This window comes from Aeromonas sp. 600527, assembly GCF_049175415.1.
Taxonomy (GTDB): domain Bacteria; phylum Pseudomonadota; class Gammaproteobacteria; order Enterobacterales; family Aeromonadaceae; genus Aeromonas; species Aeromonas veronii_A.
This window is the reverse complement of sequence record NZ_JAAKVA010000005.1, coordinates 173,015-230,685: the sequence shown is the minus strand read 5'-3', so window position 1 is coordinate 230,685 and position 57,671 is coordinate 173,015. Positions and strand designations below refer to the sequence as shown.

The following is a 57,671-nucleotide window of genomic DNA, read 5'->3' as shown; positions in this document are numbered from 1 at the left end:
TGCGCGCGCTCTGGCCGAGCCCCGCCGCCCTGCTGCGGGAGATGGGCAGCTGGCTCGACAATAGCGAGCTGGAGATCCACCCCGCGCTGGGGGATGAGACCCTTGCCGCCCGCCATCAGGCGGCCATGAGCCGCATCGCGGCAGTGAAAAACGAATGGCTGGCGCAGACGGACGAGATCCGCCGCCAGACCGACGGCCAGATCAGCCGCTACACCGGCAAGAACTACGAAGGGTGGCTTGCCAAGATAGCCGACTGGGCACAGGACGAAAGCAGTGGCTACGCCATCCCGAAGGAGCTGGAGCGCTTCGGCCAGACGGTGCTGGATGAGAACCTCAAGAAGGGGGGCGCAGTGCCGACCCTGCCGCTGTTCAGCCAGATCGACCAGCTGCTGGCGAGCCGCCCCGGTATTCGGGATCTCATCCTGCAACGGGCGGCCAAAGTAGTGCGCAGCCGGATGCAGGCGAGCAAGCGCCAAGCCCATCAGCTCTCGTTCGATGACCTGCTCAAAGATCTCGACGGGGCGCTCGGCTCCAGCCTTGGCGAGCGGCTGTGCGAGCGCATTCGCGCCACCTACCGGGTGGCGATGATCGATGAATTTCAGGATACCGATCCCCAGCAGTACCGCATCTTCCATCGGCTTTACGGTGGCCACACCGACACGGCGCTATTGATGATCGGTGACCCCAAGCAGGCCATCTACGGCTTTCGCGGCGCCGACATCTTTACCTACATTCAGGCGCGGCGAAATGTGAGCGCCCACTACACCCTCGGGCGCAACTGGCGCTCCAGCAGTGTGCTGGTGGGGGCGGTCAACGGCCTGTTCGAGCGGGCCAAGGATCCCTTTATCTACGAAGCGGATATCCCCTTCCTGCCGGTGGAGGCGCAGGGCAAGAGCAAGGCGCTGCTGCTCGATGGTGCCACCGCCCCCGTGCTCCACTGCTGGCAGCTGACCGGTCAGCCCACCTTCAACCGGGGGGATTACCAGAGCAAGATGGCCCGCGCCACCGCCGCCGAGATCCACCGCCTGCTGACCCTGGCTCGCGAGGGCAAGGCATTGATCGGTGACAAGGCGGTGAAGGCCGGGGATATCGCCGTGCTGGTGCGCACCGGCGCCGAGGGCAAGCTGGTGCAGCAGGAATTGGCGCGGCTCGCCATCGCCTCCGTCTATCTGTCGAACCGCGAGAGCGTGCTGGAGCAGACGGAGGCGCGGGAGATCCTGCTGATTTTGCACGCCTGCCAGAACCCGAGCGAAGAGCGCAGCCTGCGGGCGGCGCTCGCCACCGGGCTGTTTGATCTCGACGCCAAGGCGCTCGATGGGCTGGCCAGCGACGAGCGAGCGTGGGAGAGCGCGGTGCAGGAGTTTATGGAGTACCGCAAGATCTGGCACCGCCGCGGCGTGCTGGCGATGCTGCGGGCCCTGCTGCACCGGCGCAATCTCGCCTCCTCCCTGCTGGCGAGCCCCTATGGCGAGCGGCGGCTGACCAACTTCCTCCATCTTGGCGAGCTGCTGCAACAGGTGAGCAGCGAGCTGGACGGGGAGTACGCCCTGCTGCGCTGGCTGGGGGAGGCGGTGAGCCGCCCCAACGGCCAGGATGCGGAGCAGGTACTGCGCCTCGAATCCGAGCGCAAGCTGGTGCAGATCGTCACCATCCACAAATCCAAGGGGCTGGAGTACCCGCTGGTATTCCTGCCCTTTATCTGCAGCCACAGAACCGCCGAGACCCCGCTCTATCACGAGGCGGACGAGGCGGGCAATCGCACCATTCTCGATCTGACCGGCGCAGACTCGTCGCTCGCCGAAGCGGACAGGGAGCGCCTTGCCGAAGATCTGCGGCTGCTCTATGTGGCGCTGACCCGGGGTGTCTACGCCACCTGGCTGGGGTTGGCGCCGGTGCGGGCGGGGGCGGGCAAGTCGGAGAAGACCGACCTGCACCACACTGCCATCGGCTACCTGCTGCAAAAGGGCGAAGAGGGGGATGCGCAGACGCTGGCGACCGCGCTGACCGAGCTGGCACAGGCGCTGCCCGGGGTGGCCGTCGGTGAGCCCTCGCTCACCCGTCCGGCCCCGCTGCCGCCAGAGGAGGAGCAGTTGGGCGAGCCTCAGGTGCGCCACTTTAGCGGCTCCCTTGAGCGGGACTGGTGGATCAGCTCCTACTCCGGGCTGGCGGCGCAGGGCCACGGTCACAGCAAGGGTGTCTTGGCCAACCCCGGCTTCGATGACGAGGTGGTAACCGAGGCGGCCGCGCTGGCTGCCGAGCAACCGGAGGAGGCACCCCAGCCCTCCATCTTCACCTTCCCGAAAGGGGCGCGCCCCGGCACCCTGCTGCACAGCCTGTTCGAGACCATCGACTTTCAGAGCGCTGCGGGCGAGCCGCTGGCAGAGCATATCGCCGCCCTACTGGCGCAGGATGGCTTCGACGAGAGCTGGGCCCCCGTGTTGCAACAGCAGGTGGAGGCGGTGCTGGATACCCCGCTGGAAACAGGCTTTGGCGAGCCGGTGCGGCTGCGGGATCTGGCCCCCGAGCGCAAACAAGTGGAGCTGGAGTTCTTCCTGCCCATGGGGCGGGTGACGGCACCGGCGCTGACCGCCCTCTGCCAGCAGCACGACCCGCTGTCGCGGGGCAACAAGCCGCTCAGCTTTGCCACCGTGCAGGGGATGCTCAAGGGCTTTATCGATCTGGTGTTCGAGTGGCAGGGGCGCTGGTATCTGCTCGACTACAAATCGAACCACCTCGGCATGAGCCCCGCCGATTACAGCCGTCCGGCGCTGGAGCGGGCGATGGCCGAGCATCGCTACGACCTGCAATACCAGCTCTACTCGCTGGCGCTGCACCGGCTGCTCACCCTGCGCCTGCCGGGCTACGACTTCGAGCAGCACTTTGGCGGCGTTTTCTATCTTTTCCTGCGCGGCATGCCGCAGGGGGGCATTTTCCATACCCGCCCGAGTCGTGAACTGGTGCTGGGGCTGGATGAGTTGTTTAGAAATGGTGATCGCTCAGGCGGTGTTTCATCAACAGAATTAAACGAGGTAGAGGCATGAGCGGCACCATGATCAGCACCGCAGCCAGCGCAATGATGGTTGAACGGTTGAAAACACTGGCGCTGGCTGGCCGCATCCGCCAGCTGGATCTGCAATTCGCCCGGCTGGTGGCAGACCTGGGCGGCAGCCCCGAGCTGGTGCTGGGGGCGGCGCTCACTTGCTTCGAGCTGGGGCGCGGCCATGTCTGCCTGCCGCTGGAGATGCTCATCGCTGGATCACTGCGCCCGTTCGGGCTGGATCCCCAGCAGAGCCGGGATCTGCTGGGGGATCTGGCGGATCCTGCCCGCTGGCCCGCCCTGTTTGCGGCTAGTCCCTTGGTTGGAGCCGAGCAGGATGAGGGGCTCGCCCCGCGCTGGCCGCTGCGGCTGTGGCACGGGCGGCTCTACCTCACCCGTTACCACGATCATGAGCAGGGGGTGGCCCGCCATCTGCGCGCTTTGAGTGAACGTGCCGAATGGCCGGAGATTGCTCCCGCCCTGTCGCGGCTGTTTGCCCGCGACTATGGGTTGGTGTTTGCGGCGCTGCTCAAGGCCCGCCTCGTCCCCGACTTCTCGGCCCGCCACTTTATCGAGAAGTATCTGGATCTGGTGTTCCCCAATGAAGTGGATTGGCCCGCCATCGAAGGGTTGCTGGCCAGCGCCCAGGCGGCGAGCGATTTGAGCAAGCTGGATGTGCTGGTGCCCGAGGCGCTCTGCTGCAATGGCCAGAAGCTGGCGGCGGCCACCGCGGCGGCGCGCCCCTTTGCGGTGATCTCCGGCGGCCCCGGCACCGGCAAGACCACCACGGTCGCCAAACTGCTCGCCATTCTGGTGGAGACCGGCCTGCAAGCGGGCAAGGCCCCGGCGATCCGGCTGGTGGCCCCCACCGGCAAGGCGGCGGCGCGCCTCACCGAGAGTATCGGCTCTGCCCTGCAGGCCCTCGATCTGCCCCCCGAGTGGGTCGAGGCGATCCCTACCGAGGCGGGCACTCTGCACCGGCTGCTCGGGGTCATTCCGGGGCGCAGCCAGTTCCGCCACCACGCGGGCAACCCGCTGCACCTCGACCTGCTGGTGGTGGATGAGGCCTCCATGGTCGACCTACCGATGATGGCGCGCCTGCTCGATGCGCTGCCGAGCCACGCCCGCCTGATCCTGCTCGGTGACAAGGATCAGCTCGCCTCGGTGGAGGCGGGGGCCGTGCTCGGCGATATCTGCAGCTTTATCGAGCAGGGCATCAGCCCGGCGCAGGCGGACTGGCTCTCTCGCCAGACCGGCTACCGCTTGCAGGGTACGCCCGCGGGGGCGCCGGTGCGCGACAGCCTCTGTTTGCTGGCCAAAAGCTGGCGCTTTGATCAGCATTCGGGAATCGGCCAGCTGGCGCGCGCCTGCAACAGCGGCGATGCCACGGCTGTGGAGGCGGTCTGGGGTATGGGCTTTGCCGATATCAGCCTGCACCCCTGGGCGGGGGAGGCCTACGACGCCCTGATTGCCCAGGGGGTGGCCGGTTACGGCAGCTATCTGAAGGCGGCCCGCGCGGGGGAAGCGCCCGCCGCCGTGTTCAAGGCATTCAACAGCTTCCAGATCCTCTGCGCCCTGCGTGACGGCCCGTTCGGGGTGCTGGGGCTAAACGAGCGGCTCGAACTGGCCCTGTCACGGGCTGGCCTGATTGCCCGCGATGGCGACTGGTATGCCGGTCGCCCGGTGATGGTAGTGCGCAACGACCACGGGGTCGGCCTCTACAACGGCGATATGGGGCTCTGCCTGCCCGATGAGAGCGGGCGACTCAAGGTCTGGTTCGAGCAGCCGGACGGCACCCTGCGGGCGCTTTTGCCAAGCCGGCTGCCGCCCCACGAGACCGTCTACGCCATGACCATCCACAAATCCCAGGGTTCGGAGTTTGCCCATACCGTGCTGGTGCTGCCCGACAGCCCCAGCCCGCTGCTGACCCGCGAGCTGGTCTATACCGGTATCACCCGCGCCAAGGCCCGCCTCGATCTCTATGGCGATCGCGCCCTGCTGGCACAGGCGGTACGGAAAAAGACCGAGCGTTATTCCGGATTGGCGGAGAGGTTGGGGGAGTGATTGATGGCGGCGGTGAGAGGTTTTACTACCCGATAATGCCTTGCTAATGATTGCTCGCTTTTCATTAAAGGGTATATACACACGCCAGTCAGCCATAGGAATGACGGATATCTGTGGCGACTGCGTCAGTGAATCTGGATTGGATGAGGGCATGATGGAACTGGTGCGATTGATGAATGCCACTAGGTGGGAAGAAATCCGGCTCGGTATGTATGCGCTGGGAGTTATCTCTCCCAGGTGGCGTGTGCGGGACCTGCACAGCCGGTATCTATCTGATTGGGATGGGGAATGGTTCTATCACTTTAAAGTGGGTGGCTACGAGCATATCGAGTGGCTGGAAATAGAAACCACGTCGCCTGAGCAGACCTCAGCCGTGCAGGACGTGTTGCTACAGGTGCGGGTGCCCGGAGAGCGGATCGGGAATGTATTTCGGGTCTACGGCTATGCTCCGCTCGGTAAACCGATGGACTACGTGGGGTAAACCAGAAATTGGACGGCGGTAAACGAAATTTACCGCTGTCTGTTGTGCATAGATGTTCAAAAATATTTTATTGCAGAATGTAATAGGAGGTTAAAGTGATTAAAAGTGTATGGGGATTGTATTGGCGGACATATTTATTATTTCTCTTTGCCTCGTTACCCTTATCGTTTGCAACGATGTATTTTTTTGTTTCCGAGTCATGGATAGTATTGAAGCCTTCAGTTTTCTATATAGTTGTAGGTGCTTTGTTATTAGTGCCATTTAATCGTCGCAAAGGTCTATTATTTTCTCTCTGGGGTAATCGTTTAGGCTTGGCTGATATAATATGGTGTTCTTATCGAAAGGTCATGGGGACATCTTATATTCTATACGCAGCGATATTATATGTTGTCAGTGAAACATTGCCACTAACCTACTGGGTATATACAAAAGTATATGGAAGCCTATTTGTGAATTTTGTTTTGTCTATTCTGGTAGGTGTGATTGTTATACAGAAAAACAGAATGAAAATTTGAGGCGTCAATGATATGAAATTTACAAGTATGAAGTTTGTTTTAATGGTTTTGACGCTATATATTAGCGTTAATCTCTTTGCTAATGCAGCAGAGTCTGGTGATGATATAGCAAAAGATATGTGTGCAAAACTGCCTCTGGTTATCAAAAAAGGTGATGAATCATACAAGGCAGGGCAATATGCCAAAGCAAGAGATTATTTTACGGAGCAAGTCTCGTTAAGTGAGGGGTGTGGATATGTTTATGGTAAGCCAGATCAAGCGGCGACTATTACGGCATATAACAACGTTGCACTTTCTTATATAAAACAAGGGGAGAAGCTTAAGGCTCTGGCATGGTTGTCATTAGCCCCGAATGATAAGAAATCCAAATTCAACTACGGTCTGCTTAAAAATATGCCAGCCTCTGTTGGGCCTGATATGGTAGGAACTTATTGGGAGTATGCTGGTTTCGGAAGTTGGAATGTTGCCTCTGTAGAAAAGCAAGGTAATGACTACTTGATATCTTTGAATCTGCTCTATTTTGGGTTAATGGGGATGACTTATGGTCCTAACATGGGGGAAATATCTCAGGTTGTGACTATGAAGGATAATGAGGGGGTGATAAAGCTAACCGGTGAAGAAGGTAATTGTGAAATTTCGATAAAATTTATAGAAAAAGATCATGGTGTTCTGAGGGTTGATACAAACCAGAGTAAAAATGAGTGTGGGTTTGGTCACAATGTATACGCGCATGGTGATTTTATTAGAGTGTCTGGTAAACCTACACCATTTGATATCGGTTACTAATGTTGAGTAATAGGGAAGTAGACACCCCAACCTCCCCTATTGCCAACACCATATCCCCGATGCTGTTTATTCCCTCTCCCTCTGGGAGAGGGCAGGGTGAGGGCGGATAGGGTGCAAAGAACGAAGTGAATTGCACCGCTGCTATTTATCTGCCAAAAGGTGTAATGCGCTGCGCTTATTACACCCTGCATCCAACCCACACATGACAGGATGTCATTGCTTGAGACTTGAATTTAACACCATCGATCTGGATCGGGATTACGAGCTCTGTGTGCTGGCGCGCAGGGATGCCTATTTTTGCAGCTTTCATACCCATGATGGTTTTGCCGACTTTATCGACGGCTATCGGGAGCGGATCCGCGAAAGGCTGGGGCAAGCGCAATGGCACTACATTCATGTCTGGGCGGGTGAACAACGGGTGGGTCAGCTGGAGTTTCGCAGCTTTTCCGATGAACCCGAGACCGGTTATGTGCAGCTGATTTATCTGTTCCCGGAATATCGTGGCACCGGTTTGGCTGCCGTGTTGCAGGCCTATATCCGCCAGCAGTTGCTGGGGGCTGGCCACAAATGGGCGATCCTCTCCGTGAGCCGTACCAATGTGCGGGCCTTGAATCATTACCGGCGCGTTGGCTGGGTATTTCTGCGCTCCAATCCAAAACATCAGGAGACGGATTTTTATCGGCTGACTCTGGCCGAGTGACCTCTGTGGTTGCTCCGGCGTACTCCCTCATTTTTCCCATCCCCCAACTGGCTGAATCGCGAGTTAAATCCGGTAAACAGGGCGCACTTGAGCCACACTTACTGACACCCTGATTTAGCCCATGTCGTTAGCGATCGATAACCGGTAAAGCAGTGGTAGAGTAGGGATCTGGCTGACATCGTTGTTGCAGTATGCCAAGTCGGTGTTTGAGACTGGAATTAGCACGGCCCCGAACTGGCGCGGGGCAGAAGAATAAGGATGGCCACTATGCTGCAGGACAGTGACACGATCAGGATCTCGGATGTCAGCGAAGCCGTGGTGCATGGCATTCTGGAGGTGATCAGCGATGGCATCTGGGATTGGCACGCCAATACCGGTTTAGTCTATCGCAACCCAGGCTGGTACCGGATGCTGGGCTACGAGCCCCATAGCCTCGGCAATACTGTCTTCACCTGGGAGGGGGTGATCCACCCCGATGATCTGGCCGGTGTGATGGAGAAGTTCGATGCCTGCCTGGGTGGCAAGGCGTCTGAATATTGTGCCGAGTATCGTTGCCGCTGCCGGGATGGCAGTTACCTCTGGATTGAGGATTGTGGTCGCATCATAGAGCGCAACGCTGATGGTTCTGTGGCGCGGATGATCGGTGCTCATCGCAATATCCACGCCAGCAAATTACTGCTGGAGCAGCTGGAGCTGCGCAATCAGTCGCTGGAGCAGTTGGTGGCGGAGCGCACCGCCGAGTTGGTACGACTCAACGAGGCGCTGCAACAGAGAGTCGAGGAGAATCGCCAGTTGGCGGAGACTGATGCCCTGACCGGTGCCGCCAGTCGCTACCGGCTGGAGCGGGCGTTACAGCTGGAGTGCGAGCGGGCGCGCCGCTTTCACTTGCCTTTTACCGTGATTGCCATGGATGTGGACAACTTCAAGCAGATCAATGACAGCTATGGTCACAATATCGGGGATCAGACCCTGATTAACATAGTGTCGCTGGTGCGCGACCATATCCGCGAGATCGATCTGCTGGCTCGTTGGGGCGGTGACGAGTTTATGGTGTTGTTGCCCAATACCGGCCGTGACGATGCGCTGGTGGTGGCGAACAAGTTTCAGGCATTGATGGTGACGCACCCCATCTGTCCCCGCGGTGTCACCACCATGAGCTTCGGAGTGGCGGAGTATCATCAGGGCGAGCAGAAGGAGAGTCTGATGGTACGCGCCGATCGGGCGCTCTATCAGGCAAAGCAGCAGGGCAAGAACCAGATCTGCTGACGACACATCAGCCAATAGAAGGGCCGCAGGCGTGAAACCTGCGGCCCTTTTGCATTCAGGCACAACAGCATGGTTGGGGGAGGTGCGACTTAGAAGTGGTAGCGCAGACCCAGCTTGAAGGTATCCAGTGAGTAGTGCTCGTCACCCAGGCTCAGGGCGTTGAACTGGCGCTCGTAACCGATACCGGCAGAGAAGTGATCGTTGAAGGCGTAGTCCAGACCCACTTCCAGATTGGGGTGTACCTTGCTCTTGGTTGCGCTCTCGCTTACCTGACCGCTGAAACCGAGGATGGTGGCGTTGCCGACAACGTCCACTTCGGTGCGAGTGTAGGCAATGCCCGGCTTGGCATAGGCGCTGAAGCCCCAGGCCAGCGGCTGGCTCAGCTTGGCGGCCAGGCTGATGCTGCGGGTTTCGATAGTGGTGTCGGCAAAGCCGGTCGCAATCTGGGAGGTCACCCAGGTCAGCTGATCCATCTGTTGGGCGTGCAGGCCACCTTCAACGGCCAGCCAGGAGTTGAAGCTGTAACCCACGATCAGGCTGCCGCCGTCGAGCTGGTCGTCGATCACTTTGGCGTCATACACGCGCTGGAGGTCACCGTCGAGATCCATCTTGGAGGTGGTCAGATCCAGACCTGCATACCAGCCTTCGGCATGAGCGCTGCCATTCATGGCCAGAGCAATCAGGGAGAAAGCTGCAATTTTATTAAACTTGTTCATGGATAAATAAACCTTATGTTGCGTGAACTGCGTGTGATTTATGTCGCTCAATCCATGAGGTTTTTTATATTTCCGTTATTGCTCTGCTTTTACAGAGGGGCGCAGTATAGTCAGCGAGTTTATGAATAACAAGATAGTGGTTTGCAGATCCATCTAAATAAAACCAGCTGCAGGCTGGCCATTATTGTTTAATAAATGGTGTTATTAGAGTTTTAGCTTTATTGAGATTGAAATAATTAAGTGGTGTGTTCAATGGTGATTAAAGTGCTCACCATCAGCCATATGTGATTGATTTTTATCGGTATAAGTTTTTACCCTGAGTGGGATCATGTTTAGTTGATCAAAAAATGGTATTTTAGATGCCACTTATCCTGTTCTGTGTCTTTTTGGTTGTTATTTGAGCGACAGGCAAGATGATGCTGTGAGAAAAAATCTATCAGATTATCTGTTTTTCGCTCTTATCTAGATTTGGGATTGTTCCCAAAGTGGTTTTCGGTGGTCTTTTGAGGCTTTTTTGGCCAGCCCGGATGAGGGGGCGCGGGTGTTGCAATGGGCTCCGTGTGGCTTTCTTTTAGGCTGTGTTTTGTCTTCCGGACTGCGCGTATCGATAGGGGGCGGGGGAATTCGTAGTGCTGCGCGATTAATTTTGGCGAGCTCTTTATAGAAGGCGTATTTCAAAATGCTTGTCTGTTTTAAAAAAAACAGATGGATATTGGTGTATATATTACTCTAAATATTACTTGATTACCGTTGATGGCTTGCAATTTGCTTTAATATTCGAGATGTCATCGGGGGCTTTTTACTACAGCATGCTTCAATTCAACCTGTAATCTCTCGAGTTAAAAGCGATGAGAAAATAGGAGTAAATATTATTCTCAATATCCCCGGATATTCTTTATCCCAAGAGTATGACAACTATCCTGCCGTCGCCTTGTTTATCAATCATCAGATATAGCAATAGTTATAAAGCAAACAGTATATTTTTAGCTAAATGGCAGGCTCATGCTTAAAGAATTAACTTTGTTAAGCTCCCATTCAGCTTGTCATGAGTTGTAAATATTAAGAGCGGATTTTGTCATGTTTACTTCATAAATAAGGCGTAGCGTTGTGTGGATTAAACAGGCCGTTGGAAATATAGTTTTTTGCGGAGATATAATATGGAAATAACTGGTTTGCTAAATCTGAGGTTGCTTTTATTTGTTTTTTGCTTGGTTGTTATAACTGGTTGTCACAACAGTAATGATAGTGACAGTACAGAGACAATTGTGACACCTGAATCCCATGATGTGCACTGTCCGCCGTGAATGCTTAATTAATTTATCAAGGTCGTTTTTATGTCTGGAAATGTAGATAGAAGTCGCCGCGAATTTATTAAGCTCTCCGGAGCTGCTGTGGCAGCTGTAACAACGTCAAGCATGTTTTATCCATCAATCGCCAAAGCCCTCAGTATTCCTGCCAATAATGTGCATGGCTCGATCATGGATGTTGAGAATATTGTGGTGTTGATGCAGGAAAATAGGTCGTTTGACCATTATTTTGGCACCCTTTATGGGGTACGAGGTTTTGGCGATCGTCATCCTGTTCCAACAGTGAATGGGTCTGTGTGGTGGCAGAGTTTCAAGAGTGCTGAGTATTCTCGTCTTTTAACGCCTTATCATCTTGATAGTCGCATAGGTAATGCCCAACGAGTGAACGGTACTCCGCATTTGTTCAATGATGCCCAGTTTGCATGGGACAATGGGTAGTTGGCCGACCTATAAAGAGCAACAATCCATGGGGTATTATACCGAAGCGGAAGTGCCTTTTCAGTTTGCCTTGGCTAATGCATTTACCATTTGTGATGCCTATCACTGTTCTTTTCATGGTGGTACCAATCCCAATAGGATTTTTTTATGGACCGGTACTAATAATCATCCTGATGACACCAACCCCCCCGCTATCAATAATGACTTTGACTCTCTTGGAAAATCGGATCAAGGCTATCAGTGGCGCACTTACCCTGAGCGATTGCAAGCGGCTGGGATAAGTTGGCGGCTATATCAAAATTTGCCAGATAATTTTACCGATAATCCATTAGCGGGTTTTGTTAATTACCGTATAGCCAACGAACAGCGTGGTAATCTGGCCAATGGCTTCCCCTATCCAGCATGGCATCCAGATGATGATTTTCTTAATCCGCTACTTAAAGGGGTAAGCAACACCATGCCGGATAAGGGGTTTCTTGAGGCCCTGCGCGAAGATGTGATTGGAGGAACCTTGCCACAGGTCTCCTGGATTGTGGCGCCGGCTGATTTTTCCGAGCATCCCGGCCCTTCCAGCCCGGTTCAGGGGGGCTGGTATATGCAAGAGGTGCTCGATACCTTGACCGCCAATGAAGAGGTGTGGAGTAAAACAGTACTGATCATCAATTTTGATGAAAATGATGGCTTTTTCGATCACGCGCCCCCTCCGACCCCACCAACCTTGCTGGACGGTGAGCTGCTGGGGGGATGTACTCTGGACATGAGTGGTGAATATCATTCAGATCATCGCCCTTATGGCCCCGGTCCCCGAGTGCCTGCACTGATTATTTCCCCCTGGAGTCGGGGGGGATGGGTTAACTCTCAGGTATTTGATCATACCTCGGGATTGCGTTTCATTGAGGCCAGATTTGGTGTGAGAGAGGAGAATATCAGCACATATCGTCGCGCCATTTGTGGTGATCTGAGCTCGGCATTCAATTTTAACAATCCCAATGATGAACAGCTGCCAACACTCCCCAGGCTGACCAAAGCCCAAGCCTACGACCTGGTGAAGCAGCAGCAACAGCTAGCGCAGCTGATTCCGCCCTCGGAGGAGCTGCAACAGGTGCCGCGTCAGACGATGGGTGTTCGCCCCTCGCGAGCATTACCATATGAGGTACATGTCAATGCAGAACAGTCAGCTGGCCGTTTGACCATCAAAATGAGCAATAGCGGAGCGCAGGGAGTATTGCTTCATATCTATGACAAGCTGCGACTCGACGGGATACCGCGTCGGTATGTGCTTGCCAGCGAGGAAACCATGGTGGATGACTGGCCGGTCTCTTCTACTGAGGGTTACAACATCTGGTTGATTGGACCAAACGGTTATCACCGCGCTTTCACAGGGGAGGGGACAGAGGAAAGCAAAGCGCATGTGAGCGTATGCTATGACCTGACGCAACCGGCGTTGTTGTTGACGCTGACCAATTTGCAGGATGAGGTGTTGACGCTGACATTGGACAACACAGTTTATCTCGGTGATCTGCTGCTGCTGGAGCTGGCTCCTCGTCAGGTGCTGGAACAGCGTATCGAACTGGCTGGGCAGGGTAATTGGTATGACGTTACGGTTCGCTATGGTGAGCGTTGGCAGCGCCGTTATGCTGGTCGTATAGAGACCGGACAGCACGCTATTTCTGATCCCATTATGGGTATCTAGTCAAGATGCGTCAGTCAGGTTAGCGGGAGTTCCCCCCAGGACCTCGCTGCGCTTGATAAAGCAGGTGCATTTGCCATTTGCTGTCGCTTTCTTGTACCCGATACCGGGAACTAACGGTTATTTGATATTTGTGCGAGTTGCCGGGGCGTTGGCTTTGCTGCCGGATGCAATTAAAAGAAAAGGGCGGTGCTATCAGCGCCGCCCAATGCCAGGAAAGAGAAAAAACCTTACGGTTTAAAAGATAAAAATTTGGAAGCAAACAATCGATTTCTCAACCAGGAAGGGTCTTGAATTCGATACGTTTCGATTATGCGCGATGTTCTATGCAGCACTAGCAAAATGTTTGCGGGTTGAAAGATATGCACTGTCTGGTGTCAGATTTTGCGACCTCATCGTTCAACTGGTCTGTCCTGATGGGTGTTGTAGGCGATTTTTTCTCTAGGCTGTTTTTTCGGTGTCAATATCTGAGCCTTGAAGGTAAAAACAGGTCAGAAGCTGACTCGGCATAACCATGCAATGAAAGTGCGATAACAAGGAAGAGTGGCATGACCTACAGCCAGACCCTGGCCAACAATATTCTCGACACCCTGAAGAAGACCCTGACCGACAAGGGGATCCGCTATCAGACCCTGGCAGAAGCCATGGGGGTCTCCATCGCGACCGTGAAACGGATGATGAACAAGCCCTCGCTGCCGTTCGATACTCTGCTGGAGATCTGCCATCTGGTGGGGCTCTCGTTCGAGGAGCTGCTGGATCGCACTCAGGACGCCCAGAGCCGCCGCGCCGTCTTTACCCAGGAGCAGGACGAGGCGTTTCACAACGAGCCGGGGCTCTACGCTTTTCTCGCCAATATCTTCTGGCGCGACAAGACGCTGATCGATCTCAAGCGGGAGTACGGCCTGACCGATGCCTCCTGCTACCTCTATCTGCGCAAGCTGGAGAAGCTCGGCATTTTGCAGCTTGGTATCGACAACAGTTACCACTTCCTGATCAGCGAGCGCATCAGCTTCGAGCAGCACAGCCGTTTCGCCCGCCAGCAGGCGCGGCAGGCAATGTCGGTGCTGGGGGAGTATCTGGTGGAGAACATGCACAAGTCGAACAACTATATGGCGCTCTGCCAGCTGCATCTCAACGAGGGGGAGGCGATGGCGCTGATCGACCGGATGAAGGAGTACTGGCATCAGGAGATCAAGCTCAACCGCCCCGCCATCGGCCAGCAGGAGCACGCCAAGACCTACACCATGTCGCTGCAACTGGCCGACTGCGGCTACCAGAGCTTCGACGACATGATCCCCAATATCGACAACTGATCCCGGCGGATCCAGAGGATCCGCCTCCCCCTTCCAGGCTGGCGTTGCGTGCCGACTCACCCCTGCTCCGCGAGCCGGGTTTGCTGCGGCTTGCCTGCGAGCGGCTGCAACGCTCGCGTATCGAGGCAGATTCGTATCGCATCCGGCCGCCAGTGCTCGATATCGCAATCCACCAGAGCGCCTCGCTCGTCGTAGTTGACCCGCACCAGCCGTAGCACGGCGCTCCCCTCCGCCAGATTGAGGGCGCGGGCGATGGCACCCCGTGCTGCCGAGGGAGTGATCTCGAGACTCGCCCCGCCCTGGCCTATGCCATAGCGCTGCTGATAGAGCTCGGTGAGGGAGCTCGCCAGCGGTGCGCTGGCAATATCGGGAAAGCGACTCGCCAGCAGGTGATGGCTGACGTGTAGCACAGGGCGGCCATCGATAAGACGCAGACGGCGGATCTCGTAGAGCGGCGTAAAAGGATCCAGCCCCATCCAGCGGCAGAGCTCGCTGCTGGCCAGCTCGCTACCGTGGGCCAGCACTCGGGTTTCGGCGGTGCGCTGCTGCTCGCCGATCCACTGGTGAAAGTGAGTGTGGATGGCTGGATCGTAGGTGAGGCGAGGCGGGGCCACGAACCAGCCGCGCCGCTCGGCCCGGTAGATAAGGCCATCCGCTTCGAGGCTGGAGAGCGCTTCCTTGATGGTGATGCGGGTGGTGGCGAAACGCTCGCTCAGGGCCCGTTCGGCGGGTAGTTGCTGCCCCGCCGCCAGCTGACCGCTGCCGATATAGCGGCGCAGGGTCTGGCAAATCTGTTCACACTTGGAGGCGCGGCCCTCTGCCGCGACCCGTTCGCTCAATCTCGGTTCAATCACGGTGATATCCCTGTCGCTCATTCTGGCTGTGCGGGCTGGCCTACCCCTTGTTGGTTCAGCCCTTGCTGGAGTAGTCCAGCTCCACTTGGGTTCAGAGTTGTAACCGCTGTGGATGACAGCGACATGACAGAACAATTGTCATCAAACTGCCATCAAAGCGCCCCGCGACCGTCATATTTCCCCTCTAGCATCCCTCTCGAACCTTAACTGACCTAGTCCAGAGGGATGGGATGATGAAAAGCGTGATCGCAAGTGCACTGGCTCTGGTGGCCATCAGTCAACCGCTGTTTGCCGCCGAAAATATCGCAGATCTCGAGAAGGCCGCTCGCGGCGAAGGGCAGCTCAGCAGTATCGGCATGCCCGATAGCTGGGCCAACTGGAAGGATACCTGGCAGCAGCTGGGCAGCATCTACGGCATCAAGCATCAGGATACCGACATGAGCTCGGCGCAGGAGATCGCCAAGTTCGCCGCCGAGAAGGCCAACGCCACCGCCGATATCGGCGACGTGGGCGGCGCCTTCGGTCCGGTTGCGGTCAAGCAGGGTGTTACCCAGCCCTACAAACCCTCCACCTGGGCCGACATTCCCAACTGGGCCAAGGATGCGGACGGTCACTGGATGCTGGCCTATACCGGCACCATCGCCTTCCTGATCAACAAGGATCTGGTCAAGGCCGCCCCCACCAGCTGGCAATCCCTGCTGGGTGGCGACTACAAGGTAACGCTGGGTGATGTGGGTGTTGCCTCGCAGGCCAACAACGGCGTGCTGGCCGCGGCCTATGCCACCGGCGGCAGCGAGAAGAATCTCAAGCCTGCGCTGGAGCTGTTCGGCAAGCTGGCCCAGCAGGGCCGTCTGTCGCTGAACGACCCCACCATAGCCAATATCGAGAAGGGCGAGGTGGAAGTGGGGGTGCTGTGGGACTTCAACGCCCTCAACTACCGCGACCAGATCGACCCCAAGAAGTTTGAGGTGGTGATCCCGAGCGACGGCTCCGTCATCGCCGGTTACACCACCATCATCAACAAGTGGGCCAAGAACCCCAACGCCGCCAAGCTGGCGCGGGAATACATCCTCTCCGATGCCGGTCAGATCAACCTGGCCCGTGGCTATGCCCGCCCGATCCGCAGCAACGTTGCGCTGCCGGATGACGTGAAGGCCAAGCTGCTGCCGGCCGAGCAGTATGCCAAGGCCAAGCCGGTGCAGGATCACGCCGCCTGGGAGCAGAGCTCCAAGGCCCTGCCGCGTCAGTGGCAAGAGAACGTCATGATCTACATGCAGTAAGGAGCGGCCAGTGCAACACAAGGTGATAGTGGTACTTGTGGATGGCCTCTCTGCCGGGGTAGCCCATGGGATGGGCTACCTCGCAGGCATGGTGGAGGCGGAGCGCGGTCTCTATACGACCTTCAGCTGTGCCCTGCCATCCCTCTCCCGGCCTCTCTACGAGTGCATCCTGACCGGTGTACCGCCGGTGGCGAGCGGCATCACCCACAACGGGGTGAGTCGCCTCAGTCTGCATGACTCCATCTTCCATCTGGCCCGCGCCGCGGGTAAACGCACCGCAGCGGCGGCCTACTACTGGGTGAGCGAGCTTTACAACAAGAGCCCCTGGCTGTCGGCCCGCGATCGCTTTACCCACGACGAGCAGCTGCCGATCCAGCACGGTTGCTTCTACTGGGATGACAACTACCCCGACAGCCATCTGCTGATGGATGGCGAGTGGCTGCGCAGCCATTACGATCCCGATTTTCTGCTGATCCACCCGATGGGGGTGGACGATGCGGGCCACAAGTTTGGCTTCGACTCCCGCCAGTACCGCAATCAGGCGCGCCGGATGGACAGCCTGCTGGCCGATCTGCTGCCCCAGTGGCTGGCGGAGGGGTATCAGGTGGTAGTCACCTCGGATCACGGCATGAACAACGACCTGAGCCACGGCGGCACCCTGCCTGAAGAGCGCACCGTGCCGCTCTGGCTGTTTGGCGATGCCTTCGTCGAACGCTGGCCGGATGGGGTGGCGATTGCCCAGACCCAGCTCTGCGCCCTGATGGCGGATCTGCTGGGCATTTCCCACGACAAGCCGGCAGCGCCACCGCTGCTCAAGGCTGCCTTTATGCGCGAGGTGCACTGATGATGCCTGCAACCACCGAGATCCTGGTGGATCAACCCGTGGCAACCAAGCAGAAGGTGCGCCGCCACTGGCTGCCCGCGCTGGTGCTGCTGCCCTTTATCCTCTTGATGATCCTGTTCCAGCTCGCCCCCATGGTGTGGGTGCTGGTGGGCAGTTTCCAGACCCCGGATGGCTGGGGCATCGACTACTACCGGGAGATTTTGAGCTCCCCCTTTTACCTGCAATCGTTCGGCAACTCACTGCGCATCGCCGGTATCGCCAGTCTGGCGGGACTTGCCATCGGCACCCTCGGGGCGGCCGCGCTGCGCCACAGCGGCGAGCGAGTCAAGCGGGTGCTGCTGGCCTTTGTCACCATGACCGGCAACTTCAGCGGGGTGCCGCTGGCGTTCGCCTTTATCATCATTCTCGGGATCAATGGTGCGGTGACCCTGCTGCTGAAATCCTGGGGCCTCATCGACGGCTTCAACCTCTACTCGGGCAGCGGCCTCATCCTCATCTACACCTACTTCCAGATCCCGCTCGCCCTGCTGCTGCTCTACCCGGCCTTCGATGCGCTGCAGGATGAGTGGCCGCAGGCCGCCGCACTGCTCGGCGCAAGCAAGGGGCAGTATGTGTGGCACGTGGCGCTGCCGGTGCTGACGCCGGCGCTGCTCGGCACCCTGATCATCCTGTTTGCCAACGCAGTGGGAGCCTATGCCTCCGCCTACGCCCTCACCACCGGCAACTTCAATCTGGTGACCATCCGGGTGGCCAGTCTGGTCTCTGGCGACATCTTCCTCGAGCCCAACATGGCGGCGGCGCTGGCGGTGATCCTGATGGTGCTGCTGGGGGTGGTGACGGCCGCCAACCAGTGGCTGTTGAAAAAGAGCTATGTGAACAAGGGGCAATCCCATGCGTGATTTGCAACCGAGCTGGCCGCGCTGGGTGCTGGGGGGGCTGGTCGCCACCCTGCTGCTGCCGCTGCTGGCTACCTTTCTCTACTCCATCTCCACCCGCTGGGGGGCGACCCTGCTGCCGGATGGCTTCACTCTCGACTGGTATCTCAAACTGTGGGGCGACCCGCGCTTTCTGGCTGCGTTTGGCCGCAGCCTCCTGGTCTGTTTCGCCACCCTGCTGCTGGGGACGCTGGTGCTGGTGCCGACCGTGCTGGTGGTGGCCTACTACTTCCCCAAGCTGGATCCCTGGATGAACCTGTTGATCCTGCTTCCCTTTGCGGTGCCGCCGGTGGTCTCCTCAGTCGGGCTGCTGCAGATCTACGCCGACGGCATTCTGCCCATCATCGGCACGCCGTGGATCCTGATCGGCACCTGGTTCACCGTGGTGCTCCCCTTTATGTACCGGGCGCTGGCCAACAGCCTGCAAGGGGTGCCGCTGAAAGATCTGATGGATGCCGCCCACCTGCTGGGGGCGAGCAGCGCCCGCGCCTTCCTGCTGGTGGTGATCCCCTGTCTGCGCAAGGGGCTGCTGGCGGCGCTGTTTCTCTCGCTCTCCTTCCTGCTCGGCGAGTTCGTGTTTGCCAACATGCTGGTGGGCACTCGTTACGAGACCCTGCAGGTCTATCTCTACAACATGCGTTCAACCTCGGGCCACTTCACCAGCGCGCTGGTGATGAGCTACTTCCTGCTGACCCTGCTGCTCACCTGGGCGGCGAACAGATTTCATCGGTGAATCAACATGTTCCATCTAGAAGTGAATCAACTGCACAAATCCTACGGCGACACCAAGGTATTCGAGGGGATTGAATTCGGCATCCGCAAGGGGGAGCTGGTGACCCTGCTCGGCCCCTCCGGCTGCGGCAAGTCCACCCTGCTGCGGGCGCTGGCCGGGCTCACCCCGGTGGATGGTGGTCAGGTGCGAGTGGCCGGTGAAGATATCACCTGGCAGGAGCCCCAGAAGCGGGGCATCGGCATGGTATTCCAGAGCTATGCGCTGTTCCCCAACATGACGGTGCGGGACAACGTCGCTTTCGGCCTCAAAATGAAGCCCCAGCCCGGGCGGGATCTGGCCGCCAGCGTGCAGGAGGCGTTGGAATTGGTGGAGCTGACCGGCTTCGAGCGCCGCTATCCGGCCGAGCTCTCCGGCGGCCAGCGCCAGCGAGTGGCGCTGGCCCGGGCTCTGGTGGTGCAGCCGCGGATCCTGCTGCTGGATGAGCCGCTCTCGGCGCTGGATGCCCGCATCCGCCGCAGCCTGCGCCAGCAGATCCGCGAGATCCAGCAGCGCCTTGAGCTCACCACCATTTTCGTGACCCACGATCAGGAGGAGGCGTTGACCATGTCGGACAGGATCTTCCTGATGAACAAGGGATCCATCGTCCAGAGCGGTACACCGGAGGAGATCTATACCCGTCCCGCCAGCGAGTTTGTAGCGAGCTTTATCGGCAACTACAACCTGCTTGGCGCCGAGCAGGGCAAGTCGCTGTTTGGCCCCCGTTTTCAGGGCAAGCTGGCGCTGCGGCCGGAGTCCATCACCCTGCTGCCCGCAGGGGCGACCAGCAGCGAACCCAGCCTGCCCGGCATCATTCGCCAGCAACAGCTGCTCGGCAACGTGATCCGCTATCAGGTGGAGTGCGAGGCGGGGCTGTTAACGGTGGATTGCCTCAACCGCTCGGCTGGCGATTTGCTGGCCACCGGCAGTGCCGTGACCCTGGCGGTGGCCCGGGATCAACTCTGTGAGGTAGCATGACGCCTCGTTTCATTTTCGTTGTTACCGCAAGGAGCCCTCATGGCACTGGCACTGTTTGATCTGGACGAGACCCTGATTGCCGGGGATTCCGCCAGCCTCTGGCTGGAGTACATGGTGGCCGAGGAGCTGGCCCCCGCCAGCATGATCGCCGAAGAGCAGGCGATGATGTCCCTCTACCATCAGGGCAAGATGGATATGCACCAGTACATGGCCTTCACCCTGCAACCGCTGGCGGGCAAGACGCGCCAGTGGTTCGACTCGCTCTGCACCCGCTTTGCCGAGCAGGTACTGCGCGATCGTATCTATCCGGAGGGGTTGGCACGTATCGAATGGCACCGCCAGCGCGGTGACGAGCTGGTGCTGATCTCCGCCTCCGGCGAGCATCTGGTGGCCCCCATGGCGAAGATGCTGGGGATGGATCACTGTGTCGCCATTTTGCTCGATGAGGAGGAGGGGATGCTGACCGGCCAGACCCGCGGCACCCTCAGCTTTCGCGAAGGCAAGGTGGCCCGCATCAACCAGCTCTTTGCCGGCAGGGACCATCTCTGGCAGGGGAGCTTTGGTTATAGCGACTCTCACAACGATCTGCCCATGCTGCGGGCGGTGAGCCATCCCCATGCGGTCAATCCGGCCCCCGCGCTGCGTCAGCAGGCCGAGGAGCTGGGCTGGCCGGTGTGGGTGTGGCAGCGCTGAGTTGTGCGCTCAAACAGGCTCAATACACGGCAAAAATAGCGATATAAACAACAGAGAGAGGCCGTTGCCTCTCTCCTGTCTTCCTTTCCTGGTTGCGTTCATTCTGTCTCCCGCCACGATGACCGCCGAGTTGGCTCAAGGTGAGGAGGCCTCTTCCATCTGACCGTTGCCACGACGCTGGGGGAAGCAGATACGATTTTTCCCCTCCCGCTTGGCCTGATAAACCCCGCTGTCGGCCAGCTCTATCAGCTCCTTGGCCGAGAGTCCGGAGTGACTCAAGGCCACCCCACCGCTGAGGGTAATGGTCAGTTCCGGCTCTCGCCACTCCAGTTGAGTGACTGCGAGTCTGAAGCTCTCCAGCAGTGAGGCAACCTCATTCATTTGCATCTCCAACCGCAAGATCAGCACCAGCTCCTCGCCACCGTAGCGGCAGAACCAACCCCACTGGTCAAACATTTTCATGCCCAGCTTGCTTACTCGCCTGAGGACTATATCCCCTGTCTGGTGGCCAAAGGTATCGTTGACCTGTTTGAAGTTATCGAGATCGAACATCACCACGAGGAAGGGGGGGCCACTGCCGAGCTGTCTTTGCAGGCACTCGTCGAAGAAACGGCGGTTGTAAAGACCGGTAAGCTTGTCCTGATTGGCTTGCTGGCGGATCTGGGCAAAATCCTGGCTGGCGGCATCCATCTCTTCATAGACCTTGGCCAGCTCCAGCATGCGGCTACCATGATAGGCTTTACCGCCAGAACGACTGGTGCGGATCAGCAGGGTAATCTCTCCCAGCATGCGACGGAAATAGCGGGACCAGAGCAGTGCCAGCAGCAGATAGAGAATGCAGGCGAGTGCAATCATCAGCTGCACGTTGATGGAGACGCTGTCGATCACCTGCTGCATGCTGGCAGTCGGCTCGACGCTGAGCAGGATCCAGCGCTGCTCGGGGATGCGGTAGTAGGAGACCATCAGGCCGCTGGCATCATCGAGGAAGAAACCCTGCGGCTGTTGCATTTGTGCCAGCCATTCAAGATGGGTGAGCGGCTTGAATACCCGTTCGCGATCCGGATGGGCCAGCACCAGCCCGTCATGGTTGAGCAGGAGCTGATAGCCATTACCCAGATGGTGACTCTGCTCATGCCGACTGTTGAGCCAGCTGGCGAGGGGGGTGAGCTGGGTATCCAGCGAGAGTACGCCAACCCGCTTGCCGTCAGGATCTTCAATCACCCTGGCCAGCGCCATGGTGAGAGTGCCCAAGGTGTAGTCGTAATAAGGATCAGTCCAGACAATCTGTCCGGGATGGCTGGCGGCCAGCAGATACCAGGGGCGGGTTCTGGGATCGAACTTCTCGTCGGCCTGCCAGGAAGGGTGGATCAGCATCTTGCGATGCTCGGTGCCCACGTAGACGTAATCGAGCTCCATCACCTTGTGATAGGCCTGCCACTGTTGCAGGTAGCGCTCGCCGTTAAGGATCTCCGAGCCGCTGAAATCCTGATAATTTACCTGCTGATAAATGAGCGTAAACTGGCGTTTGAGGGTCGCCAGATAGGGTTCGATCAGGGTATGGAAATACTGGGTGTTGCGAGCAATCAGGTTCTGTTGCTGCTCGTGGCGCAGGGTGCGCTCCATATGCAGGTAGTAGATACTGCCGAGCAGCAACACTGGGATAAAGAGCAAGAGGAGGCCCAGCCGCATGCGGGTGATCAAAGACCAAGTATTCTTGGGCTTGGCGGGGGACATGAACAGATCCTTTTCGTCTCGGGTGACACCAGCATATATGATGCTGTGCGGCTCGTCTAAAGGCAGAAAATGAGATGTTTCCGATGTTGAACCACACTCTGCTCTCAATGATTCATTATGGCAGCATAGCGGTGCTAATCCTTGCCCTCTGTGTCGAGTATCTGATCTTTCGGCGCGGCCTGAACATGCTGCGAGTGCGCCGCTTGCTGCTGGCAGATGGGGTGGCGGCGCTGGCGCTCTTCTCCATCTTTGCCACCGGGAGTCTGCTGGCCCTCGAGCATGCCAGCTCGGTGGCAGAGATCTTTGCCCATCCTGCCCACGGTCTCAAGATGGGGCTGTTTCTGCTGATTGTCGGCTCCCTCGTTTATCCCAGCCGCCTCTTCTATCGCTGGCGTCGCGCCCTGCGTCTGGGCAAGGCGCCGATGATCTCCATTCAGCAGCACTTCCGGGTGGTGTGGATCCTGCGGGGCAATCTGCTACTGATTGCCCTGTTGGCCGTGTTCACCAAGCCCTCGCTGCTGTAACACTCGCGGTGCTCAAAAGCAGTGCGATGCAGAGCGTTGAGAGCGAGAGCGAAGACAAAGAGTGGAGACAAGAGGATAGGGAGGCGGGTATCTTGGATCGGATAACCCGTCACGCGCCGATTTAAGGAAGAATCGCCATGCGCTCCAATCTGATGTTGCTGATGGCTGCCACCATCTGGGGTATGGGCTTTGTCGCCCAGCGCCTCGGGATGGATCACATGGGGCCCTATACTTTCAATGGCCTGCGCTTTCTGCTCGGCGCCCTCTCCCTGCTGCCGCTGCTCTGGTGGCTCAAATCCCGACAACCTGTTGCCGTCGCGGGCGACCATCGCCAACTGCTGATCGGTGGTGTGCTGGCCGGGCTGGTGCTGTTCTGTGCCGCCTCCCTGCAGCAGGTGGGGCTGCTTTATACCACTGCCGCCAAGGCCGGTTTCATCACCGGGCTCTACATCATTCTGGTGCCGGTACTGGGGCTACTGCTGCGCCACAAGAGTGGCCTCAATACCTGGATCGGCGCCATCATCGCGCTGGCCGGTCTCTATGTGTTGAGCGTCACCGACGAGTTCACCATCGGCTTTGGCGATCTGCTGCAGGTGGTCGGCGCCCTGTTCTGGGCCGTGCACCTGCTGCTGGTGGATCACTACTCCAACCGGGTTGCCCCCATCAAGCTCGCCGGGGTGCAGTTCGTGGTCTGCGGCCTGCTCAGCCTCGCCACCGCCGTTGTTATCGAAACCCCGACGTTAAGCGGCGCAGTGGCCGGTTGGCAGGCGCTGCTCTATGCCGGGCTGGTGTCGGTCGGGGTGGGTTATACCCTGCAGGTGGTAGGGCAGCGGGGTGCTCATCCGGCCCACGCCGCCATCATCCTCAGTCTGGAGACCGTCTTTGCCGCCGTGGGTGGCGTATTGTTGCTGGATGAAACGCTGGACGAGCGCGCCATTGCCGGTTGTGCCCTGATGCTGGCGGGGATGCTCATCTCCCAGATCCGGCTGCGCTGGTGGTGGAAGTCGCGCCGGGACAAGGTGCCAGCGACCAAGTAAACCGCAGCCCGCAGCATAACAAAAACGCCCCGACAGTCGGGGCGTTTTGCATGATGGCGACTCGGGTCAGGGGCGCTGATCCAGCTCGCGCTCCAGCTCCATGGCCTTCTGACGGGCCGGATGGGTATTGAGGCGCTGCCAGTAGGCTTGCAGGTGCGGGAAGTGGGCCAGCTGACCGCTTTGCGCCAGCAGATCCACCAGGAAGGAGTTCATGATGTCGGCGCCGGAGAGGCGATCCCCCACCAGATAGTGGCGACTCGCCAGTACCTCATTGAGGTAGCCCAGCACCTTGGCACACTCTGCTTTGGCGTAGTCCGGCAGGAAGCGCATCGGGCTGCCATCCTTGCGCACAAACATATCCAGCAGCAGCGGCAATATGCCCGAGCTCTCGGCGAAGTGGAGCCACTGCAAGTATTCGGGATACTCCGGGCTGTCGGTGGCCGGTGCCAGCCGTTCCGGAGCGTGGCGGGCGATCAGGTACTCGGTGATGGCGCCCGATTCTGCCAGCACCCGGCCGTCGAACTCGATGACCGGCGACTTGCCGAGTGGATGGATGGCTTTTAGCTCGGGCGGTGCCAGAAAGGTGGTGGCATCGCGCTGATACGCCTTGATCTCATAGGGCTGGTCCAGCTCTTCGAGCAGCCAGATGATGCGTTGGGAGCGGGATTTGTTCAGGTGGTGCAGGACTATCATAACGACCTCGATTCGGTGGCAGGGTGGGGTATACGAGCGGGCGAGGGGGGCGGTTCACCGGCAGTAAAAAAAGAGCGGGCTGATGCCCGCTCTCTCTCGTTGACTGACTTATGCCTCCAGCGCCTGATCCAGATCCGCCAGAATGTCCTCGATCGCCTCGATCCCCACCGACAGCCGGATCATCTCGGGTTTGACGCCAGCCTTGGCCTGCTCCTCCTCGCTCAGCTGGCGATGGGTGGTGGAGGCGGGGTGGCAGGCCAGCGACTTGGCATCGCCGATGTTGACCAGCCGCTTGAAGATCTTCAACGCATCGTAGAAACGCACGCCTGCTTCATAACCCTCCTTCAGGCCGAACGAGAGGATGGCCGAGGGGCGACCGGCCATGTACTTCTCTGCCAGCAGATAGTGCGGGTGACCCGGCAGACCGGCGTAGCTGACCCAGGCCACCTTGGGGTGATGCTTGAGGTGGTTGGCGACCCGCAGGGCGTTGTCGACGTGGCGCTCCATGCGCAGGCTCAGGGTCTCCAGCCCCTGCAGCAGCAGGAAGGCGTTCATCGGCGCCAACGCTGCGCCGGTATTGCGCAGCGGCACGGTGCGTACCCGACCAATAAAGGCGGCCGGGCCAAAGGCTTCGGTATAGACCACCCCATGGTAGGAGGGTTCTGGTTTGGTCAGCTGCGGGAAGCGTGCGGCGTGATCCGCCCAGGGGAACTTGCCCGAGTCGACGATGACGCCACCCAGCGAGTTGCCGTGGCCGCCGACATATTTGGTCAGGCTGTGGACGACGATGTCAGCGCCATGTTCGATCGGTTTGCACAAGACCGGCGTGGCGACCGTGTTGTCGACGATGAGCGGCACGCCGCGGGCATGGGCTGCCTTGGCCAGCGCGGCCAGATCGACGATGTTGCCCGCCGGGTTGCCGATGCTCTCGCAGTAGACCGCCTTGGTCTTGTCGTCGATAAGGGCGGCGATGGCTTCGGCGCTGTCATCTTTGGCAAAGCGCACCTCAACGCCGAAGCTCGGCAGCATGTGGGCGAACAAGGTGTAGGTGCCACCATAGAGCTGGGGTGTGGAGACGATGTTGTCACCGGCTGCGGTCAGCGCCTGAATGGCATAGGTGATGGCGGCGGAACCTGCCGAGACCACCAGTGCGGCGACCCCCCCTTCCAGCGCGGCCATCCGCTGCTCCAGCACATCATTGGTGGGGTTCATGATGCGGGTGTAGATATTGCCCGGCACCGCCAGATTGAACAGATCCGCCCCGTGCTGGGCGCTCTCGAACTCGTAGGCCACCGTCTGGTAGATGGGTACGGCAACGGCTTTGGTGGTGGGGTCGTTGGTAAAGCCGTGGTGCAGGGCCAGGGTCGCATCTTTCATCACACACTCCTTGTTGGATGTTGCTTATGGCAGTTATAGATGGATAGACGTCCAATCTATCAGGCCCGTGGCCGATGTAAACAGCAAGATCCGGCAAAGCAATTGCTCCCGCAGGGGATGCGCGTCCCGAGTGGCTGGCACGGCTCGCACTCAGAGGCGGCGGCGATACTCCTTGTCGTCGATCTGGTTCATATCCCACTGCATCAGGCGGTTGAGCTGCTGCATGGGATCTTCGATAAGTGGCAGCGGGCGCGGCAGGATCCGCTTGAAGTAACGGCGCAGGATCTGCTGGATCCGGTTCGGTTTGGGCTCGATGTGATGGTTCATGGTGAGGCTCCTTATGTTGTTGCTCAGCGTCATCGTCAGTATTGAGTTAAAATGCGGAAGTAAAAACTGATGACTTTTGAATGAAGGATTTCCTCTTTTATGCCGACCGGTCGCCTCTACCAGCAATTTCAACGGCTCGCCCAGCAGCTTGGCTGCGATGAGCGGGAGATCAGTCTCGCCGAGGTAGCGGAGCTGCTCTGCTGCACCCCGCGCAACGCCCGTCTGCTGCTGCGGCGGATGCAGGATCAGGGCTGGCTCAACTGGGCGGCGGAAGCGGGGCGGGGGCGGCGCTCCCGGCTCACCCTGCTCGACAGTCAGGAGAGCCTGACCCGGCGCCGCTTGCGGGATCTGCTCAGTCAGGGCCAGCTGGCGCAGGCGGTACGGCTGGCCGAAGATCGCCTCGATCTGCTCACCCCGCTGCTGTTCGAACAGCTCGGTCAGGCCACCCGCGAGGGGCGCCAGATCCTGCGGGTGCCCTACTACCGGCCGCTGCCGCAGCTGCTGCCTACCGGCCCGATGCGCCGCTCGGAGGTGCATCTCAGCCGCCAGATATTCAACGGCCTTACCCGGCGAAATGAGGAAAATGGGGAAATAGAGGGCGATCTGGCTCACCACTGGGAGCAGGTCGGCCCCTGCCACTGGCGTTTCTACCTGCGCCCGGCGGTGCGCTTTCACCACGGCCGCGAACTGGTGGTGGAGGATGTGATGGAGAGTCTGCTGGCCCTGCGGGATCGCCCGCTGTTCGCCCATCTGGCGCGGCTGGAGAGCCCCTGGCCGCGAACTCTGGATCTCTATCTCGACAGCCCGGATCCTCTGCTGCCTGATCTGCTGGCCGAGCCGGTGGCGGCCATTTTGCCGCGCGAGCTCAAGGGGGAGGCGGGCTTTGCCCTGCAACCGGTGGGCACCGGCCCTTATCGGGTGATCGCCAACGACCCGCTGCAGCTGCGTCTCGCCGCCTTTGACGACTACTTCGGTCTGCGCGCCCTGCTCGACGAGATCGACATCTGGATGCTGCCGGAGCTGGCGGAGCGGCTGGAGAGCCACCTGCAGCTGGGGCGCGACAGCCCCGAGCTTGGCTCCATGCGTGGTGAGTCGGAGCTCGAATCGGGCTGCTACTTCCTGCTGCAGGACGAGCGCTCCCGCGCCTTGCAGGATCCTGCCCTGCGCTACTGGATCATTCAGCTGCTCAGTCCGGTAGCTTTGATGGCACGGGTTGCCCCCGAGCTGCAACGGGGCTGGACCAGCGCCCTCGGCATGCTGCCCCACTGGCGCGAGGCGCTGCCACCGCCGCAGCCCCGGCCACAGAGCCTGCCACAGCGGCTGGTGCTCGCCTGCTTCAACCAGCATATCGAGTTCAACGAGTGTGCCGGTGCCATGGCCGATCTGCTCGGGTCGCAGGGAATTGAGCTAGAGGTGCGTACCCTCGACTACGGTCGCTGGGTGAGCGGTGAGGACGAGGATGTGGATCTCTGGCTTGGCACCCTCAACCTTGAGCATGAGGGGCCTTTTGCCCCCTACGGCTGGTTGCAGGGCACTCCGCTGCTGCGCCGGGTGTGGGCCAGCCAGCAGCCGTTGTGGCAGGGGTTGACGCAGTGGCGCGCCAGCGGTGCCGAACCCGGCCCGCGCGCCCTGATGGCCGGGGTGCAGCAGCATGGCTGGTTTGTGCCGCTGTTTCACCACTGGCTTGAGCTGGAGAGCCGCATCGGCGTGCACGGGGTGCGGATGACGGCGCTCGGCTGGTTCGATTTTCGCAGCGCCTGGCTGCGACCCGAGCTGGTTGGTCAGGCAGAGGGCGATGGCGGGGAGCTTGAGTCCTGATGCGGGGCGCGTTAGCCTGAGCGCGGTTCAACGACAAGGAGTCACCAGCCATGCTGGAAATGCAGATCCAACCCCGCTTTCAGGAGACAGATGCCCTCGGTCACATCAACAATACGGTGCCGGCGGTCTGGTTTGAGTCGGCGCGGGATCCCCTGTTCCGGATCTTTTCGCCCGAGCTGGATGTGCATGACTGGCACCTGATCATCGCGGGCTACACAGTGCAGTTCAAACGGGAGCTGTTCTACGGCCAGCCGGTCACCATCAAGACCGGTGTGCGCCGCGTTGGCAGCAGCTCCTTCACCATCTGGCAGGAAGCCTGGCAGCAGGGGGAGCTGGCCGTCACCGGCGAGACGACCCTGATCCATTTTGACTATCGGGCACGCCAATCCATCCCTCTGAGCGAGACTCACCGGGAGGGGCTGCGGGCCTGGTTGATAGAGAGTTAACCCGGGCCTTTCGGCCAACACACAGGACACATATGCGCAATACCGTGATCGCTCTGAGCCTCGGCTTGGGGCTGGGGCTCTGCTCCCTGCCGTCTCTGGCGGCAACTCTTGCCGAACAGTTCTCCCTGATGGAAAAGGGGGCTGCCAGTGCCCTCGATACCCGTCTCTTCAGCCACGACGGCGTCGACATCAAGGCCTGGGTCGATGGCGCCCCCGTCATCATCGCCGTGCCCATCATGAACGAGCTGGGCAAGCTGGAGGGGGAGAGCCGCTACTACTTCAAAGGGGGCAAGCTGTTCGGGGTCAAAGAGCCCGCCGCCCAGTTCGCCTTTGACGACAGCGGCAAGCTGACCCAATGGCTGGACGAAAAGGGTCAGCCAGCCGAGTTCGTCAGCAAGATGAGCATGCAGCAGCGTCAGGAGTGGCTCACCAAGCGGGCTGCCGAGCTGAGCAAGCTCTTTGCCACCGGTGCTGCCGAACAGAAGGCGGCCAAGGGCAGCGTCAAGCTCAAGGGGGCTGAGCTCGCCCACTGGCTCTGCAACGGCAAGCTGATGGAGCTGGCTGGTGGCGACAAGGTGATCTTCGAGCAGGAGAAGCTGAAGATTGGCGAGCAGGGGATCGCGGGCGATGTCTCCTTGCGTCAGGAGAAGGGTTGGCAGGAGCTGAGCCTCAAGTGCGAGGTGCAGGGCAATCAGGTGACTCGCCTCACCTGGCAGCCGCTGCCGGCGACCAACAAGCCGCAATAAGCGCACCACAACAAGGGGCCCATCGCGGGCCCCTTGTCATTGGCTTACTGTTCCCCCAGCTTCATCCGGGTGAGCGCTTCAACCCGTCGCCACTGCTGTGGCTCGAACCAGCGGGCCAGCAGCTCCTGCTGCTGTTCGGTTCTGGCTGTGGCGGGTAATTGCCCCAGCTCGGCCAGATAGCCATTGAGCTGCTCCTTGAATCCCTGCCGATCCTGTTCGAGCTGATGCAGCCGATCTACCGCCTCTGGCCCCGCTTTCTCCAGCAGCATGGCATCCCGTCTGGCTGGCTCCATCTGCTCCAGTGCCTGCAGCTCGCCCAGCAGACGGCCGTTGGCTTCGGCCTCCTGAAACCACCGGGGCTGCGCCGCCAGCCAGAGCTCCAGCTCGCTGGCCAACTCCTTCTTGTCAGCATCGCTTGCTTCGGCCAGTGCCTTGCGGCGCAGGGTCAACTGCTCCATCAGACGATCTTCGGCGAACAATTGTTCCTGCTCGGCCGGTGTGAAGCTCTGTTGGCGCAGTAGCTCCCGTTCGTCGAAGAGGATCTGCAGGCTGGCGAGGGTGATATCGGTGGGCACCGTCAGGCTGCTCTGGGCGGAGACAAAGGTGCGATAGCGCGCCTGCAGGGCATCGGCGGCCTCCTGCTCGGGATCGTGCGGGTGGCTCTGTGCATGCTGGCTGGCTTGAGCGGTTGATGAGTCTGCCGTCGGTGCCGTGGGCAAGAGCAACACCCCGCCAAGCAGCAGGGTGATGGCGCAGGGCACGACGAGCAGGGTGGCAATCTTCATAGTCCCAGCTCCTTAAGACGGTTGGCATGCTGGCGATAGAGGGTGACCGGATCAGTCTCGAACAGATGGTGGATGCCGAAGGACTGGTTCACTTCGTCCAGATGGTTCATCCGGTAGCTGGTGCCGATCACCTTGCCGAGGTGGCTGCTGCAGACCCCGACCAGCCCGTCATTGGGCTCCTTGAAGAAGGCGCCGGTCAGAGCCAGCGCAGGATCCACCGGATCCAGCAGATTGGTCAGGTTGCCGCGCCCACTCCAGGAGAAGTAGTAGACGCCGTTGTTGGCCTGCATCGGCCCCTCGCCGCAATACTGGCTGGGCAGTCCCTCCGGGTAGCGCTGGTTGAATTGGCTGGCCCCCTTGCTGGTGAGGGCATCGAGCGCGGCGACCGGATCTTGCGGTAGCTGGCTCCCGCCGGAGAGCAGTGAAATCATGCCGGAGAGAGCGTGGGCCGCGGCGGCAGCCAGCTTCTCGGCGGCGCTGCCTGGGGTGGCGTTGGCCCGTACCAGATCGGCAATCTCGGAGCCATAGTTGACTCCGCCGACGCTGGTGGCGGAGGCGACCAGTTCGGGGGCGACCGAGGCAACATAGCGGATGGTGGGGCCGCCGTGGGAGTGGCCGATCAGGTTGACCTTCTCGGCACCGGTGGCAGCCAGCAGCAGCTCAACCTGGGCGAGCAGTTGCTCCCCCCGTTGCTCCGAACTGGCGGTGGCCGATACCTGGGCCACGTAGACTTTGGCTCCATCCCGGCTCAGGGCCTGGGGAATGCCGTAGAAGTAATCGACCCCGAGCAGCTTGTCGAAGCCGAACAGGCCATGCACCAGCACTATGGGGTAGCGGGTCTGGGTGTATCCGCTGGCGTGTGCCAGCATGGGCAGGGTACAGAGCAGCACCAGAAGCCATCTCTTCATCATCAGCATCCTTGTTGATTCGTGAGGAACAGATTGTGTGGCGTACTCCATGTTCGCCGGTGCCAGTATGGTGGCTGCTGACGGGAGAGGCTGTGAGGGGGATCGCAACTCGGGATTCAAAAGGGATTCAGGGTGCGGGCGGGGAGGCTGTGCTCCCCGCCCCGCGGCTTATTGCCACTCCACCAGGTAGTACTGCTTCTTGCCCCGGCGCAGCAACAGGTAGCGACCAAACAGCCGATCCGCAGTACTCAGCAGCTCATCCTGCTTGAGCACCCCGTTGAGGCTGATGGCGCCCGCCGCCAGCAGTTCACGGGCGATGCGCCTGGAGTTAGCCAGACCGCAGCTGACCAGCAGACTGACCAGATCGGTCTCGCCGCTGATGATGCTGCTCGGCATGCCATCCTGCGCCAGCTGGGCCAGATCGCTCTCGCCGAGGCGGGTCACGTCGCCGCTAAACAGCAGTTCGCTGATGCGCTGCACCGCCGCCAGCGCCGCTTTGCCGTGCACCAGCTCGGTCAGTTCGTTCGCCAACACCTGCTGGGCCAGCTTGCGCCCTTGCCGCGTGGCATCCTCTGCCTCCAGCGCCTCAATCTCGGTCAGCGGCATAAAGCTGTAGTAGCGCAGGAAGCGGTAAACATCCTCGTCCGCCGTGCCGAGCCAGAACTGGTAGAAGGCGTAGGGGGAGGTGAGGGCCGGATCGAGCCAGACCGCACCACCCTCGGTCTTGCCGAACTTGGTGCCGTCTGCCTTGGTGATAAGTGGCAGGGTCATGCCGTGGACCTGCGCCTGATGGAGGCGACGGGTGAGATCCATGCCGCTGGTGATATTGCCCCACTGGTCGTTGCCGCCAATCTGCAGGGTGCAACTGAGCCGCTGGTACAACACCGCAAAGTCGTAGGATTGCAGCAGGGCGTAGGAGAACTCGGTGAACGAGATGCCCTGGTCCGGGCGAGCCAGTCGCTGGCGCACAGACTCCCGCGCCAGCATGGCGTTGACCGAGAAATGCTTGCCGATATCCCGCAGAAAATCGAGGGCGGACATCTGTCCCATCCAGTCGACATTGTTGACCAGTTGCGGGGCCGCCAGGCCTTCATCGGCGGGCAGCAGCGCCCTGATTTGGGCCGACAGACTGGCGACCCAACCCTGCACGGTATCGGCACTGTTGAGGCTGCGCTCGGTCGCCTTGAAGCTGGGATCACCGATAAGGCCGGTTGCCCCGCCCACCAGCGCCACCGGCGTGTGTCCCGCCAGCTGGAAGCGGCGCAGCATCAAGAGCGGAACCAGATGACCGATATGCAGGCTGCCAGCGGTGGGATCAAACCCGCAGTAGACGGTGCGCGGGGTAGCAAGATGATCGGCCAGGGCCGCTGGGTCGGAATTCTGGGCCACCAGGCCGCGTCGGGTCAGCTCATCAAGCAGGTGGGGGTTGATCATGGGTTCTCCAACAGCAAGGGGAAAAAACCACATCCTCGCCCCTCTGGCTCGCGCCGAATATGTCCCCTAGGGGACAGTTTTGTCACTCTCGTGCTAGCATCCGGCCATCGTCTGATCATCACACGACCATCGCGGGGAGCTAACCCGCCATCCGGAACTTATCGCCATGAACCAGCGCCCATGATCCAGCCTCTCGCCACAGATGCCATGACCCGCAGTATGACCGAGGTGGTCGATGCCCTGCACAGCAGCGCTTTTCCGGCGGCGCTGGTGCGGCTGATCCAGCAGCAGGTGGCGTTTGATTGCGCCCTGTTGCTCGGGGTTGGGCAGCGGCCCGTCTATCTCTACGACAACCTCAATCATCAGCGGGCCCTGCTGTTTGATCGCTACCTCACCAGCCACTTCAGTCAGGATCCCTTTATGCAGGCGCTGGAGCAGGGCTTGCCTGCCGGCGTCTGGACCCTGGCGCAGGTCTCCCAGGGGCGGCTCGATCCCGAATATCGCCACCACTTCTATCAGGCCACCGGCTGGCAGGAGGAGGTGGGGATGATCCTGCCGGTGCGGGACGGACTGACGCTGATGCTGTTTCTTGGACGACTCGACAAGCGCAGTACTCTCAGCCGTGACGAGCTGGCACGGTTGGAGCAGCTGTTCCCGCTGGTACATTCGCTCTGTCGTCAGCAGTGGCGGCAGAGCCAGCCGCTGCTGGCCCTGAGCCCGGTACAGCCAGATGGCACTGATCTCAAGGGGGCTGTGGAGCAGGCTATCGCCAGTGTGGGGGGAGATCGGCTAACCCGGCGTGAGCGCCAGGTGGCGGGATTGCTGTTACAGGGGCTGGATACAGAGGGTATTGCCGCAACTCTGGGCATTGGCTGCGGCACGGTGAAGAACCATCGCAAGCACCTCTATAGCAAGCTGCACTTGCGTTCACGGGCCGAGCTGTTTCATTTCTTCCTCAACCACCTGATCACCACAGAGGGAGGAAGATGAACCGGGGTTATTCGATCCGCGGTAACGGCTTATCGCTTTGGGGCAGGTTACTGAGTCGCTGGTAGCGCTCCATCAACTGTCGGTATTGGTTGCCGAGACGTACTTGGTCGAGGGCTTGCTGCAACCGGGCGATCTGCTGCCGATCCGCCCGCGGGTTGAAGGCAAAGCAGTTATCCTGCTCTTCCAGCACAGCGACAGAGGTGAAATCTTCCGGCGCGAATCCCAGCGCTTTCAGTTGATGGAATAACATCACTTCGTTGCCTGCCACCAGATCGGTGCGTGCCATGATGAGCTGGCGTACCACCTGATCCATGCGCTCCACTGCCATCATGTTGCCCGGGCTGATGCCGCGGTTGAGCAGTAGCTGCTCCCCCACGTCAGCCTGCATTACCCCGACCTGCAGTTTAGCCAGATCTGCCTTGTCGGTGACTCTGGGAGCATCCTGCTTGCGTCCGACCAGCGTCACTCGCGAGTGGCTGATGGGGCAAACCCAGAGGAAGTGGGGATCACGCTCTTTGGTGCGGGCGGTGGTAAAGAGAACTGCTTCCGGTTGCTGGGTCAGCAGATACCAACCGCGGGCCCATGGCATAAATTGGATAGGTTGCTCCGGCTCCCCCAGCTCACGCCAGATCAGCCGCAGTAACTCTACTGCCAGCCCGATGGGCTTTCCCTCCTTGTCGAGCCCGTTGAGGGGCATGTTCTGCTCCGAGTAATAGATAAAGGCGGCCCGTGCGGGGAAGCTGGTCAGCAGAATCAGGGCGATAAGGACCACGAGCAGGGATCGCATGGCGCACTCCTTGTGCAGTGAATTACCTATCAGTCTATGTGTCCTTGGCCAGAAGTTCATAGTCGGGTCGCGGATAACGCAACAGGCCACCGCGCGGTGACCTGCCGAATTATTTCAGCAGGGCTTCCATCTCCGCCTCAGCCTTGGCACGCGCTTCGGCTTCTGCCGCTCTGGCGGTATCGGCGATGCTCTCTCCGGCCGTATGGGGGGCGGCACTGACAGCCTGTTTGGCAGGGGCGGCAATGGCCTTGGCCGCTTCTTGCGTTGCAGTCGCAGCGGCACTGCTGACAGCCTGTTTGGCTGGCGCAGCAACGGCCTTGGTTGCTTCTTGTGTCACGGTCTCGGCGGCACTGCTGACAGCCTGTTTGGCAGGTGCGGCAATGGCCTTGGTCGCATCTTGCGTCACGGTCGTGGCGGCACTGCTGACGGCCTGTTTGGCAGGCGTGGCAACGGCCTTGGTGGCTTCTTGCGTCACGGTCGCTGTAGCGCTGCTGACAGCCTGTTTGGCTGGAGTGGCAACGGCTTTGGTCGCTTCTTGCGTCACGGCGGCAGCGGTGCTGCTGAATGCCTGCTTGGCCGGTGCGGTGGTTGCACTGCGGGTCAGGTCGGTCGCGCCTTGGCTCACCGCTTGCGTGACCTGGCCAGTGGCGTTGGCGGCTGCGCCGCTGATGGCCTGGCTAGCGCTGTTGGTCAACGAGCCGGTGACACCGCGGGTCACGGTGCCAAGTGCGCTACCAAGGGAGAAGGGGGAGGCGTCGCTCTGACTGGTCGCCGCGCCACTCAGGGTGTTGGCCGCCGGATTGAGCAGGCTGGTTGGGTTCTGCCAGCCCTGCATGGCGGTTGGCCAGGTCGGAGCCGTGCCCGCCAGATTTTCGCCAAAGGTCTGGGTGGTGCCATCCCCTTTTTGCAGCAATACCGACATCTGGTTGGTTTGCGAGTTCCACACCATCCCCGCCTGTCTGGCGATATCCGGCACGGGGGCATACTCGGAGACCACATAGAAAAGCGGCCCCTCTTGTTGCAGCCTGTCGGCCGTCTTGAGCAACTGCATGGTGCTGTCGTAGTGGGGACCAAGGATGGCGGTCATCCGATCCTTGATCAGGGGTTGTTCGAACAGATTGACCTCGTTCGGGTCAAAGCCGACCAGCGGCTTGAGCAGAGCCCACATCAGCTGGCTGGTGGGGCTCATCATCAGCAATGGGGCAACGCAGGCGGACAACATCAGGCTCAGGCAGGCCGCCTTGAGCAACGGCATGATACGCATTGGGATAAGATCCAAATAACGATTTGATAAATAAGGTTATATTTTGTCAGGAAGCGACAAATTCACCGGGAGTTTGCGCGTGGCAGCGAGAGACTGCCCGCAGGCGCTGGCAGGCTACCATATTGGCTCCACAATACCAGCAGGCTGTATGATTATCCGTCAAGTAAACTCGGGCCGGGTTGCTGGTCTGAGTGAGCCCGCTGGCCTGGTGTGCTCAGGGATGGTGTTGCCAGTAGCCAGATGGTCGCAGGATACGAAGATGATTTGAGGGGATCAGCGAGGCTTTTCTTGATCCAGCTAAAGACATAGGCGTGATCCCTGTCGCATAATGCAGCTCCTTTCTACTCTTGGCTGGAACCTAAGAAATGGCTCGTCGCTCTTCCAATGCACAACGTCGTCGCAGTAGCTGGTGGTACAAACGCCTGTTGGCAAGGGAGCGGCAAGAGCGCGAAGCGCGTTCTGTCCGGGATTGATAACGCATTGAAAAACGGAGCCTCGGGCTCCGTTTTTGTTGCTGGTCATTTGTCGTGTAGCTGGCCGTCTGGTTATCTTGTCCAGCCATCGCATACCCTGTTGCCCGATGCCATCGGCAATTATCCAGAGAGCTAAAATCGTGAGAGTCGACGTCGTATCCTACAACCCTCAATGGCCAGTCCACTTTGTGGCGGAAGAGACCCAACTGCGCAGTGTGCTGGATCATTGCCTGCTGGCTGTCCACCACATTGGCAGTACCTCGGTCCCTGGTCTGGCGGCCAAGCCCATCATTGACATCATGCTGGAGGTGTCATCACTGGATCGGCTTGATGAGCAGAACGGGCAAATGGAGGTGCTGGGTTATGAGGCGATGGGGGAGTGCGGGATTGCGCGTCGCCGCTATTTCCGCAAGGGGGGTGATGAGAGAACTCACCAGATCCACGCCTTCTTGCAAGGGGATGACCATGTGCGCCGCCATCTGGCCTTTCGTGACTATCTAAGAGCCCACTCGGCTGCATGCAGGGAATACGCCGAGTTGAAGCAGGCGTTAGCTGCGAGCTGTCAGCATGATATCGAGCGTTACTGTGCGGGCAAGAATGCCTTTGTGAAAGAGCATGAGACGCGCGCGCTGCGGTGGTTGGCTGGGCTGGGGCCTGCTCTCTGAGCGAGCGTGTATGCAACGGAAAACGGGGCCTGATGGCCCCGTTTTGTTGCTGATGGTTTTTGCCAGCTAGTGAGTCGGCGCAGCAAGGTGACCAGTGCCAGCTCGACCCGCTTGGCGTAATCAATGTCGGCCTGCTAGAGGAGATCGAGCTGGGCCGCATCGATGGCGTTATTCTCCACATTGATGAGGGCACGCATCAGGTGCGTAGCAAGGCTGTTGTTGTCGACCACGGGGCATCACTGTCGCTGTGCAGTGTTCTTGCTGTTATGGTTTTTCTCCTCGCAGACACAGAACCGGTCCAGAGCGTTGCCCAGCGATGGGTCAATCGCTTTTTCATCGCCCCTTGATAGGCAAGACAAATAGGTGCAGGTGGGGGATGTGTAACCACGTCGGATATTGCATGATGAAGGCTTCGAGAAGGAGCCTCATATGCGTATTTCTATTCGTCATGCCGAACCCGCAGATGCCCCCGCCTTGCGGGATCTCTACGCCATGCCCAATGCCCAGGCGGGCACCTTGCAGCTGCCTTTTCCGACCCTGGGGGTATGGCAACAGCGGCTGGAACAGAGTGGAGTGGTGTCACTGGTCGCTGAGGTGGAGGGGCAGTTGGTGGGCCAGATCTCCTTGCACGTAGAGCCCAATCCCAGACGCAAGCATGTGGCCAGTATCGGCATGGGAGTGCGGGATGACTGGGCGGGCAAGGGGGTTGGTTCGGCCTTGTTGGAGTCCGTGCTGGAGATGGCCGATAACTGGCTCAACCTGCACCGGATTGAGCTGACCGTCTATACCGACAATGAGGCCGCACAGGCGCTTTATCGCAAGTTCGGTTTTACCGAGGAGGGGCGAGCCCGTGACTATGCCTTCCGCCAGGGGCGTTATGTGGATGCGCTCTATATGGCCAGAGTGGCGGGGAGCGTCAGTCGCTAACGGCATGGTCGATTATCAGGCCAGATTGCGCCCGGTGATCCGGGCGCTGGAGCAGAATCCCGAGCTCTGCCTCAGTGAGGCGGCCAGTCTTGCGGCGCTCTCCAGCTATCACTTTCATCGGGTCTTTACCGCCGTCACCGGTGAAACCCCGGCCGAGATGCAGCGCCGCCTGCGGTTGGAGCGGGCTGCTCGCTCTCTCTGCTACAGTCGCGACCCGATCACCGAGATTGCCTTCTCGGCCGGTTTTGCCAGCTCACAGGCCTTTGCCAAGGCGTTTCGCAAGCAGTTTGCCATGGCACCGGGGATGTTGCGCCGCCAGCCGTCACTCTTGCAACTGAGCAAGAATGGACACGCGGCTGCCCGGGTCTCTGATTATGCTGAAGGCCGTTCCAGTGAAAGGAGGCTACAGATGAAAACCGAACAGATGGCTGCGCGCACTCTGGCCTATATCCGGGTCACCGGCCCTTACGGCATAGGCTATGAGCCGGTGTGTGACCAGCTCTATCAATGGGCTGTCGGGTTGGGCTTGGCCGAAGGGGAGTGGATCTTCATCTACCACGACAACCCCGAAGTGACGGCTCCCCAGCAGTGCCGCACCGATATTTGCGTCACCGTGCCGGCGGGGACCAAAGGCCGCGGCAATGTGGAGATCCAGCTGCTGGCGGGCGGCCGCTATGGCCAGTCACGTTTTACCGTGACCGACCCGGCCCAGTACCCCGCACTCTGGCAGCAACATATCGGTGAGGTGGTAGCGGCCGGTTTCGAACTTGATGATCGACCCTGTTTCGAGCTCTATCACAGCTTCGATCCGCTGACCAAGGTTGCGGATGTGAGCTTTTGCTCCAGCCTAAAGGGTTAGGGCACAACAAGACGTAAGGGATGGTACAGAGCATCGCGCAGAAATTAGAGAGCCGGACAGTGTCCGGCTCTTTTGCATCTGGCGGTTGGGTGGCGTTTAGCGCTGGAACCCCTTCTGGGCGAACTTGGGACGTGCGTTCATGATCTGCTCCACCTGTTCGTCGCTCATCTTGCCACGCGACAGCCCCAGCACCTTGTAGGTGAGCAGCGGTCGGGCGGGCAGGGCGATCATCAGGGCGCGGATCTGGTTCTCGTCATCCTTATCCCGGGTCGGCTTGCCGTAGGCATAGGTGAGGACGCCGGCATCCATCAGGTTTTTGACGGCGGGCTCGGTGATCGGCAAGTTTATGACGCTTTTACGCTGTAGCACGAACTCGCGCAGCACCGCCTTTTCGTTGAAGTCGAGGAAGCCGATCATCTGGGCCAGCTGGTCCTGCTGACGGCGCGCCTGCCACTCTTCGCAAGCCCACTCCCAGGCGATCAGGAAGCCCTGACTGCAGAAGTAGGAGATGGCGATCAGCATGCCGACCCCCAGCCAGGCCGCATGATCCGCAGCCCACTGGCTGACGGCCCCTTTCATCAGCCCGGCCGGAAACAGCAGAATGATGCTGCAGCAGAGCAACAACCAGACCATCAGCCAATTGAGGCGGTTCAGTTGATAGAAATGTTGGATCCACCGTTTCATTGTTCATCCTTCCCAAACTGTTGTGGATAGTGAACTACCTACAGCAATCGGTGTGCCAACAGCGTAATGGCGCCTGGGAGGGGAGGCTGGCGATACATTTCCTTACAACTTATTGAATGAGTTATCAGTAATTTGCCTTGTGAGGTGACGGTCGAGTTGGTAAAACGTCCCCTCAGTCATTGGGGAGTAGCAACCCGCCCGTATTCCGGGCCGGGCCCATGTCAACACTCTTGGATCCTCGCATCCATGGCATGGGCGGCGATAGGCACTATCGCTCTGCAAGACCTTTGGCCTCGATATGCACGCCAGCCGGGCGAGCCATGTCGGGTCCATCGGTTATTCTGCTCGCCTGGCGGTATCTATTATGTTGATTACCCTGCTGTTATTTCTCGTCTCTGCGGTCACCATCTACCTTGCCTGCGAATACTTCGTCAACGGCATCGAATGGACCGGACACCACTTCAAACTCTCGCAAAGTGCCACTGGTTCGCTGCTGGCTGCACTGGGTACGGCCCTGCCCGAATGCATCGTGACCCTGACCGCCCTGCTGATGGGCAACACGACCGTCCAGCAGGAGATCGGCATCGGCGCCGCCCTCGGCGGGCCGCTGGTGCTGGCCACCATCGGCTATGGTGCAGTCGGTCTCACTCTGCTGCTTTGCATGGGGCGTACCGAGCGCGCCATCGATGGCGAGGTACAGCGCGAGATTGGCCGGGATCAGCGCTGGTTTATGGGGATCTTTTTGGTGGCGACCATGCTGGGTCTGGTCGCCTTCACCGGCAAGAGCTGGTTGGCGCCTCTGTTCGTGCTGGTCTACCTCGTTTATGTGAGGCGCGAGCTGAAACAAAGCGACAGCCATGAGGTCGAGCTGCCGGAGCCCCTCAAGCTGGCTCCAAATGCCGGGATCCCGCCCCTTGGCAAGGTGCTGCTGCAGACGCTGGCGGCGCTGGTAGTGGTGGCGCTGGCGGCGCAGCTGTTTGTTCATCAGCTGGAGAGCATGGGCGAGCTGTTTGGCCTCTCGCCGGTGCTGGCGGCCCTGCTGCTGAGCCCGGTGGCGACCGAGATGCCGGAGTTGATGAACGTGCTGATCTGGGTGCGACAGGGTAAGAACCGGCTGGCACTGGCCAATATCTCCGGGGCCATGATGATCCAGGGCACTATCCCCAAGGCGTTCTGTCTGCTCTTTACCCCCTGGCTGCTGGATGGCGCCATGATGGCCTCCTCGTTGGTCACGCTACTGGCGGTAGGGTTGCTCTGGTGGGGCTTCAGAAAGGGAGTGATGACCGCAGAGCGGTTGGTACTGGCCGCGCTGCTCTATTTCGGCTTCTGCGGCTGGCTGCTGGTGAGCTGAAACGGGAAGCGCGGATATGAAAAAGCCCCCTTGGCAGGGGGCTTTGTTGTATCGGTTAGGGCGGTGCTTACAGCGCGGCGATCTCGGCCTGCTGGGCTTCCAGCTTGGTCAGCTGGAGACGGTAATCTTCCAGCTTCTCGCGCTCTTTGGCGATGACCGCTTCCGGCGCCTTGGCAACGAAGGCTTCGTTGCCAAGCTTGCCTTCGATGCGGCCGCACTCGCCCACCAGACGGGCAACCTCTTTGGCCAGACGGGCCAGTTCGGCGTCCTTGTCGATGAGACCGGCCATCGGGATCATCAGTTCGGTAGCACCGATCAGCTTCTTCACTGACAGCGGGGCGGTTTCACCGTCCGCCAGTACGCGGATGGATTCCAGACGGGCCAGCGACTTGAGGAAGGCCTCGTTGTCAGCGGCGCGCTGGGCATCCTTGGCATCGCACTGGAGCAGCACGTTGAGAGGCACGCTCGGGGCCACGTTCATCTCGGCGCGGATGTTGCGGATGCTGACGATGAACTCCTTCACCCACTCCTGATCCGCCATCGCGGCTTCGTCCACCTTGGCGGCGTCGAACTCCGGGAAGGCCTGAATCATGATGGTGTCGGCGTGTACGCCAGCCAGCGGGGCGACCGATTTCCAGATGGTCTCGGTGATGAACGGGATGATCGGGTGCGCCAGACGCAGCAGGGTTTCCAGCACGGTCACCAAGGTATGGCGGGCAGCGCGCTGCTCGGCCTCGGAGCCCTTGGTCAGTACCGGCTTGGTCAGCTCCAGATACCAGTCACAGAACTGGTTCCAGATAAATTCGTACAGCACGCCAGCCGCGATGTCGAAGCGGTAGGTATCGAGGGCGGTACGGAAGTCACGGATGGCCACTTGCAGCTGGGACTGGATCCAGCGATCCGCCAGACTGAACTGCATTTCGCCACCGGCAAAACCGCAGTCCTGATCTTCGGTGTTCATCAGCACATAGCGGGAGGCGTTCCACAGCTTGTTGCAGAAGTTGTTGTAGCCGTCCAGGCGCTTCATGTCCCAGTTGATGTCACGACCGGTAGAGGCCAGCGCTGCCAGCGTGAAGCGCAGGGCGTCGGTACCGTGGGCATCGATCCCTTCCGGGAACTGCTTGGCGGTACGCTTGGCGATCTTCTCGGCCATCTGCGGCTGCATCATGTTGCCGGTGCGCTTCTCCAGCAGATCTTCCAGCGAGATGCCGTCGATCATGTCGAGCGGGTCCAGCACGTTGCCCTTGGACTTGGACATCTTCTGGCCCTCTTCGTCACGGATCAGACCGGTGATGTAGACGGTCTTGAATGGGACTTGCGGCTGGCCGTTTTCGTCCTTGATGAAGTGCATGGTCATCATGATCATCCGGGCAATCCAGAAGAAGATGATGTCGAAGCCGCTCATCAGCACGTCGGTCGGGTGGAAGGTCTTGAGTGCCTCGGTGTTGTTCGGCCAGCCCAGAGTGGAGAAGGTCCACAGAGCAGAGCTGAACCAGGTGTCGAGCACATCTTCGTCCTGACGTAGTACGGTTACGGCCGGGATGCTGTGCTTGGCGCGCACTTCATCTTCGCTGCGGCCCACGTAGACATTGCCGGCGTCGTCATACCATGCCGGGATGCGGTGACCCCACCACAGCTGACGGGAAACGCACCAGTCCTGAATGTCGCGCATCCAGGAGAAGTACATGTTTTCGTACTGTTTCGGCACGAACTGGATGCGGCCATCTTCCACCGCTTCGATGGCAGTCTTGGCCATCGGTGCCACGCGCACGTACCACTGGTCGGTCAGCATCGGCTCGATGGGCACGCCACCGCGATCGCCGTAAGGCTGTTGCAGCACGTGATCCTTGATCTCGTCCAGCAGACCCAGCTCTTCCAGCTTGGCCAGAATCGCTTTACGGGCGGCGAAGCGCTCCAGACCGGCGAATTCGCTCGGCAGGGCGGCATCGTAGGCGGTGCTCGGGTTGCCGTTGGTGTCGACCACTTCGGCCTCGGCACGCACGTGAGCGTCCAGGGTGAAGATGTTGATCATCGGCAGGCTGTGGCGCTTGCCCACTTCGTTATCGTTGAAGTCGTGGGCCGGGGTGATCTTCACGCAACCGGTGCCTTTCTCCATGTCGGCGTGTTCGTCGGCAACGATGGGGATCAGACGGTTCACCAGCGGCAGCAGGATGTGCTGGCCGATCAGCGCCTTGTAGCGCGGGTCTTCCGGGTTCACGGCCACAGCGGTATCGCCCAGCATGGTCTCCGGACGAGTTGTGGCGACGATCAGGTAATCCTTGCCTTCAGCGGTCTTGGCGCCGTTGGCCAGCGGATAGCGCAGGTGCCACATGTGGCCCTTGATCTCGCGGTTCTCCACTTCCAGATCGGAGATGGCGGTGTTGAGTTTCGGGTCCCAGTTCACCAGACGCTTGCCGCGGTACATCAGGCCATCTTCGTAAAGACGGACGAACACTTCCTGCACGGCGGCAGAGAGACCCTCATCCATGGTGAAGCGCTCGCGCTCCCAATCCACGGAGTCGCCCAGACGGCGCATCTGGCGGGTGATGGTGCCACCGGACTCTTCTTTCCACTGCCAAATCTTGTCGATGAAGGCATCACGGCCGTAATCGTGGCGAGTCTTGCCCTCTTCTGCGGCGATCTTGCGCTCAACCACCATCTGGGTGGCGATACCGGCATGGTCGGTACCTGCCTGCCACAGGGTGTTTTTGCCCTGCATGCGGTTGTAGCGGATCAGGGTATCCATCAGGGTTTGCTGGAAGGCGTGACCCATGTGCAGGCTGCCGGTGACGTTCGGCGGCGGGATCATGATGCAGAAGGAGTCTTTGCTGGTGTCGCCGTGGGGCTTGAAGTAACCCTGTGCTTCCCAGTGCTGATAGAGCGCCTGTTCGATGGCGTTGTGATTAAAAGTCTTTTCCATGGTCTCGCCGTAATCTGGATGGATGGAGTCTGGTGTTGATTCTTTATGGATCAATTGGTTGCAGTCAGGGCTGCGCCGGATCCGGTGCGGCAAGGACGGGCTGCTCCCTCATTTCGAGGGCATGGCCTGCCTGGCGATAGTGCTTGTAGCGCTCGCGAGCTTGCTGCTTTTGTGTTTCGTCAGTGGGGACAAAATCTACCACTTGAGCGAAGTGTCCTGCAAACAAAGGTGTCGCAGTGGCCAGATTGATGAGGCGGGCGTAGCGCCGTTTCGGTGGCTGATAGCCGATCTCCACCGGGGCCATACCGCTTTCGCCTTGCAGCTGGTGCGGCACGAAGCGCTCCGGTGGCAGTTGCCACAACAGCTCGTCCAGACGCAGGGCCTGGGCCTCATCGTTGCAGAACAGGTAGATATGGCCCGCGCCCCACGACTCGGCCGCAAGAGTACAGGCCAGTCGCTCGACCGCAGAGGCCTGCGTGTCATCCTGTTCGCTCATCAGGTAAAAGGTCACTTGGCTCATCAGGTTGATCCCGTTTTGCGGTGACGGACTGTTGACCGCCTCATGAGGCTGACGGGGCATTTCCCGCCCGCAACTCACTGATTCAAGAATGAAACAAGGAAGAGGCGGGCCTCTTCCTTGTGGTTCAGGGTAACGCCAACCCTTCCGATGCAGCCATCGGCAGGGACCGGAGAGTTACTCTTTCTCTTCGATATCCACGCCAGCCCGGTTCAGCAGGAACTGGGTCAGCAGGGGCACCGGACGCCCGGTGGAGCCTTTATCCTTGCCACTCTTCCAGGCGGTCCCGGCGATATCCAGGTGGGCCCAGTTGTACTTCTTGGTAAAGCGTGACAGGAAGGCGGCCGCGGTGATGGTACCGGCCGGACGACCGCCGATGTTGGCCATGTCGGCGAACGGGCTGTCAATCTGCTCCTGATACTCGTCAAACAGCGGCAGACGCCAGGCGCGATCACCCGCCTGCTCGGAGGCGTTGAGCAGCTCGTGGGCCAGCGGGTTGTGGTTGGCCAGCAGACCCGAGGTGTGGTGGCCCAGCGCGATGACGCAGGCACCGGTCAGGGTCGCCACGTCGATCACGGTTTCCGGATCGAAGCGGTCCACATAGGTCAGCGCATCACACAGCACCAGACGACCTTCCGCATCGGTGTTGAGCACTTCGATGGTCTGGCCGGACATGGAGGTGAGGATGTCACCCGGGCGATAGGCGTTGCCACCCGGCATGTTCTCGCAGCCTGCCAGCACGCCGATGACGTTGATCGGCAGTTGCAGCTGGGCCAGCGCATGCATGGTACCGAGCACGGAGGCGGCGCCACCCATGTCGTACTTCATCTCGTCCATGCCGTCGGCCGGTTTGATGGAGATGCCGCCGGAGTCAAAGGTCAGACCCTTGCCGACCAGCACGATGGGCTTGGCATCCGGATGACCCTTGTATTCGATGATGGCCATCATGGCTTCGTTGTCGGAGCCGCGGGCCACCGCCAGATAGGAGTTCATGCCGAGTTCGGCCATCTCCTGCTCGCCCACCACCTTGGTGGTGATGTTGTCGTAGGCATCGGCCAGACGACGGGCCTGGGAGGCCAGATAGGCCGGGTTGCAGACGTTGGGCGGCATGTTCGCCACGTCGCGACAGACCCGCACACCCTTGGCCACGGCCAGACCGTGAGCGATGGCTTTTTCACCAATGGTCAGTTCCCGACGCGTCGGCACGTTGAACACCAGCTTGCGCAGCGGGCGACGTGGTTCGGCTTTGTTGGTCTTGAACTGATCAAAGCTGTAGAGGCCCGCCTTGGTGGTTTCTACCGCCTGGCGCACCTTCCAATAGGTATCCCGACCCTTGACGTGCAGCTCGGTGAGGAAGCAGACCGCTTCCATGGAGCCGGTTTCGTTCAGGGTGGTGATGGTCTTGTTGATGATCTGCTTGTACTGGCGTTCGTCGAGTTCCCGCTCCTTGCCGCATCCGACCAGCAGTACGCGCTCGCTGAGCACGCCCGGTACTTGATGCAGCAGCAGCATCTGGCCTGGTTTCCCTTCCAGGTCGCCACGGCGCAGCAGCGAACTGATATAGCCATCGCTGATCTTGTCCAGTTGTTCGGCAACCGGAGAGAGGCGACGCGGCTCAAATACGCCGACTACGACGCAGGCGCTACGTTGCTTCTCTGGACTGCCACTCTTTACACTGAACTCCATGGAATCTCCTACATCCTAAAGACAAAAGGCACCTTTTATTGAATAATGCGGTGCTTGTTGGGGTATCAGAGGCGGAGCGAACAGCCACAGGCTCCGCAGTTCAAACTGGTAAAAATCCAATATACGGCCCTATTTTTCAGGCATTCGACTAAAAACACAAGTTTACTTGGGAATGACTGTGATCGTTTTCCGATATTTGTTCAGGGAAACCCTGAAAACCCAGCTGGCAGTGTTATTCGTATTGCTGCTTATCTTTGTCAGCCAACAATTTATCAAGATCATCGGTGATGCTGCCGATGGCGAGGTGCCGACACGTCTGGTCTCCACCCTGCTGCTGCTCAACTTGCCCAATATGGCGCTGTTGATGCTGCCTATCAGTCTCTTTTTAGCCATTTTGTTTGCCCATGGTCGCCTCTACGCCGAAAGCGAGATGACGGTGATGCATGCGGTCGGTTTCAGTCACCGTTTCGTGATGCGCAGCGCCATGTTGCTAGCCTTGCTGACCGCCGCAGTCGCAGCGTTCAACACCGGCTGGATCGCCCCGCAAGCCAAGGAGCGAGAGTATCAGGTGATCGACGAGTTCAAGTCGGATCCGGGGATCTCTTTCCTGCAGGCTGGCCGCTTTATGGAGCTCGACAAGGGGCGCCTGGTTGCCTACATCCAGGATTTGAACGACAACGGCTCGAAGCTGCAGAAGATCTTCATCTTGCAGCGGGCCGAAGGCAGCAACCCCCCTTCGGTGGTGGTGGCCAGCGAAGGGGTGGTGACGATCGATGAGAATGGTCTTCAGTGGCTGACTCTGAAGGATGGTTCCCGCTATGAAGGCAACTTCTCCGGCAAGCAGTTCCAGATCTCCGATTTTCGCGAGTATGGTCTGGTGATCCGTCAGCAGGAGATGGAGCGCTCCAACCGCAAGGCGGCGGCCAAACCCACTATGGAGCTGCTGGGTACCCAGGAAAACGACATGATGGGTGAACTGCAATGGCGTATCTCCTTGCCTCTCTCCATTCCGGTGCTCACCCTGCTGGTAGTTCCGCTGGCTCGGGTTAACCCCCGTCAGGGGCGTTATGCCAAGCTGTTGCCGGCCATCATGCTCTATCTCTCTTACTTCCTGCTGCTCAGTGCCGCCCGCTCGGCTATCGACAGTGGTCGGTTGCCCTACTGGCCGGGGATGTTCCTGGTTCCGCTCGGTTATCTGCTGTTTATTGGCCTGCCCCTCAATTTGCAGGGCACCAGCTGGTGGAACGGGGTAAAGAGCAAATATTTCATAAACAAATCAAAATGATGAAGCCACATAGGAACTACCGCTGATGTTTGGCATTCTCGATAGATATATCGGCAGGGTCATTTTTATGTCGATCCTGCTGTGTGAGCTCACGCTGGTTGGTCTTGCGGCGCTCATCAAGTATGTGGAACAGCTCAAGTCTGTCGGAGAGGGCAACTACGACATGATCAATGCTCTCTACTATGTGTTGCTCTCCATGCCCAAGGAGGCGGTGCTCTTCTTCCCGCTAGCGGCGCTACTGGGTGGTCTGATCGGTCTTGGCCAGCTGGCGACCAGCTCCGAACTGGTGGTGATGCAGGCGGCGGGTCGCTCCAAGATCAGTATTGTGATGGCGGCGCTCAAGACAGCAATCCCGCTGATGATCCTGGTAGGACTGATGGGGGAGTATGTGGCCCCTGTCGCCAAACGGATGGCGGATGATATCCGTGCCGGTGCCATGTCGGAAGGACGGCTTACCGTCTCGGCCTACGGGGTGTGGGCACGGGATGGCAACAACTTCGTCAATATCAACGGGGTGCGCAACGATGGCGCCCTGACCGGCATTACCCTCTATCGTTTCACCCCCGAGCGCAAGCTGATCGACGTGGTGCAGGCACGGGAGGGGGTATTTGAACGGCATCACTGGCTGCTCAAGCAGACGCAAGTTACCCGCTTCGACGATCCGGCGCAGATCCGCAGTGAACAGCACGCCACGATGGAGTGGAGCTCGGAGTTGACGCCCAAGCAGCTGGGGGTGGTAAGTATCGACCCCGAGAACCTCTCGGTCTCCGGTCTGCTCGATTACATCGGCTATCTCGATGCCAACAAGCAGGATGCCGGTCGCTACAAGCTGGAGATGTGGCGCAAACTGCTGTCACCGCTCTCGGTGGTGGCGATGATCCTGCTGGCATCCTCCTTCATCTTCGGCCCGCTACGCTCGGTGAGCATGGGGGCACGGATGCTGATGGGGATCATGACCGGCTTCGCCGTCTATGTGAGTGATCGGGTGTTTGGCCCCATCAGTCTGGTCTATGCGGTACCGCCGATTCTGGCGGCTATCGCGCCCAGCTTGCTGTTTGGCGGCATCTCCTTCTACATCCTCAGCCGCAAGCAGTAATCCGCACGAGGTTATGAGGAAATGCAAAGAGGGCACCTGTTGGTGCCCTCTTTCGTTATTGCATTGATCCGGGATTACTTGTTCAACAATTCCAGATTTGCCTCTTTGCTCAGCACGATCACTTCGCACTCGGCCCAGATATCCTGGAACGCCCGTGGGCGCTTGCGGTTGAACAGGCACATCAGGTTGCCCAGACCAAAGGCTGCGGTAGCGAGACGGATCAACGCCTGGGTGATGCGGATATGGCTGCCATCCTCGTTCTGAATGCGCAGCCGCCAGGCGCGCATGCCGACGGTCTGGCCAGCGCGGGTCCAGAACCAGGTGTAGAAACCGCAGATGACGAAGGCGAGCCAGAGGGTGTAGATCAGGCTCAGGGGGTGGCGAGTCAGCAACCAGACGGTATCTTCACCCGCCGGTACGCTGGCCATGCCGGTGACCAGCAGCAGCTTGGCGACACCCATGCCGATAAAGCCGGCGATGATCAGCAGTGAGGTCACCACCAGCGCATCATAGATCAGGGCGCCGAGGCGACGCAGCAGACCCGCTGACGGGTATGGCTGAGTGGCAGGAGAGGGGGATTTTTGTTGGACTTTTTTAGGCTTGGCCATCGTTTTTATTCCATTAAGATGATGGCGGCATTCTATGTAACTGGCCCCGCATCGGCAAGGCGTTGAATAAATGAACAAACGGGTGTGTTCAATCGAAAAACACCTTGCATGGCATCGCGCCATTCGTATAATCCCTCGCAGTTGCCCGGGTGGCGAAATCGGTAGACGCAGCGGATTCAAAATCCGCCGGTGAATAACCGTGTCGGTTCGAGTCCGACCCCGGGCACCATTCTTTTCCCTGTTTGGTCAACAGGTTACAGCGCGCAAAAGCGCTCCTGCTCAAAGTTTCTGCGGTTGATAACTCTCATTCATGTGCAAATATGTGCAAGAGGTTTCAACCAATGGCAAGCATCCAAGTTCTCACTCGAAAAACCGGCAAGTCCTATCGCGTTCAGTTCATGCGTAACGGCAACCGTGTATCCAAAGTTTTTACCCGCAAAAAAGACGCAGAGCAGTTCCTGGCTCAGATCACTGTATCTGACGAGCTGGCAGATGCCTTAACCAACGTCACCCTCACCAGTACCACCATTCAACAAGCTATTCATGAGTACCTTGAACAGCACAAGGGACGGGACAAATCTGTACCACAGCGTCTGGGCTGGTGGGCTGAACATCTCGGCGACAAGACGTTGAACAAGGTAAATCGCCAGCGGATCAAAAACGCCATCTCGATTTTGGAGGCAGAGGGGAAAGCTCCTGCGACCCTGAACCGCTACAAAGCAGCGTTGTCAGCAGTCTTTGCCTACATGTGTGATCGCTATGACCTCAAAGTGAACCCTTGCCTGGAAGTGAAACAGAAGAGGGAAGACAATGCTCGCACACGCTTTTTGTCGACAGATGAACTGGCTCGATTGATGAAGGCCACCAAGTCGAGCAAGTGGGAGCGACTTCATATGCTGGTTCATATGGCGTTGACCACTGGAGCGCGGAGGGGTGAGCTGATCGGCCTAAAATGGGCAGACATCAATTTCAACACGCGAACTGCTCACTTGGCGGTGACCAAGAATGGTAGTCAGAGGGTTCTGTCTCTGACTGCTGACTTGCTTACTGAGCTCTCCAAGTTTCGCGAGATTGGTGCCAGCTTTGTCTTCCCTCATCCCTCTGGCCTCAATCGACCGTTTACCGAGTTTGATTACCATTGGCAGGCCGCGAAGAAAGCCGCGTTGCTCTCTGATTTCCATTTTCATGACCTTCGGCACAGCTGTGCCAGCTTGTTGGCGATGAACGGTGCCAGCATTCTGGAGATCGCAGAGGTGTTAGGCCATAAATCGATCACCATGACCCAACGATATTCCCATTTGTGCAATGCCCACAAAGCCAAACTCACTGATCGGGTATTTGGTAATCTCATGGGTGGTTAATCAATTAGGCTGTGCAGCTTAGATGTATTGAACATGTTAGCCTGAGCCCCTCGCATCTATGGATGCGGGGGGCTTTTGTTTGTCTGGGGATGTAGTAGATGAGTGATCAATATATGAACAGCGATTTTCTGGAGGGTTTAGTCGTATGGCAAAAATCACCAGATGATAACCCCATCATTTTTGATGGAGAGGAAGGAATTCCGTACTTCTCCCTAAATGGCCGCCCGAGGTTGGCGATTACAAAAGATGGTCAATTAATAGACTGCGTATCAATCGACATCACAGCCAAAAAAGTAACGTCCGATGATGAGGTCGAGCACCAAAATGACCAGTGTCATATTGGGTGGTGGGAAAATAAAACTCCTCGTCTGGTTGTCACCCGGAAGGCGGTAAAGAAGGCGATTTGGTATAGCGCAAAGCTAAGGCAAATCGGATGGACTGATGAGCGCCTTAAGTTGGAATTGAGCTGCCTTGCTCAAAGTGTGATTGACGATTGTAGCGCCGGTCAGTCGGTGGCTGCGATCTGTACTCGAAATAGAATTTCTCCTCAGCAAGATGATATCCCCTTGCTAGCAATGGAAGCCTATGAGCATTACCAAGGTTTCGGTCCAAGAAAGGGCTTTAAAGTATCGCTTAAAAAGATAAATGCGGGGGAGCTTGCAGATACAGTGATGAGATTGGCCATCTATATAGCGCTGATCAATCCGTGTCTGGGTAGGCCTTGGGGTAGGCAGTACACCCGGCAGGGGCAACGTTCTAGCGAGCGTCCGAAGACTGCTCTGGAAATGACGTTGGAGTCCCTGGAAGACAGGCTAACAGACTTGTTTTGCCAGAAAGAATGTAATGACTTCAATGATGAATGGTATGGAGATGAGATCTCGAGCTTAGAGGTTTCAATAGCGTCAATTCGGCGCGATATCCAGATTGAAGCAATTAATCGAATGTCACAGCCTGATGCAGTAAAAGCAGCGAAGACTAAGTTAATAGCCTTAGGAATAGAATGTGAGACAAAGACTATTGAGCAGGAATGGACTCAATTTATTGCCAAAGCCTGGGGAGTTACTCCCTCAAACGTCGTCAGTGCTGCTAAGCAAATAGACGAATAAAAGTCAAACACAGAAGTTCGCGGACTTCTGTTCTAAAAGAAAACCTATCACATCGCGTTAAATACTCCCCGACCAAACCGCAGAACGTTATGAGCAACAGGAAAGGGAGTATAAGCAGTATGCAAGACCTCAATCTCATCGCAATCAGCCAAGATCTAAACAACTGGCTGCCTGTGACCGAAATCCCCAAGCACTACCCCCAATTTAACTATCCCACACTGAAGGCCATGTTCTGGAAGCGAGCCGAGAAGCCCGGCTTGGAACGTTGCTGCCGAATTGTCGGCAAGCGGATGTTTGTGAACACCAAACTCTTCGGCTTGTGGATGGCTGGTGGACTGCCTGAACAACACCCGACGGATGATTAAACCGCAGGGAATCCATCTGTTACCGGATATAGGCAAACATGGTGTGCAAACCCATGGGGAAAACATGAAAAAAAGCCCTTACCTGCGACAGTAAGGGCATTTCGGATTACTCACTGACTCTGACAGTTTGGCGACCAAGGAGCCAGTGAGTGCGAGGTAATTTTAACATGAAAGTTCACTTATTAATCCATAAAGGCCATCAAGGCTTGCTGGCCGAGATCCATGCTTCGTCTTCTGATTCGGAGGGCAAGCGATGATCTATTTTGCATGGGCCGCTGATAGCCAGGCTGAAACCTTCTATGGACCACCCAATCCCAGAACCGGCAAACGCTCCCGTGTCGGAGTATTGAGTGCCTTTTGCAGCCGAAAAGCGAGATCCGCATTTATAGCGCAAAGCCAAGGGGCTGCTGCTGTTGTAACTCGCCCCTATGCTCGCCAAATGAAGGCGGGCTTAGATGACCGGGCATTCAATGAGCTGGTAACCGCTCTGGTTAGGGGTGAGTGATGAATGCACCGCCCCACCAAATAGCGCGAATTCCCCATATGGTTGCTAACGTTCAGGCTGCCGGCTCACCAGTACATGATTTTGTTACATTTAGAGATCTCCCAGATCAAAGGACGATTGTGATTTATACGGGCTCTCATGCGCCGTCTCATGGGAGGCAGAGGGAGGTTTTACAGCGAGCTCTCAATCATGCGATTACCGCTGATAATCCCGTAGATCCTGATGAACAACCGGTGGTGAGTCTTTATGTATCACCCAACCAGCTTGATGAAGGTGAGAAGCTATATCGGATGGTTGACCGAGACGCGACGGAAAAGGTGATTGTGCATATCTGTGGTCAGCTTCATGTAAACAAACAGCTCCGCTTAATTGATGAGCTATTGAAACAAGCTCCTGGTGCAGATCTCTATCTTGGCCATCCTGATCGGAATGCTGAACCATGGGCGCTTGTGAATATCCACCAGCAATTCGAATCCCAGAAGAGATTGCAAACCAATCTTTCTCTTTCGATTGGCTTCAGCGGCTATGACCACCAACAAAGCTACCTAATCAAAGGGTTGTTGCCCGCGTCTAGCATGTGCAGCATCTATGGTCCCAGCGGTAGCTTTAAGAGCTTTACTGCTGTTTCAATTGCTTGCCATATAAGCACCGGTCTGGCTTGGGATGGTAGGCCAGTCCAAAAAGGTGCAGTGCTTTACATTGTGGGTGAAGGTGGGGTCGGTGTACCTCGTCGTATTAAGGCGTGGGCTGATGAGTATCACGAGCAGCAAGACGTTCCCAATTTATATCGTGTTAACCAGCCAGTGTTTATGGCAGATGATGCTCAAGTCAATGAGTTGCGGTTAGCAGCCATCCAGATCAAAGCGGATACAGGGTTGCCTGTCAGGCTGATTGTGGTCGATACAGTGGCTCGCTGCTTTGGTGGTGGCGATGAAAATCGTGCTGCTGATATGGGGGCGTTTATTGCCGGTTGTGATCGTATTAAGGCGGAAACCGGGGCCACTATTTTGCTGATACACCACACCGGCAAGAACGAAGAAAATGGGGCCAGGGGGAGTAGCGCATTCAGAGCGGCATTAGATGCCGAGTATCTGCTGAAACGTGAAAACAAGGAGGACGCATCCATCATTCTGACATGTACCAAGATGAAGGATGATGAAGAACCCGATCGACGGGCTCATGATCTTAAACAACGGGTTATTGGCTCAGATGCAGAAGGTGATGATGTCACCAGTATGGTGCTGGTGGATACAAGCCGAGAGCCCATAGAATCTGATGAACTGGGTAACATATCCAACGTGACTGCGAACCACAAAGCAATGTTTGGAGCTATTCGTCAGCTTTGTAATGCCAATGGTGGTAAGACAACTTGGCAGCAGGTGATCGACCACATGAAGGCAGCAAAGATGGATGACAGCAAGAACCGTACTCGCCATCGAAACAAGTTGATTTCAGAACGCCTAATTGAACGGGATGGCGACGTTATCTGGTTAGTAAAATCAGGTGACTAACCAGTAAAAAGTGAAGGCTGGGTGAGGAGCATGAGGCGGGGGCTCTTTATCCTCACTTTTTTTCTATAGGCAGAAAAAGTGACGATATACGTCCATGTTCGCCTGCATGTCCGCGTCAATACAGGCTTTGCTGCATCCTCACTGGGTAACGCTAACATCCACTGGTGAGGTGTGCCAGTAAGTGAGGATTGATTGAGGGGGATGAGGTGTAACCAAAGCAAAATGATACCGAATGCCGCAGCCGACCATGGGGCATTTCAGCATTGTGATTAGGCGAGTCATCTGAGTGACGAGGAAGCATGTTCTCGCCCTGCACGCCACAACTTGGAGGAAAGGCGAGTGTTCGCGGAGATAAACAAAATGTTCGCCAAAGAGATGGCGGAAGAGGAAAAGCAGCGGCTAAAGGAGCAAAAACGAGCAGAGCGCCAACGCAAGCAATTAGAACGATTGTGCAAGCCAGCACCGGGAGTCGAAGACATTTTTCGGTATCGTAATGCCTGGGCTCGGAATGTCGGGCAGTCTAACCGTCGATTGATGGAACGAGCAGAACGAGACCATGCCATAGCCAAGCTGGGGCCGATCAATCACTTGGCTGCTCTTGTCGTTGCAATGGAGTGGCATCCGCACCATGCCTATATTCTGGTCGTCGCAACAGACCCCGGCGTGACCTGTGAGACGCTGACCGACTTCTACAACCTGAGCCATTCAAATCACAGAGTGCTTTTCCGTCGCTTGAACACAGTGCTAAAGCAGTTGGGTTGGCGTTTTGCCTCATACCCTAGGGGCGCACCAAATGAACCATGGGGTTGGGAGTTGGAGAAAATCCCGGGGTGATCACCCCCTAAGTGATCACTTTTTGCGTTACAGGCGATCATTATTGCCCTGTGTGGCCATAGGGTTGGCATAACCCAATAAGAATGCGGGCTACAGCCCTGCTTACATTCCCAAATGTGGTAAAACGATCGCTTTTGACTGTACGGCTCTAGTGCAAAAACAGGATCGCTTACTCTCGGCAAATATCGTAGTAACTAACAGTAAAATAAGGAGTTTTATTAAAAGCAATCGTTTTGCATAACGATCCTTTTTCTCTACTATCGGCGATCCCTTTTCTGGCTAGCCAGGATCGTTTTTTGTAGTCACCAGTCTCCTGATTCATCGCAAGCCCAGTCCTGGCAAGGGATTGCTGGTAGGGGGGATCGCACACACCTCTTCGACCGCCCCCGAAAAATGAAAAACCCTTTGTCCTGTTACGAGTGATCATTTGCATAGCGCCCTTGAGTTTCGCTGTATCGAAAGCTGAGGATTGATGGCGGTGAGGGAGCAAGGGAGGTATTGGTTCATCAAACTGCCTAGCTCACGAAAACACCATGCCCCCTGTGGTAAACTGCCCGCATTTCCGTTTGGTCCTGAATATGCCTCGGCAGTTCCCCATGTTTTGAGAATCCCAATGACCACCAATATCTCTTCCCTAGCTAGCCTGATCTGGTCGGTTGCCGATCTGCTTCGCGGTGATTTCAAACAGTCCCAGTATGGCCGCATCATCCTGCCTTTTACCGTACTGCGTCGTCTTGAGTGTGTGCTGGCTCCTAGCAAGGCCCAGGTGCTGGCCATGGTAGATACCACCAAGGCTATGCCGGAGCTGGCCAAAGAGAAGCTGCTGCTTAATGCCAGCGGCCACGCCTTCTACAACAGCTCTCCGCTGGAACTGGCCAAGCTGGGTGAAACCCATGTGGGTGATAACCTGGATGCCTACGTGCGGGCTTTCTCCAAGGATGCTCGTGAGATCTTCGAGCACTTCAACTTCGATGCCAGCATCAACCTGCTGGAAGATGCCGACCTGCTCTACAAGGTGGTTCGCTCCTTTGCCAACGTGGATCTCTCCCCGGAAGCGGTAGACAACTACCACATGGGTCTGGTGTTTGAAGAGCTGATCCGCCGTTTTGCGGAAAGCTCCAACGAGACAGCCGGTGAGCACTTTACCCCTCGCGATATCGTGCGGCTCACCACCTCCCTGGTGTTTGCCGGTGATGACGAGGCTCTCGGCAAGCCGGGCATTGTGCGTTCCATCTATGACCCCACCGCGGGGACTGGTGGCTTTCTCTCTTGCGGCATGGAGTATCTGCACGAGCTGAATCCCGCCGCACGGCTGGCCACCTTCGGTCAGGAGCTCAACCCCGAGTCCTACGCCATTTGTAAGGCTGACATGCTGATCAAGGGGCAGGAGATAAGTAACATCAAGCTGGGCAATACCCTCTCTGATGACCAGCTGCCCTTCAAGACCTTTGATTACTGCCTCTCTAACCCGCCATTCGGGGTGGACTGGAAAAAGGTCGAAAAACAGGTGCGGGATGAAGCGACCAAGCTGGGCTTTAACGGCCGCTTTGGCCCAGGCTTGCCAAGGGTATCTGACGGCTCCTTACTGTTCCTGATGCACCTTATCGCCAAGATGCAGCAACCCACGGCCGAGTGTACGGGTTCCAAGATCGGGATTATCCTCAACGGCTCACCGCTCTTTACCGGTGGGGCAGGCAGTGGCGAGAGCGAGATCCGTCGTTATATCCTCGAGCACGACCTGCTGGATGCGCTGGTGGCCCTGCCCACCGATATGTTCTACAACACTGGCATTGCCACCTATATCTGGGTGCTCTCCAACCACAAACCGGCCGAGCGTAAGGGCAAGGTGCTGCTGATCAACGCCAGCGATATGCACAGCCCGATGCGTAAATCGCTGGGGTCCAAGCGCAAACAGCTGAGCGATGAGGCGTTAAGCGAGATCGTCAGCCTCTATAGCCGCTACGAAGAGAGCCCGATCGCCAAAATCTTCCCTACCACGGCCTTTGGCTATCGCCGCCTGACCATCGAGCGGCCGCTGAAACTGGCATTCTACCCGCAGGATGCCGAGCGCCTTGCCAGCCTCACTGCCGATAAAGGGTGGGCCAAGCTCGATGGCACTTTGCAGTCCGCCATCCTGACTGCCCTGGGCCAGTTCTCTGAGGTCAAACTGCTCTCTCGCGACAAATTCAAAAAGCAGCTGACCAAGCTGCTGGGTGAGGTCAAGCTGCCTGCCCCGGCCTTTAAGCTGCTGGTGAGCCATCTAGCTGAGCAGGATGAAGCCGCAGAAGTGTGTAAAAGCAAAGGCGAGCCTGAAGCCAACCCGGATCTGCGGGATAACGAAAATGTGCCGCTGGGGGAAGACATTTACGAATATCTGCAGCGTGAAGTGCTGCCCCATGTGCCGGATGCTTGGATAGACTCCAGCAAAACCGACCCGCTCGATGGTCAGGTAGGCATCGTTGGCTACGAGATCCCCTTTAACCGCCACTTCTACCAGTACCAGCCGCCTCGCGAGCTGGCAGCTATCGACGCTGATCTGGACGCGGTAGCCAAGGAGATTATGCAACTGCTGGCGGAGGTGCATTCATGAGCGAGGCAGTAGCAACATCTCAGCAAGGGCTGGTGGAAAAGTATCAGCCCTATCCGGAATATGATGATTCTGGAATTGAGTGGTTGGGTCGCATTCCAGTGCATTGGAAATTAGCTACATTGAAGCATGAATGCGTATTCTCTGGTGGGGGAACGCCAACGAAGGATAATCTTGCTTATTGGGGAGGGAATATTCCGTGGATTTCACCAAAGGATATGAAATCTCAGATCGTCACTGATTCAATAGATAAGATAACTGCAGTTGCGGTCGCAGAATCATCAACCAAGCTGGTGCCTGAGGGTGCCTTGTTGATGGTTGTTCGTTCTGGAATATTGCAAAGAACAATTCCTGTTGCGATCAATACTGTTCCGGTAACATTGAATCAGGATATGAAAGCTCTTCGGTTTAAATCGAAAGATAAGGCCTGCTTCTTCCTTTATTATATTCAGGGGCTAGAGTCTCAGCTTTTACTGGAGTGGTGTAAGCAAGGGGCGACTGTTGAAAGTATTGAGCATGAGTTGCTAGCCAATGCTCGATACCCGCTACCACCCAATGATGAATTAAAGGCGATTAATCAATTTCTCGACTACGAAACGGCTCGGATTGATCGGTTGATTACCCAGCAGCTGCGACTGATCGAACTGCTCAAAGAGAAGCGGCAGGCTGTGATTTCCCACGCCGTCACCAAGGGCCTGAACCCCAATGCCCCTATGATAGATTCCGGTGTCGAGTGGCTTGGCCAAGTGCCAGCACATTGGGTTGTTAGGAGACTTAAACACACTGCTGAGATTC

General features: G+C 58.2%; 50 protein-coding genes, 1 tRNA gene, 1 pseudogene and 1 riboswitch (2 of these 53 running past the window's edge). Of the genes and pseudogenes, 36 read left to right on the top strand and 16 right to left on the bottom strand.

Annotation, left to right across the window (positions count from 1 at the left end):
* The 7 genes from recB to G5154_RS09415 form a co-directional block, all read left to right on the top strand.
* Positions 1-3,041, top strand: partial view of an exodeoxyribonuclease V subunit beta gene (gene recB, locus G5154_RS09445; RefSeq protein WP_421250876.1) — the 3' portion only. Its footprint begins 568 nt before the window's first position; only the last 3,041 of its 3,609 coding nucleotides appear in the window; its start codon lies off the left edge, out of view; its stop codon occupies positions 3,039-3,041.
* Positions 3,038-5,101, top strand: coding sequence for an exodeoxyribonuclease V subunit alpha (gene recD / locus G5154_RS09440; protein WP_421250875.1), 2,064 nt, complete (start codon positions 3,038-3,040; stop codon positions 5,099-5,101). Before recB ends, recD begins: the two co-directional genes overlap by 4 nt.
* Positions 5,102-5,252: 151 nt before the next feature.
* Positions 5,253-5,582 (top strand): DUF6678 family protein, encoded by a 330-nt coding sequence (locus tag G5154_RS09435; protein WP_421250874.1) that lies wholly within the window; start codon positions 5,253-5,255, stop codon positions 5,580-5,582.
* 176 nt (positions 5,583-5,758) lie between these two features.
* Positions 5,759-6,097 (top strand): septation protein IspZ, encoded by a 339-nt coding sequence (locus G5154_RS09430; RefSeq protein WP_405055178.1) that lies wholly within the window; start codon positions 5,759-5,761, stop codon positions 6,095-6,097.
* A gap of 12 nt (positions 6,098-6,109) precedes the next feature.
* Positions 6,110-6,883, top strand: coding sequence for a tetratricopeptide repeat protein (locus tag G5154_RS09425; protein ID WP_421250873.1), 774 nt, complete (start codon positions 6,110-6,112; stop codon positions 6,881-6,883).
* A 220-nt stretch (positions 6,884-7,103) separates the two neighbouring features.
* Positions 7,104-7,583 (top strand): GNAT family N-acetyltransferase, encoded by a 480-nt coding sequence (locus G5154_RS09420; protein ID WP_421250872.1) that lies wholly within the window; start codon positions 7,104-7,106, stop codon positions 7,581-7,583.
* A gap of 267 nt (positions 7,584-7,850) precedes the next feature.
* Positions 7,851-8,849: a sensor domain-containing diguanylate cyclase gene (locus G5154_RS09415; RefSeq protein WP_421250871.1), complete on the top strand. Its 999-nt coding sequence runs from the start codon at positions 7,851-7,853 to the stop codon at positions 8,847-8,849.
* Positions 8,850-8,938: 89 nt separating this feature from the next.
* On the opposite strand, the gene G5154_RS09410 is transcribed toward G5154_RS09415, so the two are convergent.
* Positions 8,939-9,565, bottom strand: coding sequence for a porin family protein (locus G5154_RS09410; protein WP_337073068.1), 627 nt, complete (start codon positions 9,563-9,565; stop codon positions 8,939-8,941).
* Between the two features lie 1,334 nt (positions 9,566-10,899).
* Here G5154_RS09410 and G5154_RS09405 point away from each other — a divergent pair.
* Positions 10,900-13,003: pseudogene (locus tag G5154_RS09405) on the top strand (phosphocholine-specific phospholipase C).
* Positions 13,004-13,548: 545 nt separating this feature from the next.
* Positions 13,549-14,313, top strand: coding sequence for a helix-turn-helix domain-containing protein (locus tag G5154_RS09400; RefSeq protein ID WP_005336490.1), 765 nt, complete (start codon positions 13,549-13,551; stop codon positions 14,311-14,313).
* A gap of 56 nt (positions 14,314-14,369) precedes the next feature.
* Here G5154_RS09400 and G5154_RS09395 read toward each other — a convergent pair whose 3' ends face one another.
* Positions 14,370-15,188, bottom strand: coding sequence for a UTRA domain-containing protein (locus G5154_RS09395; RefSeq protein ID WP_421250870.1), 819 nt, complete (start codon positions 15,186-15,188; stop codon positions 14,370-14,372).
* Between the two features lie 212 nt (positions 15,189-15,400).
* Here G5154_RS09395 and G5154_RS09390 point away from each other — a divergent pair, with 212 nt between their 5' ends.
* The 6 genes from G5154_RS09390 to G5154_RS09365 are packed head-to-tail and all read left to right on the top strand — an operon-like array spanning position 15,401 to position 20,666.
* Positions 15,401-16,447, top strand: coding sequence for an ABC transporter substrate-binding protein (locus G5154_RS09390; RefSeq protein WP_123785054.1), 1,047 nt, complete (start codon positions 15,401-15,403; stop codon positions 16,445-16,447).
* Positions 16,448-16,457: 10 nt separating this feature from the next.
* A complete protein-coding gene (locus G5154_RS09385) occupies positions 16,458-17,291 on the top strand; it encodes an alkaline phosphatase family protein (protein ID WP_421212196.1) in 834 nt (277 codons plus the stop codon).
* Positions 17,291-18,190 (top strand): ABC transporter permease, encoded by a 900-nt coding sequence (locus tag G5154_RS09380; protein WP_040068741.1) that lies wholly within the window; start codon positions 17,291-17,293, stop codon positions 18,188-18,190. Before G5154_RS09385 ends, G5154_RS09380 begins: the two co-directional genes overlap by 1 nt.
* On the top strand, positions 18,183-18,959 hold the full coding sequence (locus G5154_RS09375) for an ABC transporter permease (RefSeq protein ID WP_337073072.1): 777 nt from the start codon (positions 18,183-18,185) through the stop codon (positions 18,957-18,959). The genes G5154_RS09380 and G5154_RS09375 overlap by 8 nt, the downstream gene beginning before the upstream one ends.
* 6 nt (positions 18,960-18,965) lie before the next feature.
* Entirely contained in the window at positions 18,966-19,973 is a 1,008-nt protein-coding gene (locus G5154_RS09370) for an ABC transporter ATP-binding protein (RefSeq protein WP_421250869.1), read from the top strand.
* Between the two features lie 39 nt (positions 19,974-20,012).
* Entirely contained in the window at positions 20,013-20,666 is a 654-nt protein-coding gene (locus G5154_RS09365; RefSeq protein WP_421250868.1) for an HAD family hydrolase, read from the top strand.
* Positions 20,667-20,801: 135 nt separating this feature from the next.
* On the opposite strand, the gene G5154_RS09360 is transcribed toward G5154_RS09365, so the two are convergent.
* Complete coding sequence (locus tag G5154_RS09360; RefSeq protein WP_337073074.1) at positions 20,802-22,400, bottom strand: diguanylate cyclase; 1,599 nt, start codon at positions 22,398-22,400, stop codon at positions 20,802-20,804.
* Between the two features lie 83 nt (positions 22,401-22,483).
* Here G5154_RS09360 and G5154_RS09355 point away from each other — a divergent pair, with 83 nt between their 5' ends.
* The gene (locus tag G5154_RS09355; RefSeq protein ID WP_019445450.1) at positions 22,484-22,924 is read left to right on the top strand and encodes a DUF2214 family protein; all 441 of its coding nucleotides are present in this window, start codon (positions 22,484-22,486) and stop codon (positions 22,922-22,924) included.
* A gap of 137 nt (positions 22,925-23,061) precedes the next feature.
* Entirely contained in the window at positions 23,062-23,961 is a 900-nt protein-coding gene (locus G5154_RS09350) for a DMT family transporter (protein WP_216979676.1), read from the top strand.
* Positions 23,962-24,027: 66 nt separating this feature from the next.
* Here the strand turns inward: G5154_RS09350 and G5154_RS09345 are convergent, their stop codons facing one another.
* The 3 genes from G5154_RS09345 to G5154_RS09335 all read right to left on the bottom strand — a co-directional run bounded on the left by G5154_RS09345 (position 24,028) and on the right by G5154_RS09335 (position 26,358).
* The gene (locus G5154_RS09345; RefSeq protein WP_421250866.1) at positions 24,028-24,654 is read right to left on the bottom strand and encodes a glutathione S-transferase family protein; all 627 of its coding nucleotides are present in this window, start codon (positions 24,652-24,654) and stop codon (positions 24,028-24,030) included.
* A gap of 108 nt (positions 24,655-24,762) precedes the next feature.
* Positions 24,763-26,031, bottom strand: coding sequence for an O-acetylhomoserine aminocarboxypropyltransferase/cysteine synthase family protein (locus G5154_RS09340; RefSeq protein ID WP_421250865.1), 1,269 nt, complete (start codon positions 26,029-26,031; stop codon positions 24,763-24,765).
* A gap of 150 nt (positions 26,032-26,181) precedes the next feature.
* Entirely contained in the window at positions 26,182-26,358 is a 177-nt protein-coding gene (locus tag G5154_RS09335; protein ID WP_104015927.1) for a hypothetical protein, read from the bottom strand.
* A gap of 99 nt (positions 26,359-26,457) precedes the next feature.
* On the opposite strand from G5154_RS09335, the gene sgrR reads away from it, so the two are divergent.
* The 3 genes from sgrR to G5154_RS09320 are packed head-to-tail and all read left to right on the top strand — an operon-like array spanning position 26,458 to position 29,368.
* Positions 26,458-28,176: an HTH-type transcriptional regulator SgrR gene (sgrR, locus tag G5154_RS09330; RefSeq protein WP_421250864.1), complete on the top strand. Its 1,719-nt coding sequence runs from the start codon at positions 26,458-26,460 to the stop codon at positions 28,174-28,176.
* Positions 28,177-28,226: 50 nt separating this feature from the next.
* Entirely contained in the window at positions 28,227-28,622 is a 396-nt protein-coding gene (locus G5154_RS09325) for an acyl-CoA thioesterase (RefSeq protein ID WP_421250863.1), read from the top strand.
* Between the two features lie 32 nt (positions 28,623-28,654).
* A complete protein-coding gene (locus G5154_RS09320) occupies positions 28,655-29,368 on the top strand; it encodes a hypothetical protein (protein WP_421250862.1) in 714 nt (237 codons plus the stop codon).
* Positions 29,369-29,412: 44 nt separating this feature from the next.
* On the opposite strand, the gene G5154_RS09315 is transcribed toward G5154_RS09320, so the two are convergent.
* From G5154_RS09315 to tyrS, 3 genes are all read right to left on the bottom strand, one after another.
* Positions 29,413-30,153: a lipase secretion chaperone gene (locus tag G5154_RS09315; protein ID WP_421250861.1), complete on the bottom strand. Its 741-nt coding sequence runs from the start codon at positions 30,151-30,153 to the stop codon at positions 29,413-29,415.
* Positions 30,150-31,061, bottom strand: coding sequence for a lipase family alpha/beta hydrolase (locus G5154_RS09310; protein ID WP_421212199.1), 912 nt, complete (start codon positions 31,059-31,061; stop codon positions 30,150-30,152). Before G5154_RS09310 ends, G5154_RS09315 begins: the two co-directional genes overlap by 4 nt.
* 168 nt (positions 31,062-31,229) lie before the next feature.
* The gene (tyrS, locus tag G5154_RS09305; protein WP_421250860.1) at positions 31,230-32,495 is read right to left on the bottom strand and encodes a tyrosine--tRNA ligase; all 1,266 of its coding nucleotides are present in this window, start codon (positions 32,493-32,495) and stop codon (positions 31,230-31,232) included.
* A gap of 180 nt (positions 32,496-32,675) precedes the next feature.
* Here tyrS and G5154_RS09300 point away from each other — a divergent pair, with 180 nt between their 5' ends.
* Positions 32,676-33,485, top strand: a complete 810-nt coding sequence (locus G5154_RS09300) for a helix-turn-helix transcriptional regulator (RefSeq protein ID WP_337073082.1) — start codon at positions 32,676-32,678, stop codon at positions 33,483-33,485.
* Between the two features lie 7 nt (positions 33,486-33,492).
* On the opposite strand, the gene G5154_RS09295 is transcribed toward G5154_RS09300, so the two are convergent.
* Complete coding sequence (locus tag G5154_RS09295; RefSeq protein ID WP_005342772.1) at positions 33,493-34,272, bottom strand: substrate-binding periplasmic protein; 780 nt, start codon at positions 34,270-34,272, stop codon at positions 33,493-33,495.
* Positions 34,273-34,381: 109 nt separating this feature from the next.
* Positions 34,382-35,536, bottom strand: a complete 1,155-nt coding sequence (locus tag G5154_RS09290; protein WP_421250859.1) for a hypothetical protein — start codon at positions 35,534-35,536, stop codon at positions 34,382-34,384.
* 613 nt (positions 35,537-36,149) lie between these two features.
* On the opposite strand from G5154_RS09290, the gene G5154_RS09285 reads away from it, so the two are divergent.
* The 4 genes from G5154_RS09285 (at position 36,150) to G5154_RS09270 (ending at position 38,460) form a co-directional block, all read left to right on the top strand.
* Positions 36,150-36,674, top strand: coding sequence for a GrpB family protein (locus G5154_RS09285; protein WP_216979669.1), 525 nt, complete (start codon positions 36,150-36,152; stop codon positions 36,672-36,674).
* 59 nt (positions 36,675-36,733) lie between these two features.
* Positions 36,734-37,021, top strand: a complete 288-nt coding sequence (locus tag G5154_RS09280) for a hypothetical protein (RefSeq protein WP_216979668.1) — start codon at positions 36,734-36,736, stop codon at positions 37,019-37,021.
* 82 nt (positions 37,022-37,103) lie between these two features.
* Positions 37,104-37,601: a GNAT family N-acetyltransferase gene (locus G5154_RS09275; protein WP_005342775.1), complete on the top strand. Its 498-nt coding sequence runs from the start codon at positions 37,104-37,106 to the stop codon at positions 37,599-37,601.
* A gap of 4 nt (positions 37,602-37,605) precedes the next feature.
* On the top strand, positions 37,606-38,460 hold the full coding sequence (locus G5154_RS09270; protein ID WP_421250884.1) for an AraC family transcriptional regulator: 855 nt from the start codon (positions 37,606-37,608) through the stop codon (positions 38,458-38,460).
* 96 nt (positions 38,461-38,556) lie between these two features.
* Here G5154_RS09270 and G5154_RS09265 read toward each other — a convergent pair whose 3' ends face one another.
* Positions 38,557-39,144, bottom strand: coding sequence for a superinfection exclusion B family protein (locus G5154_RS09265; protein WP_064335210.1), 588 nt, complete (start codon positions 39,142-39,144; stop codon positions 38,557-38,559).
* Positions 39,145-39,313: 169 nt separating this feature from the next.
* Positions 39,314-39,420: riboswitch (yybP-ykoY riboswitch) on the top strand.
* A gap of 88 nt (positions 39,421-39,508) precedes the next feature.
* On the opposite strand from G5154_RS09265, the gene G5154_RS09260 reads away from it, so the two are divergent.
* Complete coding sequence (locus G5154_RS09260) at positions 39,509-40,495, top strand: sodium:calcium antiporter (RefSeq protein WP_421250858.1); 987 nt, start codon at positions 39,509-39,511, stop codon at positions 40,493-40,495.
* Positions 40,496-40,562: 67 nt separating this feature from the next.
* Here the strand turns inward: G5154_RS09260 and G5154_RS09255 are convergent, their stop codons facing one another.
* The 3 genes from G5154_RS09255 to pepA all read right to left on the bottom strand — a co-directional run bounded on the left by G5154_RS09255 (position 40,563) and on the right by pepA (position 45,618).
* Positions 40,563-43,415, bottom strand: coding sequence for a valine--tRNA ligase (locus tag G5154_RS09255; protein WP_376895333.1), 2,853 nt, complete (start codon positions 43,413-43,415; stop codon positions 40,563-40,565).
* A 64-nt stretch (positions 43,416-43,479) separates the two neighbouring features.
* Positions 43,480-43,935: a DNA polymerase III subunit chi gene (locus tag G5154_RS09250; RefSeq protein ID WP_288729200.1), complete on the bottom strand. Its 456-nt coding sequence runs from the start codon at positions 43,933-43,935 to the stop codon at positions 43,480-43,482.
* A gap of 174 nt (positions 43,936-44,109) precedes the next feature.
* Positions 44,110-45,618, bottom strand: coding sequence for a leucyl aminopeptidase (gene pepA, locus G5154_RS09245; RefSeq protein ID WP_005336423.1), 1,509 nt, complete (start codon positions 45,616-45,618; stop codon positions 44,110-44,112).
* 172 nt (positions 45,619-45,790) lie between these two features.
* Here pepA and lptF point away from each other — a divergent pair, with 172 nt between their 5' ends.
* On the top strand, positions 45,791-46,903 hold the full coding sequence (gene lptF / locus G5154_RS09240) for an LPS export ABC transporter permease LptF (RefSeq protein WP_005342794.1): 1,113 nt from the start codon (positions 45,791-45,793) through the stop codon (positions 46,901-46,903).
* Between the two features lie 25 nt (positions 46,904-46,928).
* Positions 46,929-47,999 carry an LPS export ABC transporter permease LptG gene (lptG, locus tag G5154_RS09235; RefSeq protein WP_421250857.1) on the top strand — a complete coding sequence of 357 codons (1,071 nt, stop codon included), beginning with the start codon at positions 46,929-46,931 and terminating at the stop codon, positions 47,997-47,999.
* Between the two features lie 74 nt (positions 48,000-48,073).
* Here the strand turns inward: lptG and G5154_RS09230 are convergent, their stop codons facing one another.
* Positions 48,074-48,607: an RDD family protein gene (locus G5154_RS09230; RefSeq protein ID WP_421172973.1), complete on the bottom strand. Its 534-nt coding sequence runs from the start codon at positions 48,605-48,607 to the stop codon at positions 48,074-48,076.
* Between the two features lie 143 nt (positions 48,608-48,750).
* Here G5154_RS09230 and G5154_RS09225 point away from each other — a divergent pair.
* The 8 genes from G5154_RS09225 to G5154_RS09190 all read left to right on the top strand — a co-directional run.
* Positions 48,751-48,836: transfer RNA gene (locus G5154_RS09225), tRNA-Leu, on the top strand.
* A gap of 112 nt (positions 48,837-48,948) precedes the next feature.
* Positions 48,949-49,968 (top strand): tyrosine-type recombinase/integrase, encoded by a 1,020-nt coding sequence (locus tag G5154_RS09220; protein WP_421263927.1) that lies wholly within the window; start codon positions 48,949-48,951, stop codon positions 49,966-49,968.
* Between the two features lie 98 nt (positions 49,969-50,066).
* Complete coding sequence (locus G5154_RS09215; RefSeq protein ID WP_421263926.1) at positions 50,067-51,074, top strand: hypothetical protein; 1,008 nt, start codon at positions 50,067-50,069, stop codon at positions 51,072-51,074.
* A 119-nt stretch (positions 51,075-51,193) separates the two neighbouring features.
* Positions 51,194-51,439: a hypothetical protein gene (locus tag G5154_RS09210; RefSeq protein ID WP_047438419.1), complete on the top strand. Its 246-nt coding sequence runs from the start codon at positions 51,194-51,196 to the stop codon at positions 51,437-51,439.
* 543 nt (positions 51,440-51,982) lie between these two features.
* Positions 51,983-53,455, top strand: a complete 1,473-nt coding sequence (locus tag G5154_RS09205) for a helicase RepA family protein (RefSeq protein WP_193758449.1) — start codon at positions 51,983-51,985, stop codon at positions 53,453-53,455.
* A gap of 339 nt (positions 53,456-53,794) precedes the next feature.
* Entirely contained in the window at positions 53,795-54,289 is a 495-nt protein-coding gene (locus G5154_RS09200; RefSeq protein WP_110303969.1) for a hypothetical protein, read from the top strand.
* A 613-nt stretch (positions 54,290-54,902) separates the two neighbouring features.
* Positions 54,903-56,879, top strand: a complete 1,977-nt coding sequence (locus G5154_RS09195; protein ID WP_265776444.1) for a type I restriction-modification system subunit M — start codon at positions 54,903-54,905, stop codon at positions 56,877-56,879.
* Positions 56,876-57,671: the 5' portion of a restriction endonuclease subunit S gene (locus G5154_RS09190; RefSeq protein ID WP_421263925.1), read on the top strand. Its footprint extends 605 nt past the window's final position; only the first 796 of its 1,401 coding nucleotides appear in the window; its start codon is at positions 56,876-56,878; its stop codon lies off the right edge, out of view. The genes G5154_RS09195 and G5154_RS09190 overlap by 4 nt, the downstream gene beginning before the upstream one ends.

Excerpts from the sequence above, each read along its gene's own strand:
- recD (WP_421250875.1), top strand. The coding sequence starts at position 3,038 with ATGAGCGGCACCATGATCAGCACCGCAGCCAGCGCAATGATGGTTGAA.
- G5154_RS09435 (WP_421250874.1), top strand. The coding sequence starts at position 5,253 with ATGATGGAACTGGTGCGATTGATGAATGCCACTAGGTGGGAAGAAATC.
- G5154_RS09430 (WP_405055178.1), top strand. The coding sequence starts at position 5,759 with ATGTATTTTTTTGTTTCCGAGTCATGGATAGTATTGAAGCCTTCAGTT.
- G5154_RS09425 (WP_421250873.1), top strand. The coding sequence starts at position 6,110 with ATGAAATTTACAAGTATGAAGTTTGTTTTAATGGTTTTGACGCTATAT.
- G5154_RS09415 (WP_421250871.1), top strand. The coding sequence starts at position 7,851 with ATGCTGCAGGACAGTGACACGATCAGGATCTCGGATGTCAGCGAAGCC.
- G5154_RS09410 (WP_337073068.1), bottom strand. The coding sequence starts at position 9,565 with ATGAACAAGTTTAATAAAATTGCAGCTTTCTCCCTGATTGCTCTGGCC.
- G5154_RS09400 (WP_005336490.1), top strand. The coding sequence starts at position 13,549 with ATGACCTACAGCCAGACCCTGGCCAACAATATTCTCGACACCCTGAAG.
- G5154_RS09395 (WP_421250870.1), bottom strand. The coding sequence starts at position 15,188 with ATGAGCGACAGGGATATCACCGTGATTGAACCGAGATTGAGCGAACGG.
- G5154_RS09390 (WP_123785054.1), top strand. The coding sequence starts at position 15,401 with ATGAAAAGCGTGATCGCAAGTGCACTGGCTCTGGTGGCCATCAGTCAA.
- G5154_RS09380 (WP_040068741.1), top strand. The coding sequence starts at position 17,291 with ATGATGCCTGCAACCACCGAGATCCTGGTGGATCAACCCGTGGCAACC.
- G5154_RS09375 (WP_337073072.1), top strand. The coding sequence starts at position 18,183 with ATGCGTGATTTGCAACCGAGCTGGCCGCGCTGGGTGCTGGGGGGGCTG.
- G5154_RS09370 (WP_421250869.1), top strand. The coding sequence starts at position 18,966 with ATGTTCCATCTAGAAGTGAATCAACTGCACAAATCCTACGGCGACACC.
- G5154_RS09365 (WP_421250868.1), top strand. The coding sequence starts at position 20,013 with ATGGCACTGGCACTGTTTGATCTGGACGAGACCCTGATTGCCGGGGAT.
- G5154_RS09360 (WP_337073074.1), bottom strand. The coding sequence starts at position 22,400 with ATGTCCCCCGCCAAGCCCAAGAATACTTGGTCTTTGATCACCCGCATG.
- G5154_RS09355 (WP_019445450.1), top strand. The coding sequence starts at position 22,484 with ATGTTGAACCACACTCTGCTCTCAATGATTCATTATGGCAGCATAGCG.
- G5154_RS09350 (WP_216979676.1), top strand. The coding sequence starts at position 23,062 with ATGCGCTCCAATCTGATGTTGCTGATGGCTGCCACCATCTGGGGTATG.
- G5154_RS09345 (WP_421250866.1), bottom strand. The coding sequence starts at position 24,654 with ATGATAGTCCTGCACCACCTGAACAAATCCCGCTCCCAACGCATCATC.
- G5154_RS09340 (WP_421250865.1), bottom strand. The coding sequence starts at position 26,031 with ATGAAAGATGCGACCCTGGCCCTGCACCACGGCTTTACCAACGACCCC.
- G5154_RS09335 (WP_104015927.1), bottom strand. The coding sequence starts at position 26,358 with ATGAACCATCACATCGAGCCCAAACCGAACCGGATCCAGCAGATCCTG.
- sgrR (WP_421250864.1), top strand. The coding sequence starts at position 26,458 with ATGCCGACCGGTCGCCTCTACCAGCAATTTCAACGGCTCGCCCAGCAG.
- G5154_RS09325 (WP_421250863.1), top strand. The coding sequence starts at position 28,227 with ATGCTGGAAATGCAGATCCAACCCCGCTTTCAGGAGACAGATGCCCTC.
- G5154_RS09320 (WP_421250862.1), top strand. The coding sequence starts at position 28,655 with ATGCGCAATACCGTGATCGCTCTGAGCCTCGGCTTGGGGCTGGGGCTC.
- G5154_RS09315 (WP_421250861.1), bottom strand. The coding sequence starts at position 30,153 with ATGAAGATTGCCACCCTGCTCGTCGTGCCCTGCGCCATCACCCTGCTG.
- G5154_RS09310 (WP_421212199.1), bottom strand. The coding sequence starts at position 31,061 with ATGAAGAGATGGCTTCTGGTGCTGCTCTGTACCCTGCCCATGCTGGCA.
- tyrS (WP_421250860.1), bottom strand. The coding sequence starts at position 32,495 with ATGATCAACCCCCACCTGCTTGATGAGCTGACCCGACGCGGCCTGGTG.
- G5154_RS09300 (WP_337073082.1), top strand. The coding sequence starts at position 32,676 with ATGATCCAGCCTCTCGCCACAGATGCCATGACCCGCAGTATGACCGAG.
- G5154_RS09295 (WP_005342772.1), bottom strand. The coding sequence starts at position 34,272 with ATGCGATCCCTGCTCGTGGTCCTTATCGCCCTGATTCTGCTGACCAGC.
- G5154_RS09290 (WP_421250859.1), bottom strand. The coding sequence starts at position 35,536 with ATGCGTATCATGCCGTTGCTCAAGGCGGCCTGCCTGAGCCTGATGTTG.
- G5154_RS09275 (WP_005342775.1), top strand. The coding sequence starts at position 37,104 with ATGCGTATTTCTATTCGTCATGCCGAACCCGCAGATGCCCCCGCCTTG.
- G5154_RS09270 (WP_421250884.1), top strand. The coding sequence starts at position 37,606 with ATGGTCGATTATCAGGCCAGATTGCGCCCGGTGATCCGGGCGCTGGAG.
- G5154_RS09265 (WP_064335210.1), bottom strand. The coding sequence starts at position 39,144 with ATGAAACGGTGGATCCAACATTTCTATCAACTGAACCGCCTCAATTGG.
- G5154_RS09260 (WP_421250858.1), top strand. The coding sequence starts at position 39,509 with ATGTTGATTACCCTGCTGTTATTTCTCGTCTCTGCGGTCACCATCTAC.
- G5154_RS09255 (WP_376895333.1), bottom strand. The coding sequence starts at position 43,415 with ATGGAAAAGACTTTTAATCACAACGCCATCGAACAGGCGCTCTATCAG.
- G5154_RS09250 (WP_288729200.1), bottom strand. The coding sequence starts at position 43,935 with ATGAGCCAAGTGACCTTTTACCTGATGAGCGAACAGGATGACACGCAG.
- pepA (WP_005336423.1), bottom strand. The coding sequence starts at position 45,618 with ATGGAGTTCAGTGTAAAGAGTGGCAGTCCAGAGAAGCAACGTAGCGCC.
- lptF (WP_005342794.1), top strand. The coding sequence starts at position 45,791 with ATGACTGTGATCGTTTTCCGATATTTGTTCAGGGAAACCCTGAAAACC.
- lptG (WP_421250857.1), top strand. The coding sequence starts at position 46,929 with ATGTTTGGCATTCTCGATAGATATATCGGCAGGGTCATTTTTATGTCG.
- G5154_RS09230 (WP_421172973.1), bottom strand. The coding sequence starts at position 48,607 with ATGGCCAAGCCTAAAAAAGTCCAACAAAAATCCCCCTCTCCTGCCACT.
- G5154_RS09220 (WP_421263927.1), top strand. The coding sequence starts at position 48,949 with ATGGCAAGCATCCAAGTTCTCACTCGAAAAACCGGCAAGTCCTATCGC.
- G5154_RS09215 (WP_421263926.1), top strand. The coding sequence starts at position 50,067 with ATGAGTGATCAATATATGAACAGCGATTTTCTGGAGGGTTTAGTCGTA.
- G5154_RS09210 (WP_047438419.1), top strand. The coding sequence starts at position 51,194 with ATGCAAGACCTCAATCTCATCGCAATCAGCCAAGATCTAAACAACTGG.
- G5154_RS09205 (WP_193758449.1), top strand. The coding sequence starts at position 51,983 with ATGGTTGCTAACGTTCAGGCTGCCGGCTCACCAGTACATGATTTTGTT.
- G5154_RS09195 (WP_265776444.1), top strand. The coding sequence starts at position 54,903 with ATGACCACCAATATCTCTTCCCTAGCTAGCCTGATCTGGTCGGTTGCC.